Here is a 57,671-nt window from a genome sequence, read left to right as displayed (position 1 = left end):
AATTGGTCAACGAAGTGCTGAGCGTGGTGCGCCAACTGGCGAAGGACGGCATGACGCTGATCATGGTGACCCACGAAATGCGTTTCGCCCGGGAAGTGGGCGACAAACTGGTGTTCATGCACCAGGGCAAAGTGCATGAAGTGGGCGATCCGAAGATTTTGTTCGCTAACCCGAGAACGCCAGAACTGGCGAATTTTATCGGGTCGGTGGAGCAGGGTGCTTAAGACGACTGCACCACACAGTCTGTGTGGGAGCGAATTTATTCGCGAAGAAGACGGTTGGGCAGGCGATAGATATGTATTGGATGTATGGGCCTCTTCGCGAATGAATTCGCTCCCACAGAGACCGCGCTTCCCCTTAGGACCGGCTAAAGCCAGTCCTAAGGGGCGATTGCTTAAAGACGCAACAACGTCTTCCACGCACGGCTCTGGAACACGACGATGGTCTGCTGCACACGAGCATCCAGCACTTCATCGCTGATCGGCTGTTCAGCGAGGTGCACCAGCTTGTTCAGCTCACCATACAGACGATCCAGCTCCGGCAGATCCAGTGCGCCACGGGCGTGGTGCAGCCAGGCCTGAATGCGTTCGATACGCGGCAGTTGTTCGGCCAGATCTTCCGGTTGCTGCTGATAGCGACCCAACTGCAATGCCGTGGCTTCATCGGCCAGAAAACGCGGCAACCAACTGTCCAGTTGTGCAGCGCCCTGGCGATTGCCACGGTTATTGCGTTCAACCGTCCAGCTACGTGCCAGCAACCAACGCGACGTGGTCAGCGAGAACAGGCCCCAGCGCGGGTCTTGCAGCTCTTCAAGGAACTGCTCGTGGGCCGCGCCACGTACATCCTCATCTTCCTGGCCTGCTTGAACCAGCGGACGCCAGTCTTCCAGCAAGGCATCCAGCGAGGAACGCAGTTCGCTGCTGGTGCTGCGCGGTGCTGCCTGACCGAGGCTGCCCGTCAGCGCGCGCAACTCCGTGAGCAAGGCAACCCAGTCCTGAAGCAAGCGCCAGTGGCCGTTGAAACGGTATTGTTCGGCCAGACGCTGGCTGCTGCCCAACAGGTGCAAGGCCAGTGCGGCGTAAGCGTCATCCAGCGGCATTTCAGCGTGGAACTGCGGAGCAGGCAGCGTCAGCGAGTAGCTGTTGGCGTCCAGCAGACGATAGCCGCGCTCGGCTTTGCTGATGTCGCACGGCATCAGTGGCAGGGTCACGGCCAGCTCAGCGGCAAGCTCCAGCAGTGCAGACGGATCGCCTTCGCGCAATTCCAGCTCCAGCTCGCAGATTTCTTCCTTCTGCTTGCCTGCCACTACGTGACCAAGATCGAGTGCTGCTTCGATCACCACCTTGGTTTTACCGCGGCCCCAGGCGATTTCTGCACGCTCACGGACGAAATCGGTAGTGAATAGCGGCTTGATGGTTTTCTTGTCCAGATCGGCCAACTGCTCAGGCCAGCATTCACCGTCGAGCTTTTTCAGATCCAGCTTGGCCTTGGGCAGGTCCCAGTTGAATTCGTTACGCTCGGAAAAACCGGCAACGCTTTGGCCGCGAGTCTTCATGGTCTGAATGATCTGATCGCCATCACGACGTACACGCAGCGCAACCTTGGCGTTGGCCAGGTCGCGCTCTGGTGTATCGAAATACTGATTGGACAGCTCCACGCTCTCCCAGCCGCTCTTGTTACGCTTCTTCAGCAACGGGTGATCGCGCAGTGCAGCGAGGGTTTCGCGGCTGACGCGGAGTTTGATTTCTGTTTCTTTCTGCATGGCCGGGAATCCAGACGCTTGTACTGATAAACGGGGTGCAGCCGGTTGTTGCGTGGCTACTTAGGGTGAGCAGTGTACAGGACATGGCCTTTAAGCTGCCCGCTAAGCTCTCTTGTCGCGTCCATATTGCTTCGGCGGGCGCATTTAAGTAGAGTTGGGTCTTCGAAGCGACTGACCGGATGAGATTGAGCGCTTCCCAGCGGCGAAAGCCGTACTCGCGCAAGGCGGGTCGAGAGTGGTGTCCGGATCTGCTTTACCGCATACGAAAAAGGCGCCCTTAACTGGCGCCTTTTTTCGTTTTACCGCCGTGTTGAAGTCGGCTGGTGCAGATATGTCTTGCCGCACAGCAGGACAAAGGCGATTGGCCCTTTTAGCTTTGGTCCCTCGTTTCGCTTATCACCGTGGTAAGCGCTTTCTACTATCAGGTTCAAATCCTGCCACTGACGTCGTTCACGTCTAGCTCGGCGGATTTCAAAAAATACGTAGTAAGGGCCGGATGGGGAGTCGACCGTAATCGAATAGCACCAATTGCGCTCTGCTGCAGTTTCCCAAACCTTGGCTTTTGGATGCCCAAGACTTTCAATCAATGGACGTAAATGGCGGGATAATTCGTATCTGATGGGGCAAAAGGATCTCGGTCGCTGTGTCTGCGAATCGATGATGGGTTCACCGTTGGCGTGCAACGCGGGATCATAAGCCTTGCTGAAGCAGTGAGTAGAAAACGTTACGTGAACCCGCAGGTCGCGCTTCGCCAGTTTGCTATCGACCACAAAAGTAAAGGGCTCAAGGTGCGAGAGTTCGTAGCGTTCAGCGCCTGTCGGCGTAGATGAAAAATAAGACATTACGCTCGCCAACCTTCAGAGCGCAGATTTTATCCCATGGGGGTGAAACGGCTCTGAGTGAAAACGCGACGTGTCGTTGTTGAATTGCCCTTCATCATTGTGAGGATTCGTCTTTTACCCCTTTCAAACCGCCCTTAACGGTTTATTCCCACCGCCCGATAGCCCTATGATGGTCGGCACGCTCTCCCGTTAAAGGAATCGCACATGCCCTTGCCGTCCATGAAAGATCAATTCGCCGCGTTGATTGCCGCACCTTCGGTGAGCTGCACCCAGCCGTCACTGGATCAGTCCAACCGTGCGGTGATTGATTTGCTGGCCGGCTGGCTGGGCGATCTGGGTTTTGCGTGCGACATCCAGCAGGTTTCGCCGGGCAAGTTCAACTTGCTGGCCAGTTTTGGCAGTGGTCCTGGCGGGCTGGTGTTGGCCGGGCACAGCGATACGGTGCCATTCGATGAGGCCCTGTGGAAAACTGATCCGCTGAAGCTGACCGAAGTTGATAATCGCTGGGTTGGGCTGGGCAGTTGTGACATGAAGGGCTTCTTCGCGCTGATCATCGAAGCCGTGCAGCCATTGCTGGATAAACCGTTCAAGCAGCCGCTGTTGATCCTCGCTACCTGTGATGAAGAAAGCTCCATGGCAGGCGCTCGTGCGTTGGCTGAAGCGGGGCGGCCGCTGGGTCGTGCGGCCGTGATCGGCGAGCCAACGGGCCTCAAGCCGATCCGTCTGCATAAAGGCGTGATGATGGAGCGCATTGATATTCTCGGGCGCAGTGGCCATTCTTCTGACCCAAGCCTGGGGCACAGCGCGCTGGAAGCAATGCATGATGCGATCAGCGAGCTCAAAGGTCTGCGCAAGCAATGGCAGCTTGAGTATCGCAATCCGCAGTTCAGCGTGCCGACGCCCACCCTGAATTTCGGCTGCATCCACGGCGGGGACAACCCGAACCGGATTTGCGGTCAGTGTTCACTGGAGTTCGACCTGCGCCCGCTGCCAGGCATGGACCCCAGCGTGCTGCGCGCCGCGATCCGCCAGAAGCTGGAGCCACTGGCCGAATTGCATCAGGTCAAAATCGACTACGCGCCTTTGTTTCCCGAGGCACCGCCATTCGAGCAGGCCGCCGATACAGAACTGGTGCGGGTTGCCGAACGTCTCACCGGGCATCGCGCCGAAGCAGTAGCATTCGGTACCGAAGCTGCTTATTTTCAGCGTTTGGGATGCGAAACGCTGGTGTTGGGCCCTGGGGATATTGCCTGTGCGCATCAACCGGGCGAGTATCTTGAAATGTCACGTTTGCAGCCTACAGTGCATCTGTTAAGCCAGTTGATTGAACATTATTGCCTGAACCCGCAATGAGTCGGGTCATGCCAGAGCGAGAATTAAGGAGAGTGCGCGTGCAGCCATGCTTGTTCCGACGATAACCACCACACGGTTGTGAGTGTTTCTGTCTTTCGTCCTTTTATCAGCAGGCTCTTCAGGTTATGCACGAATACGTCAATTGGCTTCGCCACGCTTCTCCTTATATCAATGCCCACCGTGAACGCACCTTCGTCGTGATGTTGCCCGGTGACGGCGTTGAACACCCCAACTTCGGCAACATCGTCCACGACCTGGTGCTGCTGCACAGTCTCGGCGTGCGTCTGGTGCTGGTTCACGGCTCACGTCCGCAAATCGAAAGCCGCCTGGCCGCTCGCGGTCTGACGCCGCAATATCATCGCAACCTGCGCGTGACGGATGCCGCAACTCTGGACTGTGTCATCGATGCGGTTGGCCACTTGCGCCTCGACATCGAAGCGCGTCTGTCCATGGACATGGCCGCCTCGCCGATGCAGGGCTCGCGCTTGCGCGTGACCAGCGGCAATCTGGTCACCGCACGGCCCATTGGCGTCTGGGAAGGCGTGGATTACCAGCACACCGGCGAAGTGCGTCGGATCGACCGCAAAGGTATCAACCGCCTGCTGGACGAGCGCCATATCGTGCTGCTGTCGCCAATCGGTTATTCGCCAACCGGCGAGATTTTTAACATCGCCTGCGAAGACGTTGCTACCCGCGCCGCTATCGATCTGGGCGCCGACAAGTTGTTGCTGTTCGGTGAAGAGCGCGGCTTGATGGACGAGCAGGGTCGGCTGGTACGTGAGCTGCGTCCGCAGCAAGTACCGGCGCATATCCTGCGTCTTGGCAGCAACTATAACTATCAGGCTGAATTGCTGGATGCTGCTGCCGAAGCCTGTCGCGGTGGCGTAGGTCGTAGCCATATCGTCAGCTATGTCGAGGATGGAGCGCTGCTCACCGAGCTGTTCACCCGCGACGGTGGCGGTACGTTGGTTGCGCAGGAGCAATTCGAACTGGTCCGCGAAGCGGCGATTGAAGACGTCGGCGGTTTGATGGATCTGATTACGCCCCTGGAAGAGCAGGGCATTCTGGTGCGTCGTTCCCGTGAAGTGCTGGAGCGCGAGATTGAGCAGTTCAGCGTGGTCGAGCGCGAAGGCTTGATCATCGCCTGTGCGGCGTTGTATCCGATTGCTGACTCCCAAGCAGGTGAGCTGGCCTGCTTGGCGGTTAACCCTGAATACCGCCATGGCGGCCGCGGTGATGAGTTGCTGGAGCGCATCGAAACCCGAGCTCGTGAACAGGGCTTGAAGACACTGTTCGTACTCACCACGCGCACGGCGCACTGGTTCCGCGAGCGCGGTTTCGAGCCAAGCAGCGTAGATCGCCTGCCTGCTGCCCGTGCGTCACTCTATAACTTCCAGCGTAATTCGAAGATTTTCGAGAAGGCGTTGTAAGTCTAATTGAGTGCAGATCAACCCTGTGGGAGCGAATTCATTCGCGAAGGGGTCAGTAAGGCGGGTACAAATCTCTCGCCTGAAAGACCGCCTTCGCGGATGAATCCGCTCCCACCGGGATTGGATTTCAACTCACATCAATCAGTTACTAATCCGCAAAATACTCGCCTGATAAGCGCCGACGAAGGTGTCGAAATCTACCGGCTCTTTGGTTTGCTCCAGCTCTGCCTGTTCGGCAATCGAGGTGCTGGCGAGCGCTTCGAAGTGCGCCTGCTCTTCAGCGCTCAGCGGCTTGCTGCGGAAGTATTCAGCGTGCGCACGGCTCTGACGCAGCGAGAACGCCGTAAAGCCTTCATTGTGCTGCTTCATGCTCGCCAGCACTTTCGCCGATGGGGTCAGTGACGCGTCATCTACCTTGGCTTGTTGCGCCGCGATGGATTTGACGTGCTCGTCAGTGCCTTGGGCCTGATCCAGCAATTGCGCGATGGGCGTGATCTTCTCCAATAGCTCGGAAGCCCACGCCTTCAGGTCGATGGTGCCGTCGTTGCGATTGAGTTCCAGACCTGGGCGGCGTCCTTCCTTGACCACGGTCAGGAAATTCGATGCCGCGTTACGGCATTCGTTATTGGCCAGTTGCGGGCTTTCCTGCAGGGCGCAGTACAGCACGAAGGCGTCGACGAAACGGGCTTGCTGCAGATCAATGCCGGTTGGCAGGAACGGGTTGATGTCCAGGCAGCGAACTTCCACATATTGCACGCCGCGAGCCACCAGCGCCTGAATCGGGCGCTCACCCGAATAAGTCACGCGTTTAGGCCGAATGTTGGAGTAGTACTCGTTTTCGATCTGCAACACGTTGGTATTGAGCTGGACCCATTCGCCTTCAGCGTTATGCGTGCCCACTTCGACATAAGGTGCGTAAGGCGTAGCGACCGCTTTACGCAGGCTGTCGGTGTAGCTGATCAGGTCGTTGTAGCAAGGCGTCAGGTCGGCCTGAGCGTTGCTTTGATAGCCAAGGTCGCTCATGCGCAGGCTGGTCGCGTAAGGCAGATACAGCGTGTCGGCGTCGAACTGTTCAAGCTTGTGGGCGCGGCCACGCAGAAAACCTGCATCCAGCGCCGGAGAGGCCCCAAACAGGTACATCAGCAGCCAGCTGTAGCGACGGAAGTTACGGATCAGGCCGATGTAAGCATGGGATTGATAGTCGCGGGCATCGCCCTCGAAATCCTCGGTTTGCTTGAGCAGAGGCCAGACGCTTTCCGGCAGCGAGAAGTTGTAGTGGATGCCGGCAATGCATTGCATGGTCTTGCCGTAACGCAGCGCCAGGCCTTTGCGATAGACGTACTTGAGCTTGCCGATATTCGAGGTGCCGTAATAGGCAATCGGAATGTCTTTTTCATCCGGCAGCGGACACGGCATCGACGGGCTCCAGAGGAGCTCGTTACCCAGCTTGTTGTAAGCAAAGCGGTGGATCTGATCCAGGCTGGCCAGGGTTTCAACCGGGTTGGCCAGTGCCGGAGTAATGAACTCCAACAGCGATTCGGAATAGTCCGTGGTGATCTGACCGTGAGTCAGCGCTGCGCCAAGGGCTTGCGGGTGCGGTGTCTGCGCCAGCTGTGCATCGCCGGTTACGCGCAGGCATTCGCGCTCAATACCGTGCAGGCACTGCTCCAGCAGGGAGAGGTTAGTGCGCTCGCTAAGCAAAGCCAGGCGGCGGTTGAGAAGTTCGCTCAAGTTGGATTCCTTCACGCGTCAGTCGCCCCAATATGGGGGTGGATGTGACGGTGTACAAGGGTGAGGATTAACTGGCGATGTCGCCTGGTTTGGTTCTGCGACGCCATTACCGATAGCTCATTCTGGCCACAGCGCGCATGGAAAATTCCGACACTTATTCAATAGCGCCGAAATTACCTTAATTTGGCCTGTCTGTACTAGACGACAGCGAACGTGCCTTGTGCTTTGGCGACAAGTTTCTCGCCTTGCAGCACTTCAGCTTCAACCACCAGCGTGCGACGGCCCGCGTGCAGCACCTTGGCGATGCACAGCACTTCGCCCTCCGATACCCCACGCATATAGTTGATTTTGCATTCGATGGTCACGCTGCGCTGATCGAACCCGTGGGAGCTGGAACAGGCCAGCCCCATGGCGATGTCGACGAGGCTGAAAATCGCCCCGCCGTGCATCACATTGCCTCGATTACGCAGATGATCGTCCAGCGGCAAGGCCACTTCGGCGACGCCCACGTCCAGGTGGCGCAGCTGACAGCCTATCGCCCGGAAGTAAGGGCTTTCGGTGTAGCCCGCCGGAATGTCCATCAGCGCTTCTTCAGCTGTTTGGCGTTGGCGAACAAAGAAGCCATGGCGTTGTTGGCCGGTGCCGCTGTCGCAGTTTCCTTGCGCGGTGCGCTGCTTTGCTGCTGGCGCGGGGCCGAGCCAGGGCGCGAACCACGAGCACCGTCGACTTTCTCTCCAGGTGTGTCGCTCATGCGCATCGACAGGCCCACGCGTTTGCGCGGGATGTCGACTTCCATGACCTTGACCTTGACGACATCGCCGGCCTTGACCGCTTCACGCGGGTCTTTGATGAATTTCTCGGACAGCGCCGAGATATGCACCAGACCGTCCTGATGCACGCCGATGTCGACGAAAGCACCGAAGTTGGTGACGTTGGTCACAACACCTTCGAGGATCATGCCTGGCTGCAGGTCTTTCAGATCCTCCACGCCGTCCTGGAATTCGGCGGTCTTGAACTCGGGACGCGGGTCGCGGCCAGGCTTCTCAAGCTCTTGCAGAATGTCGGTGACAGTTGGCAAACCGAAGGTTTCGTCGGTGTACTTTTTCGGGTCCAGACGCTTGAGGAAGCTGGCGTCGCCGATCAGCGAACGGATGTCCCGGTCTGTTTCGGACGCGATGCGCTTCACCAGCGGATAGGCTTCCGGGTGAACGGCCGATGAGTCCAGCGGGTTATCGCCATTCATGACGCGAAGGAAGCCAGCAGCCTGTTCGAAGGTTTTCTCGCCCAGACGCGGGACTTTTTTCAGCGCCGCGCGGGATTTGAATGCGCCGTTTTCATCGCGGTGCGCCACGATGTTCTGCGCCAGTGTCGTGTTGAGGCCGGAAATCCGTGCCAACAGGGCTACCGAAGCGGTGTTCACGTCCACGCCGACGGCGTTTACGCAGTCCTCGACGACAGCGTCCAGGCCACGCGCGAGCTTGAGCTGTGACACGTCGTGCTGGTACTGACCGACACCGATGGATTTCGGATCAATTTTCACCAGTTCGGCCAGCGGATCTTGCAGGCGGCGGGCGATAGACACCGCGCCACGGATCGATACGTCCAGATCCGGGAACTCCTTCGCAGCCAGCTCGGACGCGGAATAAACCGATGCGCCTGCTTCGGAGACCATGACCTTGGTCATTTTCAGGCCTGGATACTTTTTGATCAGTTCGGCGGCCAGCTTGTCGGTTTCGCGGCTGGCGGTGCCGTTGCCGATGGCGATCAGGTCTACCGCGTGCTTGGCGCAGAGTGCAGCCAGCACAGCAATGGTCTGATCCCACTGGTTTTTCGGAACGTGCGGGTAAACCGTGGCGTGATCCAGCAGCTTGCCGGTGGAGTCGACCACTGCGACCTTGCAACCGGTGCGCAGGCCCGGGTCCAGCCCCAGTGTGGCGCGTGGGCCTGCTGGTGCGGCGAGCAGCAGGTCGTGCAGGTTATGGGCGAAAACATTGATCGCTTCGGTTTCCGCGCCATCGCGCAGCTCACCCAGCAAGTCGGTTTCCAGATGACTGTAGAGCTTGACCTTCCAGGTCCAGCGCACCACTTCGGCCAACCACTTGTCAGCCGGACGGTTCTGGTTTTGCAGGCCAAAACGCTCGCCGATCATCAGCTCGCACGGGTGCATGGTGCCGGGCAGTTCTTCGCCCACTTTCAGGGCTGAACTGAGGAAGCCTTCGTTGCGGCCACGGAAAATAGCCAGTGCGCGGTGCGACGGCATGCTTTTCAGCGGTTCGTCGTGTTCGAAGTAATCGCGGAACTTGGCGCCTTCTTCTTCCTTGCCGGGCACTACACGAGCACTGATCACGGCTTCCTGCTTGAGGAAGCTGCGCAGTTTGTCCAGCAGGCTGGCGTCTTCGGCGAAGCGCTCCATGAGGATGTACTTTGCGCCTTCCAGCGCGGCTTTCACGTCGGCAACGCCTTTTTCTGCGTCCACAAAGCGTGCGGCTTCGGCTTCCGGGCTCAACGTCGGGTCGTTGAACAGGCCGTCGGCCAATTCGCCAAGGCCTGCTTCCAGTGCGATCTGGCCTTTGGTGCGGCGCTTTTGCTTATAAGGCAGATACAAGTCTTCGAGGCGGGTCTTGGTATCGGCAAGTTTGATATCGCGGGCCAGCTCCGGGGTCAGCTTGCCTTGCTCTTCGATGCTGGCAAGGATGCTGATGCGGCGCTCGTCGAGTTCGCGCAGGTAGCGCAGGCGCTCTTCAAGATGACGCAGTTGCGTGTCATCGAGGCTGCCGGTCACTTCTTTGCGGTAACGGGAAATGAAAGGCACGGTAGAGCCTTCATCCAGTAGGGCGACGGCCGCTGCGACCTGTTGTGGGCGTACGCCAAGTTCTTCGGCGATGCGGCTGTTGATGCTGTCCATGAGACCACCTGGAGTTGTGAGCAAAATACCTGATTACAAAGTGGCCGCGAGCTGCGCTGGCCGACTTTCGCAAGAATACTGTCGAGCTGCCATGTTCAGGCGCTGCCTGACTTTGAGGGCGGCGCATTATACCCAGCGGAGTCCGTTTAGGGGATGAGCCGACAAAAGCACTGTTTTTGTTCGGGGGAAGCAAGGCGTGAGTGGCAGCCCCGGTAAAATCTGCTAACAATGCACACGGTGCGTATCACAGCAGCTACGCCATAATGCGGGCCGAGATCAAAGGAGCATCTGAATGAGCAGCACTGCACAAACTGCCGAAGGCGAAAAAATCCTTATTGTTGATGACGATCCGGGTTTGAGCAGCCTGTTAGAGCGTTTTTTCACCAGCAAGGGTTATCGTGCCCGTGCTGTGGCCAACGTTGAGCAAATGGATCGCTTGCTGGCCCGCGAAGTTTTCAATCTTGTCGTGCTTGACCTGATGCTGCCGGGCGAAGACGGGCTGTCAGCCTGCCGTCGTCTGCGAGCCGCAAACAATCAGGTGCCGATCATTATGCTAACCGCCAAGGGCGATGAGCTGAGCCGCATCAAAGGCCTCGAACTGGGCGCTGACGATTACCTGGCCAAGCCCTTCAACCCTGACGAACTGATGGCGCGTGTCAAAGCTGTATTGCGTCGTCAGGCTGCCCCTGTACCGGGCGCACCGGGCAGCGAAGACGAGTCTGTCACCTTTGGTGATTACGAGTTGTCCCTGGCGACTCGCGAACTCAAGCGTGGCGATGAGGTACACATGCTCACCACTGGCGAGTTTGCGGTGCTCAAGGCGCTGGTGATGCATGCTCGCGAACCGCTTACCCGCGACAAGCTGATGAATCTGGCCCGTGGCCGTGAATGGGATGCGCTGGAGCGCTCGATCGACGTACAGATTTCCCGTCTGCGTCGTCTGATCGAGCCAGATCCTTCCAAACCGCGCTACATTCAAACGGTCTGGGGTGTTGGTTATGTATTCGTTCCGGACGGTGCGGGTACACGATAATCGAGCGCTTTTAGGAGCACAGCCCGCTGTGGTGATTGCCAGTCACGTCGATAGCCCCGAACAGGGCTATCGACGTTTTGGTTTTCGTTGATCCGGCGTCGGGTTGTCGTTCGCGTTTCGCAAACCTGCGAGCCTGGCTCGCTCCTGCAAAGTGTATAGCTGCAACTATGAAAACCCCGCTCTGGTTCCCGCAAAGCTTCTTCTCCCGCACCCTTTGGCTGGTGCTCATCGTCGTGCTGTTTTCAAAGGCGCTGACCCTGGTTTATCTGTTGATGAACGAGGACGTGCTGGTCGACCGGCAATACAGCCACGGTGTCGCGCTGACCCTGCGTGCCTATTGGGCGGCCAATGAGAATGACCGGGAAGCGATTGCCGATGCGGCAGGCCTGATCCGCGTAGTGGGCGGCGGCGTGCCGGAAGGTGAGCAGCATTGGCCTTACAGCGAAATCTATCAGCGGCAGATGCAAGCAGAGCTGGGCGCCGACACCGAAGTGCGTCTGCGTGTGCATGCGCCGCCTGCGTTGTGGGTCCGGGCACCAAGCCTGGGCGATGGCTGGTTGAAAGTACCGCTGTATCCGCACCCATTGCGTGGCCAGAAAATCTGGAGTGTGCTGGGTTGGTTCCTTGCGATTGGTTTGTTATCCACAGCCTCGGCGTGGATCTTCGTCCGGCAACTCAACCAGCCTCTTAAACGCTTGGTGTTTGCCGCGAGGCAGTTAGGGCAGGGGCGCAGCGTGCGGCTGCCGGTCAGCGACACGCCTAGTGAAATGACCGAGGTTTACCGCGCCTTCAACCAGATGGCCGAGGACGTCGAACAGGCCGGGCAGGAGCGGGAACTGATGCTGGCGGGCGTGTCCCATGACCTACGAACACCGTTGACCCGCTTGCGTCTGTCGCTGGAGTTGATGAAGGACGAAAACGAACTGACTGAAGGCATGGTCCGCGACATTGAGGATATGGATGCCATCCTTGATCAGTTCATGGCGTTCATTCGCGACGGGCGTGATGAAGAGATTGAAGAGGTCGACCTCAGCGAGCTGGTGCGTGACGTCGTGGCGCCCTTCAACAATCCCGAGAACCCTGAAGAGCAGATTCGTCTGTGCCTTGAGCCGATTCCGCCGTTCCCATTGCGACGCGTTTCAATGAAGCGATTGCTCACCAACCTGATTGGTAATGCCATGCACCACGCAGGCAATGGCATTGAGGTTGCGGCTTATGTGTCCGGCGACACCAGTGCGCCTTATGTGGTGCTGAGCGTTCTGGACCGTGGGACCGGGATTGACCCGTCGGAGCTTGAGGTGATTTTCAACCCGTTCATTCGCGGTGATCGTGCCCGAAGTGGCAAGGGGACCGGATTGGGATTAGCCATCGTCAAACGCATCGCGGCAATGCACGGCGGCAACGTCGAATTGCGCAATCGTTCGGGCGGTGGGCTGGAAGCGCGAGTGCGCTTGCCGTTGGGGCTGATGTTGCCGAGAGGGGCGGTTTAAGCGCAGCTTCAAGCTTCAAGCTGTAAGTTAAAAGCCTAAAGCTGCAGCAGGCCTGCGAGGCTTGCTTGCAGCTTGCAGCTTGCAGCTTGCAGCTTGCCGCTTGCCGCTGCAGTCAACCCTTCCCTTTGGTCCGCGTCATATGCGGGCCGCTGTTCTTCTCCAGATACTCGATGATCATCCCGGCCACGTCCTTGCTAGTGGTCACTTCAATACCCTCCAGCCCCGGCGAAGAATTGACCTCCATCACCAGCGGCCCATGATTGGAGCGCAGGATGTCGACACCGGCAACGCTCAAACCCATTACTTTGGCGGCGCGGATGGCGGTCATGCGTTCTTCTGGTGTGATCTTGATCAGGCTGGCGCTGCCACCACGGTGCAGGTTGGAGCGGAATTCGCCGGGTTTGGCCTGGCGCTTCATCGAAGCAATGACCTTGTCACCGACCACGAAGCAGCGGATATCCGCGCCACCCGCCTCCTTGATGTACTCCTGAACCATGATGTCTTGCTTGAGACCCATGAACGCCTCAATTACCGACTCGGCGGCCGTTGCCGTTTCGCACAGCACCACGCCAATACCCTGGGTGCCTTCCAGCACCTTGATAACCAGCGGGGCGCCGTTGACCATCTGGATCAGGTCAGGAATATCGTCCGGAGAGTGAGCAAAGCCTGTCACCGGCAAACCGATCCCGCGACGCGAGAGCAGTTGCAGAGAACGCAGTTTGTCCCGCGAACGGGCGATGGCTACCGATTCGTTGAGCGGGAAAACGCCCATCATTTCAAACTGACGCAACACAGCGCAGCCATAAAAAGTCACTGAAGCACCGATCCGCGGGATCACCGCATCGAAGCCTTCCAGCGGTTTGCCGCGATAGTGAATCTGCGGCTTGTGGCTGGCGATATTCATGTAGGCACGCAGGGTGTCGATCACCACCATCTCATGGCCACGTTCAATACCAGCTTCGACCAGACGACGGGTTGAATACAGACGCGGGTTACGCGAAAGCACAGCGATCTTCATGCAGCACCTGTGGCAGAGGTAGTCGAGACCGGAAAAACCGGTTTGTCCTGAACGTAAGTAATGCCTGGATTGACGACCAGTTGGCCATCGATCAAGGCGTTGGAGCCGAGTAGCAAGCGATAGCGCATTGCTTTGCGGCAGGCCAGCGTGAATTCCACAGGCCAGACGCGATCACCCAACGCCAGGGTGGTGCGAATGACATAGCGGACTTGTGCATGACCGTTGGAGCTTTTTATGGTTTTCATGGCGACCAGCAGCGCTTCGCAACGGCGATGCCGCAACTGGACCACCGTGCCCAGATGGGCGTTGAAGCGAACCCACTTCTGGCCGTCGCGTTCAAAAGGCTCGATCTCGGTGGCGTGCAGGCTTGACGTACTCGCCCCGGTATCGATTTTCGCCCGCAGGCCTGCCACCCCAAGATCGGGCAGCGCCACCCACTCGCGCAGGCCGATGACTGTCAGATGATCAAATGTTTTCAATGAATTTCCGTACTTCTTATGCTTTCTGCCAGACCCCTGAATCGATCTGGGCCAATGCTTTGAACGCAGGTCTGGCGAACCAGTAACCTTGCATCAGGTAAATCCCGCAGTCTGCGAGAAAATCCCGCTCTTCGGCACATTCGATGCCTTCGGCAATGACTGTAACCCCTAACTCCGCACACATTGTGACAACCCCGCGAACGATAGCCTGACGCGCGCGGTCGCGGTGAATATCTCTGATTAATTGCATGTCGAGTTTTATCAAGTCCGGCTGAAAGTCGGCGAGCAGGGTCAGCCCCGAGTATCCGGCGCCGAAATCGTCGATGGCCGTCATGAAACCGAACTGGCGGTATTCACGCAGAATGTTGGTCAAATGGCGATTGTTATCGACGTGCTCACTTTCGATCGTCTCGAAGATCAGCCGATCCAGTGGGAAATTGTGCTGGCGTGCTGCTTCAAGCGTGCTGCGGATACACAACTCGGGTCGATAAACCGCATTGGGCAGGAAGTTGATCGAAAGCCGTTCTTCCATTCCCAACGCTGCTGCGCCTGCAATGGCGTGGGTGCGGCACAGCTGATCAAAGCGATAGCGGTTTTTGTCCGTAACCTGACTCAATATCGAAAATGCGCCTTCGCCGTTGATGCCTCTCACGAGTGCTTCGTGAGCAAAGACTGACTGGCTGCGCAAATCCACAATCGGCTGGTAGGCGAATGCAAATGAAAAATCCAGATCGGGGCTGTTCCGGCAGCCGTCGCATCCGACAGGGCTTGAAGTCAATGACGTTGGAAATTCAGTCATATCGCATTCCATTGATAAAAGTTGCTGGGGGACGACAAGGCAGGTTAATCGTCGCAATCGCTCCCTGCACAGTGCTCCTGACGTAGTAAAGTCAGACTACTACCTGATTGAGGAATTCATATGGCTCAAAAGTCAGACGAAGAAGATAACGTCCGTCTGGACAAGTGGCTCTGGGCTGCGCGCTTTTACAAAACGCGTGCTTTGGCAAAGGCGGCAATTGAAAGCGGTAAGGTGCACTGCAGGGGCGAGCGTTGCAAGCCCGGCAAGGAACCGCATATCGGTGATCAGTTTCAGATCCGTACTGGTTTTGATGAGCGCACGGTAGTGGTTGAGGCGTTGTCCGTCGTGCGCCGCGGTGCCCCCGAGGCGCAAACCCTGTACAGCGAAACGCCAGACAGTATCACCAAGCGCGAAAATCAAGCCGCGCTACGCAAAGCCGGCAATCTTGGAGTTACCACAGACGGCAAACCGACCAAGAAGCAGCGTCGACAGTTGTTCGATTTTCGTGGAGCGGTGCGCGATTGAGGTGAAGCCAGGCCAAACCCTGTGGGAGCGAATTCATTCGCGAAGGGGCCAACATATGCTGCGCCTGACATGCCGCCTTCCCGAATAAATTCAGTCCCACTGGATCAGGTGTTGTTTCAATACCCGCGCACCACACTCATACGGCTCACCACCGGCAACTTCTCAAACAGCGTGAAAATCGGCGCTGTGACCTTCAGCCAGAGATTGCTCATCACCGCCGCAAACGGCGTGTAATAACCCCAGCCCAACGCGAGCAGAGCGATCAGTACACCGCCAATATAGTCGTCCTGTCCCCAGTGAGCCCCGGCCACCAGGCGAGGCATCATGAACAGCAGCGCCAGCGCCCAGATCACAACACGCTGAACCAGTGTGCGGCTGAACACCGTCATGAACATCGCCCAGATCAACAGCACCGATGCATGATCGCCCGGGAAGCTTTGGCTGGAACGGTCTTTGAGTTCCCAGGCCTTCTCCAGATGAGGGTACATTTCGCTCAAGCGAATGGCGCCCTCCAGCACCATTGAAGGGCTGTCGTGTTGCAGGCTCGAATGATCCAGCCATTTGGAAAAGAGTGTGCGAATGACCAACAGCAAGAGCAGGATCGAAACGAATCCAAACAGCGCTGCACGCACCTGAACGGTTTTGAAGACCCAGTCACCTTTGATCAGCAGGCACAGCAGGATCAAGCCGACCACGGCATCGAAAGGACGCATACTGGCAACTGTCCATATGGACCGCCACACTACGTTCTGCTCAAGAGGCTGATTGAGTAAGTGAAACAGCCCTTCATCAAACTGGTTGAACAGGGCATGGCCGGTTGGCCATATCCAGATCCCCAGTAGCCCTAGGGCGATCAAATTGCACAGCACGAATCGGCTGATGTTCCACTTCGCTTGGAAGAGTGTGGGATAGCCCATAAAATGGCCCTTATTCTCATGGCAAGGCGCGTTACAGACGCACGAAACGGCGCTTTATAGACGCTTGTCATCAATTTGTCATCAATTCAGATACCTTCCCCCATGACTGATATCGAGTACTCCCAGCGCTTCATTTTTGACGAAAGCGATGTTCGCGGTGAACTGGTCGCGCTTGAGCGCAGCTATGCCGAGGTCCTGGCCAAACATCCCTATCCGGAGCCCGTCGCGCAACTGCTTGGCGAGCTTCTGGCCGCTGCGGCGTTGTTGGTGGGCACCTTGAAATTCGAAGGTTTGCTGATTCTTCAGGCACGCTCCAGCGGTGCGGTTCCCCTGCTGATGGTTGAGTGCTCCAGCGAGCGCGAGCTGCGCGGCATTGCTCGGTATGACGAGGCACTGGTGACACCCGGCGCCGGTCTGCAGGACCTGATGCCGGACGGCTCTCTGGCCATGACCATTGACCCGAAAAAGGGCAAGCGCTACCAGGGCATCGTCGCTCTGGATGGCGTTGACCTTTCTGAGAGTCTGTCGAGCTACTTCGTGATGTCCGAGCAACTGGGCACGCGTTTCTGGCTCAAGGCTGACGGGCACCGCGCACGAGGCTTGCTGCTGCAACAATTGCCAGTGGCGCATCAGACCGATCCGGAAGAGCGCGACGCCACCTGGGAGCATGTCACCACGCTCGCCAGCACCCTGACAGCCGAGGAATTACTGAGCCTGGACAATGAAACGGTACTGCACAGGCTGTTCCACCAGGATCCGGTAAGGATGTTTGAAGTGCAGCCGCTCTGCTTCCGTTGCAGTTGCTCCCGGGAACGTTCGGCCAATGCGCTGGTCAGTCTTGGACTGGAAGATGCGCAGCAACTGGTTATCGAGCATGGTGGCAGTGTCGAAATCGACTGCCAGTTCTGCAATCAGCGCTATCTTTTCGATGCCACTGATATCGCTCAGCTCTTCGCTGGGGGTGGGGTCGACTCGCCATCTGATACGCGCCACTAATCAAGCACGGATTACGCCTTACTACATGCTGTGGGCAGCGGTGAGGCGGTTCTGACGGGAGGCCTACCATTCTTGGGCTTTTCTGGCATAATCCGGCCCACTTTTCCGCTGTAGTAGTGGTTGTTTTTTTACTACAAAACCGTTTGGAGCACTCGGCCACTGGCCGACGGGGACCCTCATGACTCAAACCAACAACGCTGTGTACACCGATCTGAGCATCGACGACCTGGTCAAGCAAGCGCTTGCCCGCGGCGAAGGCGAACTTTCCGACACTGGCGCTCTGGTTGTGAGAACAGGCCATCGCACTGGCCGTTCGCCGGTCGATCGTTTCATCGTTGAAGAGCCAAGCACTCAGGATGCAATCGCCTGGGGCCCGATCAACCGCAAGTTCCCGGCTGACAAATTCGACGCTTTGTGGGAGCGCGTTCAAGCGTTCAACAATGCACAAGAGCATTTCGTTTCTCACGTGCATGTAGGCGCTGCTGAAGACCACTACCTTGCTGTGAAAATGACCACTCAGACTGCCTGGCAGAACATGTTCGGTCGCTGCCTCTTCATCAACCCGGCTCAGTACAACCCGGCGGGTCGTCAAGAGTGGCAAGTTCTGAACGTTGCCAACTTCGAATGTGTTCCAGAGCGTGACGGCACCAACTCAGACGGTTGCGTTATCATCAACTTCGCGCAGAAGAAAGTATTGATCGCTGGCATGCGTTACGCCGGTGAGATGAAAAAAGCCATGTTCTCGGTGCAGAACTTCCTGCTGCCGGCCTCTGACGTGCTGCCAATGCACTGCGCGGCCAACATCGGCGAAGAGGGTGACGTCACGCTGTTCTTCGGCCTGTCCGGTACCGGCAAAACCACACTGTCTGCTGACGAAAGCCGCTACCTTATCGGTGACGACGAGCACGGCTGGGGTGAAGGCGTGGTGTTCAATATCGAAGGCGGTTGCTATGCCAAGTGCATCGACCTCTCCGAGAAGAACGAGCCTGTTATCTGGAAAGCCATCAAGCACGGCGCAGTGCTGGAAAACGTTGTACTGGACGATACCAAGAAGGCTGATTACGCCGACGGTAGCCTGACCCAGAACAGCCGCGCGGCTTACCCGCTTGAGCACGTTGAAAAGCGTTCCGAGAAAAACCTCGGTGGCGAGCCAAACGCTGTGATCTTCCTGACCTGCGACCTGACCGGTGTACTGCCGCCAGTGTCGATCCTCAGCGAAGAACAAGCGGCTTACCACTTCCTGTCGGGTTACACCGCACTGGTGGGTTCTACTGAGATGGGTTCGGGCAGCGGCATCAAGTCGACGTTCTCCACCTGCTTCGGCGCTCCGTTCTTCCCGCGTCCGGCTGGCGAATACGCAGAGCTGCTGATCAAGCGTATCCGCGGTTTCGGTTCCAAGGTCTACCTGGTTAACACCGGCTGGACTGGCGGTGGCTACGGCGTTGGCAAGCGCTTCAACATTCCGACCACCCGTGGCGTGATTGCAGCGATCCAGAGCGGCGCGTTGATCGGTGCTGCCACCGAGCACCTCGACACCATCAACCTCGACGTGCCACTGGCCGTACCGGGCGTTGAAACCGGCCTGCTCAACCCACGTAATACCTGGGCTGACAAAGCTGCCTACGACGAAGCCGCCAAAGCCTTGGCTGGCCTGTTCGTTGAGAACTTCAAGAAGTTCGAAGTGAGCGACGCGATCAAGGCAGCGGGTCCACAGTTGTAATACGGACTGGCTGAACAAGAACCGCCCTTCGGGGCGGTTTTTTTGTGGGTTTGAAAGTGGGCAAGTTCACTTTCATTAACCTGCTCAATGGCGTGGACTGAAACGGGACCTCCCGGTAGGAGCGAATTCATTCGCGAAGGGGGTTAGTCCTGAAAAATACTTGTGTCTGACACACCGCTTTCGCGAATGAATTCGCTCCCACGGGGATTCTGTTTTGTTGGCGACATGGTGGCGTCTGAAATGCCGTTGGATCTTTGCTTTAGGCGGTCGGACACAAAAAATGTGACGATTGCGAAGGATCGCTCTCTATCTCTTGAGTGAAGTTTCCGAGAGAATCCAACCCGCTTGCGCCTGCCAAATCATGGGTCTAGCCTGCCTCCCGTCGCTGCAAAATCAGCGGTCGGGTGTGGAAACCCGCATTGACCAGGCACAAGTATCATCAAGTAACTCGACAAACGAAGAGTGCTCTATGGTAGCTGTGTGCGGGCAGACTTCGGTCTGACCCGGGTGTGCTTGGTGACCGGTTTTCCACCCCGTACATAGCTGCCACCTCTTGCCGTGTGGAAATGGCGAGTGATGGCTCCAGTTGCTCAGATTTGGACCTTCACCATGCTTAAAAACACTTCTGATTTATCCATCAACCTCGAAGAAAACCTTTCACGTGCCAGCGACCTTCTGCGTTGCGCAGCCGCCACGGCTTATGAATCCAGCGATCAACTTTCCGGGCGAAAACGTGATCTGGCATTCTCGGTCATGCATCTGGTCGAGATGGCTCAGGCGTTAGTGGAGCGCTCTTTGGAAGGGGTAGAGGCGAGGTAGAGGCTGGATGAACCAAGCGGTCAAAGCCCTGCGGGTTTGAAGCGGAGCGGGTTTGCTTTGATCAGCCAACTCACAATGGTCCGGACTGCAACGGGATATCCCGGTAGGAGCGAATTCATTCGCGAAGGGGGTTAGGCCTGAAAAATACTTGTGTCTGACACACCGCTTTCGCGAATGAATTCGCTCCCACGGGGATCTGGTGTTGTCTGCTCAAGTGTGGGTTCATGGACGCAGTCGTAACTGCTGCCTGGAGTAAGCGTTTACTTGAATGTCGAGGCTCACTGACAGTACTAATAAACGGTAAGGTGAGTTCAAAAAAACCGCCCCGAAGGGCGGTTTCAAAATCAAGCCAGCTAACTAAGCTTATTAGTGAATATCTTTATAAGCCTCATTGCCTTTAACCAGCGATGCTGCCAAGCCCGGTTGTGGCGTGAATGCTGTGCCCGTTAATGACGAAAAGTGTGCGCCCTTATCGCCATGGCTGACACTACGTTCATCTTTGGTTTGCTCGGTCAGACCGGTGTAGGTGAACTTGCGCATCGCGATAAATGTCGCTTCGTGCATGACAATACTTTGATGCAGAGCACTGACCTTTGCAGGCGACAGTCCCAGTTTTTTGTTCAGCGGAGCACCCCAGCGTGTCAGGCAGACCTCTGCGAAATGCCTGACCAGCTGGCCCGCTTCTGTTAGCGAACCGGGACCATCGGAGCCTTTGAGGGATGCATTACCCACCAGCGTCGCGTGACGCCCAGCCATGGGGAAAATGCTTACCTTGGTCGAGGGGTCGGTCTTGGGAATAACGCACGAGAAGCCTTTGGATCGTTCGTCTCGAGCGAAAAAGCCAACGTACTCTTTAACGTTTTTCCCGAGAGCAACTTTCTCAAGCTGGAAGTTCAAAGGGCCCGGAACCGGGTCAACCGCGAAAATATTGACCGGGATATGACGTAGAGCCGGATCACCCGCCATTGCATTCGCCAGCATATGGCAGCTGACACCGCCACGGCTCCAGCCGACCAGGTTGACTTGAGTCGGTATCAGCCCGCCTTTGCGAAAGATCTTGATGATCTTTTCCTGCAGATCTTGCGGTGTAACCTTGCGGTCGCCGTATTCATAGTGACGCCACAGCCAGGACGTTGGCTCTTGCCAATCCTGGATCGGCAGCCCGGCGGCTTTCAGCCGGTTGTATTCGACCTCGGTCAGTTTGGTCCGCTTCCAGTCGGCCTTACCTTTGATGAGGTTGATCGCATGCTGCACGTTTTCGTACCAACCCTTACCAAATGCAGTGCCGGTCCAGCCGTAACCTTTGGATTCAGTAAACAATTCGTCTGCTTGTAGATTGCCACTGCCTGGCCCATCAATCACGACCCAGTCGGCGAACTCTCTATTGTTCATATTACTGGCCAACGTTGCGATTAACTCACCATTCCAGTAGTTGTTGTTCAACGTGTCATATTTGGTAGAACCTGTGCCGCAAAAGAAAATCGTAAATACACTCATGAGAAACCTCCGTGTTTTGATGAGTAAGGAGGAGACTAGATGAGTATTTTAATTCGAGCCGAGGGTGTTGTTACTCGATGTTGTTGGCTGCCCGGTTTAACTGAATAACGGTTGATAACACGGAGGGTCTAATCAAAAAGTTTTATTTGAAATGGTATTTTTTAGCAGATCACCTTGTGCCCCGACACCGCTATCGCAGCCTTCGGCAGCTCCTACAGGGATCGCTTTCCAGTTTCGCTCTACCCCGCCTCAAACGTCCTGTTGGCTTCGCAATAGCGTTCCTGAGTCTGCTTGCTTTGTTCATCCCGGTCTCTGGCAGCGCGTTTGGTCCACTCCAGGCAGGACTCCTTGAAGAACACCACAGCGGCGCGGCGGCACTCGCGATTTTCGACGCTGCCTTTGCTGAAGTTCATGCACACACTGCTGTTTTCAATGTGGTTGTTGAACACTCGAAAATCGGCGTGATAGCGGCTGCGACTGTCCACAGCCCTGAAGCTGACGCTGGCAACGCTGAAGGGTTTGGTCGGACGTTCGGTGTTGGAGCGGGCGATGTCGGATTTGTAGTCCGCCAGGTACCTTGATGACACCATGCCTTTGGCCGGTTCTCGCTCAGCCGCCTTTGGAACCTGGCCAAAACGGCAGTTGAGGACCGTTTCGTCGATCACGTTGCCGTTCTTCATGCACTCGTCCAGAGGCTGGACGCCTGGCGCTGGCAATTCCCGTCGGACCACATTGGGTCCGATGTAAGGTTCCGGAGCCTGGGCTGCAACAGGCTGTGGCGCAGACGGTATCAAGGCCTGCGGCGGTTGTTCTGCGGTGGGTAGAGGTTTTTCAATCAAAGGCTGAGCTTGAGGTTTCGTACGGGGGAACAGCAGGTATCCGGCAAACACCGCAAGCGCCAGGACTATCAGCCATTTTGAATAGCCGGTGCCTTTGGGCCGACGCTCATGCCTGCGTTTGCGCGGATGAGCGCCCAATACAACGTCAACCTTGCCAGGTGTCAGGCGCTGGATGTGTGTAGATCCATCGTCGTTTGGCTGTTTGCTGGATTCCATTCCCTGTTTCCTTCGCCTTTGGCAAAGCTGCGTGTGATGGCGAAGGTTAAACCTTGTAAATAGCCTTTTGCTAGTAGTGCTTGTCTGTATCCTTATTCATTTTTGTAATGCTTTGGTTGTTTTCTGACCAGGCTGACCGCGCTAAGGTCTCGCACCTTGGTCGAGGTCAATGGAGTGGCAGCTTATGTACAAGCGTCTTGAACAGGTTTTCGGGTATTCAGAGTTTCGTCCGGGGCAGGAAGCCGCTATCAGTGCCGTGTTAGCGGGGCGCTCTGCGGCGGCTATTTTCCCGACAGGGTCGGGCAAGTCGTTGTGTTATCAACTGCCTGCGCTGATGCTTCCGCATCTGACACTGGTGGTTTCGCCGTTGCTGGCGCTGATACAGGATCAATTGGCATTTCTGCAGCGCCACGGTATTTCGGCAGCCAGCATTGATTCAGCACAGAGTCGTGATGACGTTTCACAGGTCATGGCCCGGGCGCGCTCAGGTGAGCTGAAGATCCTGATGATTTCCGTTGAGCGATTGAAGAATGAGCGCTTTCGCCACTTTATCTCGCAGGTGCCGATCTCGTTATTAGTGGTCGACGAGGCTCACTGTATCTCTGAATGGGGCCATAACTTTCGGCCCGACTATCTCAAGCTGCCGGACTACCAGCGCGAATTCAATATCCCTCAGGCGCTGCTCCTCACTGCTACCGCCACGCCGCAGGTCATTGACGACATGCAGGCCAAGTTCGCCATCGAGCCGCAGGATGTGGTCACCACAGGGTTCTATCGCTCCAACCTGAATCTGTGGGTCGAACCCGTGACCGGGTGGGACAAACGGCGCCGACTGGTGGAGTGGCTGGGCGCCAAGCCCGATCAGCCGACTATCGTCTACGTCACGCTGCAGAAAACCGCCGAGTACACCGCTGCGCACCTGGCGCAGAACGGCATTGCGGCCAGTGCTTATCACGCAGGGTTGCCCCACGATCAGCGCGAGTCTATCCAGCGGCAGTTCATGGAAGGCCAGCTCAATTGCATTGTGGCAACCATTGCGTTCGGCATGGGCATCGACAAGAGCGATATCCGCAACGTGGTGCATTTCGATCTGCCCAAATCCATTGAGAACTACAGCCAGGAAATCGGCCGCGCCGGGCGTGACGGCGCCCCGTCTGATTGCCTTGTGTTAGCCAATCGCGACAGCCTCAATGTGCTGGAAAACTTCGTTTACGGCGATACGCCGGAGTTGTTCGGCATTCGTTATGTCCTTGAAGATTTACTGGATGCCGGTCCGCAAGGGCAGTGGGAATTTCTGCTTGGACCATTGGCGGAGCAGGCCAATATTCGCCAACTGCCGCTGAAAACTTTGTTGGTGCAACTGGAGTTGCGCGGCATTATCGCGCCGCGCTATGCCTATTTCGCGGAATACCGCTTCAAGTTCCTGATCGAGCCGGGGGCGCTGGTGCAGCGTTTCGAAGGGGAGCGTCGGCAGTTTGTCGAGGCTTTGGTTGCGACGTCCACACGGGCGCGAACCTGGGCGACGGTGGATTTCGATGCGATGTATCAGCAGTATCAGGCCGAGCGTGGACGGGTGGTAACAGCGCTGGACTATTTTCAGGAGAAAGGCTGGATCGAGCTGGAAAGCAAGCAGATGACTGAGGTCTACAGCCTGCTGGTTACCGATTTTGATGCTGAGGCGCTTAGTGTCGAGCTGCATGAGTACTTCAGCGAGCATGAGACCTCGGAAGTCAAGCGGATCCACGCGATGCTTGAACTGTTCGCCAGTGAGCAATGCTTAAGCAGTCGGCTGGCGGATTACTTCGGTGATCACAAGGCGCCACGCCGCTGCGGGCACTGCTCAGTCTGTACCGGGCATGTCGCGCGGTTGCCGGAGCCTCCTGCGTTGGCACCGCTGGAAGCGCAGAGCTTCGAACAGCTGTGCGGTGCGTTCATCCTCAAGCATCAGGAGTACAGAGACCATGTTCCGAGTGCTGATTGCGTGACTCGATTCCTGTGTGGCATCAGCGTGCCGTTGTTCACCAAACTCAAAGCGCGAGGGATACCGGGCTTTGGTCAGTTGGAGGATTACCCTTATGCGGCGGTGAGGGATTGGGTGCGGGTTAATCTTAAAGAGCGCACGACTGATTGAATTGGAATGCAATTCCTTTGTGGGAGCGAGGCTTGCCCGCGATAAGGTCAACCTAATTTAGAGACATGGACCGAGGTATCGTTTATCGCGGGCAAGCCTCGCTCCCACAAAAAACTCGACCCTTTCGGAAAATGCCTATGACCAACACAACCCCGCAACGCGCCGACTACCGTCACTTCCAGCCCATCACCACGCGTTGGCACGACAACGATATCTACGGCCATGTGAACAACGTGACCTACTACAGCTTTTTCGACAGTGCTGTGAACACCTACCTGATAGAGCGCGGTGGGCTGGATATTCATGACGGTTCGGTGGTGGGCTTTGTGGTGAGTTCGTCGTGCGATTACTTTGCGTCGATTGCCTATCCCCAGCTGATCGAGGTCGGCTTGCGGGTTGCGAAGCTGGGCAACAGCTCCGTGCAGTACGAGTTGGCGGTGTTCAAGGCTGGGGAAGATGAGGCTTGTGCGGCGGGGCGCTTTGTTCACGTGTTTGTAGATCGGGGGTCCAATCTGCCGGTATCCATACCTGAGACGCTGCGCGAGGCGTTGCAGGCTTTAGTGGTCTGAAAACAACACTGGCCGCTTCATGGGCGGCCAGTGTGTTTGTCAGGTCAAACACGTCACTTAACGATGACGGTAGTGGTGTTTGTTTTTACGGTGGCCATGAGCGTGTCCACGTGGACCACGGTCACCACGATAGCGACGGTTATCACGATCATCGGCGCGGCTTTCGTTGCCCATGTAGTTACCCAGTGCGCCACCAGCACCGCCACCTGCGGCTGCGCCGACCAGGCTGCCAGTGCTGCCGCCCACGCTACGACCGATCACGTTACCGCCCGCAGCGCCCAGACCGCCGCCAATGGCTGCTTCTGTACGGCTGCGACGGTCGGCACCCACGGCCGCGCCACCTGCGCCACCCAGGCCTGCGCCAATCGCTGCACCTGTGTTGCCGCCCAGTTGTTGGCCGACAACGGAACCGAGTACCCCACCCAATGCACCGCCCACACCCGACTCAACCGTACCGCCTGCTGAGGCGAGACCACTGGCCAGAGTGAGTGACAACAACAGAATCGAGGAATACTTCATGCAATGAACCTCAAAGGGATGACGGCGCCGATGCTGAGGTTCTGCCGAGATTGTGGCAACGCAAATCCGACGAGTAACACGACTGCCACACAAATACCTAAGTTACTGTTTTTGCTCAGGAACTTAAGTGGTTTTTGACAGTCTGAGCTTACTTGATCAAGGCCCGTTTCTCGCGAAACGGGCCTTTTTTTGTGACTGCGAAATAACTTCTGCAGGACCGGCTTTAGCCGGGAGAGCAATAGTTTTGACGAAGAATATGTGGCGAATGTCCCGACGTCCTCCCGGCTAAAGCCGTTCCTACGGGGTACATCGGCCCTGTGGGAGCGAATTCATTCGCGAAAGCGGCTTTCAGAGCGACACAGGTGTATCGCCTGTGCCGGCCTCTTCGCGGATAAATCCGCTCCCACAGGGTTATGTATTTCCCCAATGGGATCAGTCTAAACCCTGATCAAACAATCCGTGCCGACTCAGCCGAACGCTCCAGCTTGATCGCCACGAACTTCGAGGTTGGCGTGCTGCTGCCATCCCCAACGCTTTCCAGTGGTACCAACGGGTTGACCTCTGGGTAGTACGCGGCAGCTTGACCTGCGGGAATGTCGAAAGCCAGCAAGGTGAAGTTCTTCACACGGCGCTCGCGACCATCACCCCAGATCGAAATCAGATCAACCTTCTGCCCTGGCTGGTAGCCAAGGCGAATGATGTCGGCTTCGTTGACGAACACAACATCACGCTGACCCTTCACGCCGCGATAACGGTCGTCCAGGCCATAAATAGTGGTGTTGTACTGATCGTGGGAGCGCATGGACTGCATGATCAGGTCAGGCTCCTGACCTGTGGAGCGCACGCTTGCGTGTACCAGATCAAGCGGAAGCATGTTGGGCTTGAAGTTGGCGCGCTCGGTTGCGGTGTTCCAGCGACGAGCACCTGCGGCGTTGCCCAGGTAGAAGCCACCTGGATGCTCCAGGCGCTGATTGAAGTCTTTGAAGCCTGGAATGGTGTCGGCAATCAGCTCGCGGATGCGGTTGTAATCTTCCACCAGCCACAGCCAGTCCACCGGCTGCTTGCCCAGTGTCGCGTTGGCAATGCCCGCAAGGATTGCAGGTTCCGAACGCATTTGACGGGACGACGGTTGCAGCTGGCCGTTGGAGGCGTGAACCATGCTGAACGAGTCTTCAACGGTAACGGCTTGCGGACCGTTGGCCTGTATGTCGATGTCGGTACGGCCAAAGCACGGCAGGATCAACGCTTCTTTACCGTGGCTCAAGTGGCTGCGGTTGAGTTTGGTACTGATCTGTACGGTCAGGTCGCAGTTGCTGAGAGCAGCAACGGTGCGGGCGCTGTCCGGCGTCGCCTGGGCGAAGTTGCCGCCCAGTGCGATGAAGACTTTGGCGCGGCCTTCGGCCATGGCGTGGATCGCTTCAACCACGTTGTGGCCGTTTTCACGCGGGACTTTGAACTGGAAACGACGTTCCAGCGCATCAAGGAAAAACGCCGGTGGACGCTCGTTGATGCCCATGGTGCGGTCGCCCTGCACGTTACTGTGGCCACGCACCGGGCACAGGCCAGCGCCTGGGCGGCCAATGTTGCCGCGCAGCAGCATAAGGTTGGCGATTTCCTGAATGGTCGCCACCGAGTGGCGGTGCTGGGTGATGCCCATCGCCCAGCACATGATGACGTTCTTGCCCTTGAGGTACATTCGCGCGGACTTTTCGATATCCGCCAGCGTCAGGCCAGACTGCTCGACGATCTTGTCCCATGGGGTGTCGTCGATAGTCGCCAGGTAGTCGAGCACACCATGGGTGTGTTCGTTAAGGAAGGCGTGGTCGAACACTGACGGCTCATTGGCCGCCTGCGCATCGCGTTCCCATTGAAGCAGGAACTTGGCCATGCCGCGCAACAGCGCCATGTCACCACCCAGTGCGGGACGGAAATAGGCGGTGTTGGTTGGACGATCACCGTTGGTGAGCATTTCGATCGGGTGTTGCGGATGCTGGAAGCGCTCCAGGCCACGCTCTTTGAGCGGGTTGACGCACACCACCTGAGCACCGCGTTGAACGGCTTCACGCAGAGGTTCAAGCATGCGTGGGTGGTTGGTGCCAGGGTTCTGGCCCCAGACGAAAATCGCATCGGCATGTTCAAAGTCGTCGAAGGTCACCGTGCCTTTGCCGACGCCAACGCTTTGCGACAATGCAACGCCGCTGGCTTCGTGGCACATGTTCGAGCAGTCAGGGAAGTTGTTGGTGCCGTAGGCACGAACGAACAGCTGATACAGGTAAGCGGCTTCGTTGCTGGCCCGGCCCGAGGTGTAGAACTCGGCCATGTTTGGGTTCGGCAAGGCTTTGAGGTGCTTGGCGATCAGGGCAAAAGAGTCGTCCCAGCTGATCGGCTTGTAGCGATCGGTTTCGGCGTCATAAACCATAGGCTCGGTCAGGCGGCCCTGATATTCGAGCCAGTAGTCGCTTTGCTCGCGCAAGGCGCTGACGCTGTAGCGGGCAAAGAAGGACGGGTCGACACGACGTTTGGTCGCTTCCCAGTTCACTGCTTTGGCGCCGTTTTCGCAGAACTTCACCATGCCGCTTTCTGGCGAATCACCCCACGCGCAACCTGGGCAGTCAAAGCCGCCGTTCTGGTTGGTCTTGAGCATCATGCGCAGGTTTTTCAGTGCGTTGTCGCTGGTCAGCCATGCATGAGTCACACTGATCAGTGCGCCCCAGCCACCGGCGGCACCTTTGTAGGGCTTGTAGCGCGGGACTGGTTTTTGGTCGGCTTCTTTATGCAGGCTCATGCTTGATTCTCCATCACGGGACTATAAACCCGCGGCGCACTGTGTTGCGGCAGGTGAATTAGGTTCAGGTTATGACGACGTGCCCACTGCAAGGCCAGGCCGGTAGGCGAGGACAAGCTGACCAACGTCTGGATACCGGCGCGCAGCACTTTCTGGATCAACTCCAGGCTGCAACGGCTGGTGACGATGGCGAGGCCGCCGATTATTGGAATTTGCTGGCGCACCAAAGCGCCAATCAACTTATCGAGGGCGTTGTGTCGACCGATATCTTCCCGGCCCAGCAGCAATTGCCCTTGGTTATTCATGAAAACGGCGGCGTGTACCGCACCGCAATGGCGACCCAGCGGCTGGAACTCACCAATACGCTGACGCAAGCCCTCAAGCCATTCGATAGGCGGTAGAGGTGCACCCGGCAGCACATTCAGTTCCGGCAGCGCCTGTTCAACAGCTTCCACTCCGCACAGGCCACAGCCGCTGGTCCCCGCCATTTGCCGACGCTGCTGTTTGAGGTCCCAAAAGGCACGGCTGGCGATTTCTACTTCGGCCTGCTGCGCAGAACCGCAGCCGCTGAGCTTGATATCGTAGATTTCATCGGGCGAAGCGATGATGCCGCTGCCCAGGCTGAAGCCCACCACAAAGTCTTCAAGGTCGGTCGGGGTGACCAGCATGACTGCCTGGCTGATGCCGTTAAAGGCGATGGCGAGTGCTACTTCTTCAGCGAGATCGGCAGGCGCCGACACATCGCGGTCGAGGTTCGAGTAGCTGTATGACTGGCTTGCGGCGGGCGCGGGCGATAGTTCTGCGGGCGCCGTACTGACCGTTCGCTTGGCGTGCATGGGAACGTACCGGCAGAGTGATATCGCACAAGACTAGGCGTCTTGTCGGATATCGTCTAATCGCTAGTTCCAATGCACTGATAGATGACGTCGATCAATGTTTTTCCATGAGTTTCTGGTAGAGCGCAAAACACGCTTCAGCCAGTACCGAGCGAGGTGCGCTGCGCCGCATGATCATGCCCAGACGGGCCATGGTGCGGGCGTCATCGATGGGTTGCAGACGCAGATCCTCAGTCAGGTTCACCAGCTCGCCTTCCAGCGGCATGATCGCGCAGCAGAAACCGCCATGGACGGCCTGAAGCAACTGATGAACGGCATCAGTCTGCAGCATCGGAATGAACTGCAGGCCGCGACTGTGAAAGTTGTGATCGATGGATTGGCGGAAGTGCATGCCGCTGGTCAACAAGCCCAGTGGCAGCTCAATCAGATCCGCCCAGGTCAACGGCTGCTCGCCAAAACTGAAGTGGCGATGATCGTAAAGCAGGCCCATGCGGGTTTCGGCCAGGGTCAGGGAGTCGAAACGTTCGCCGTCCAGGTGTTCCATGTAGGAAACGCCCAGATCAATGCGATTGCTCGCTAATTGTTCCAGGATCTGTTCGGAGCTGAGTGCTGACAGTTCGAAGCGCAGATTGGGATGGCTTTCATGCAACAACCGTAATAACGGCAGGGGGTCGAAGCTCGACAATGGCACCACGCCCATCCGCAGCGTGCCGACCAGGTGGCCGCGACACGCAGCCGCCTCGGCCTGCAAGCCGTCATAAGCCGCCAATACTGTACGTGCCCACGCCAGCACGCGTTCGCCCGGGGCGGTAAAGCCTTCGAAGCGCTGTCCGCGAACCACCAGTGGCAGCTCAAGCTCTTCTTCCAGGTTCCGCAGGCGCATCGACAGGGTCGGCTGGGTAATATTGCAACGTGCGGCAGCCTGGCCAAAGTGCCTCGTCTCATCGAGGGCGATCAGGAATTTGAGTTGTTTGATGTCCATATTCGCTCCATTGGTACTGCAAGCGAATGATTCTAGCCTGTTGATGTGTCGGATGGGCGGTCGGCTGCCGGTCGGACGGCCGTTCCTGAGTATCTGTTACGACTAACCTTGTCTGTTGGGCACGACAATAACAATCAAGGAGAACGGCACATGAGCTTGTTCAGTTTTCTAAAAGAGGCCGGGGAAAAGATCCTCGACGCAATTACGCCTGGTGATGCGAATGCCTCGGGTGAGGCGCTGAAGAAACACATTTCAGCAGTCGGGTTAGGCAACCCTAATGTCCAGGCCACCGTGGATGGCGGCAAGGTGACGGTCACCGGTGAGGTTGCCAGTCAGGAAGAGAAGGAAAAAATCCTGCTGACGCTGGGCAATATCGAAGGTGTGGAAACGGTAGACGACCAGATGACTATTGCAGCCGGTGCGGCGCTTGTGACTGCCGCGAAGTTCGTGACTGTGGAGAAGGGCGATACATTAAGTGCCATTTCCCTGCGGGTTTACAAAGACCCGAACAAATACCAGAAAATCTTCGAGGCCAACAAACCGATGCTCAAGGACGTGGATAAAATCTATCCGGGGCAGGTGCTGCGGATTCCTGAATAGTTGAGGTTGTGTATTTCATCTCCTTCGCGGGCAAGCCTCGCTCCAACGGGATTTACCGATTCTGTTGGAGCGAGGCTTGCCCGCGAACAGTGACTAAAGCCCCTCAATCAACTCCCGATAATCCTTCACCGCCGCAAACTCTTCGGTGTCTTTCGGCCCTTTCTGGCTGTTAGGTTCGCTGACCGCCAAAAGATGGCCGATACCGAAATCACGGGCGCTACGCAGGATCGGCAGGGTGTCGTCGATAAACAGGCTGCGCGCCGGATCGAAGGCAATGTCAGCTTGAAGCGCGTCCCAGAAGTGCGGACTTTCCTTGGGGAAACCGTAGTCGTGGGAACTGATCAGGCGTTCAAAGTACGGTGCCAGCTCAATCCGCTCCATTTTCAAGGACAACGAATCCCGGTGCGCATTGGTGATCATGATCACGCGCTTGCCTGCCTGCTTGATCGCAGCGAGGAATGTTTCGGCATCTGGGCGCAAGGCAATCAGGTCGGCGGTTTCCACCTTAAGGTCGCGTACTGACAACTTTAGCTCGGCGCTCCAGTAGTCCAGGCAATACCAGTTGAGCGTGCCCGCATTCTTTTCGAACAGCGGCTTCATCTCCAGCAACGCCATCGCCAGACTGACTCCGTGCAGTTCGGCATAGCGCTGCGGCAAATGTTGCAACCAGAAGTGCTCGTCGTAATAAAGATCGAGCAGGGTGCCGTCCATATCGAGCAGAACGGTATCGATGTCGCGCCAGGGCATTAAAGGCATTCGGGTCTCGCAAGGTATTGATGGGTGAAGTCAGCATATCCGAGACAGACAATCGGAAAAGCCACGGTATAGTAACCCGTCCACGCAAAGGAGCCCGACATGCGCCAGAAACCCACCGTACTTGCCCGCGAAATCGTCGCCAGTAGCCGTTTGTTCCGTGTTGAGGAGCTGCAATTGCGCTTCGCCAACGGCGTTGAGCGCACCTATGAGCGATTGGTCGGGCGCGGTAATGGTTACGGCGCAGTGATGATTGTGGCAATGCTGGATGCTGATCATGTGGTTTTGATCGAAGAATATTGCGGTGGCACCGATGAATACGAGCTGTCCTTGCCCAAGGGGCTTATCGAGCCAGGCGAAGACGTGCTGGCTGCAGCCAACCGTGAACTCAAAGAAGAAGCAGGCTACGGCGCGCGTCAACTGGAGCACCTGACCGAGCTTTCCCTGTCCCCCGGCTACATGAGCCAGAAAATCCAGGTGGTGCTGGCTTCCGATCTCTATGAGGAGCGTCTGGAAGGTGATGAGCCTGAGCCGATGCGTGTGGATAAAGTGAATTTGCGCGAGCTGTCGAGTTTGATAGAAAACCCACAGTTCAGCGAAGGCCGGGCGCTCGCTGCGCTCTATCTGGCGCGTGACCTGTTAACTCAGCGTGGATTGTTTTTGCCATGACCGATGTTTTCAACGGCCTGCCGCACCCGCTTCTGGAACCGGTTATCAAGCTTGTCCGCCTTGCTGGCGAGGTAATCCTGCCGCACTGGCGCGCCAATGTGACCGTGACCTCCAAGGCCGATGACTCACCTGTCACTGCGGCCGATATCGCTGCCCATCAGCTACTCGCTGAAGGCTTGCTGGCGCTGGCGCCGGATATTCATGTGCTGTCCGAAGAAGATGCCGATATCCCGCTGAGCGAACGCGCGAAGTGGGAGCGTTGGTGGCTGGTCGATCCGCTGGACGGCACCAAGGAGTTTATCTCCGGCAGTGAAGAGTTCACCGTAAACGTCGCCCTCATAGAGAATGGTCGTGTCGTGTTTGGTGTGGTTTCGATGCCAACCAATAACCGCTGCTACTTTGGAGGGGCCGGATTAGGCGCGTGGCGCAGCGATGACGATGACCACGTGACGCCGATCACTGTTCGTCAGGAACCGGGCGCCGGACATGACTTCACCGTAGTTGCCAGTCGCCGTCATACCAGCCCTGAGCAAGAGCGTCTGCTGGCCGGTTTGTCTGCCGCGGTCGGACATCTGCATTTGACCAACATCGGCAGCTCGTTGAAGTTCTGCCTGTTGGCTGAAGGCGCTGCCGATTGCTATCCACGGCTGGCACCGACGTCGCAGTGGGACACCGCTGCCGCGCAAGGTGTGCTGGAAGGTGCTGGCGGGGAAGTGCTTGAACTGTCCGGCGAGCCTTTCAGCTATCCACCGCGTGAATCGTTGCTCAACCCATTCTTTTTGGCGTTGCCTGCGGGAGCCGCCTGGCGTTCCGACTTGTTAGCGCTTGCTACTTCGTAAGAGGTGGGTTGCAGCCGTTACGCACGGTTTCTTCGTATCCGACATCTTGCCTGCCAGGCTCAATGTTCCATTCAGTTTTGGTATTGAGTATGTCCAGGTGACATATCAACTGGTGCCGCATCCCGTGAGTGTTTCCCCAGTTGGGGCTACCGGAGTAGTCCCGAATGACGGCGTCCACGATCAAGCCGGTTGAGGTTTCGCGACCTTTCAGGTCTCTCGTGCATTGCTCGGGTATGAGGCTGAGTGAATAGCGCTGAATATTGATATCGAAGCGCCAGATGCCTCTCTGGAAATAACTGGTACAGGCAGGGACGGTGATAGGCGCTTTGACTTCTGATTCAGCAGTTTCGACAGCCCGGACCTGACCGGCAGACGCCAGGTACAGAGCGGCCACGCATCCTGATAAAAATCGTCTGACGCCCATTTCCGTGTCCCTTCGATTGAATCCCTGTCTACCGAAGATTAGTTACGAAGTCGCAGAGCCCTAGACGGGTTAGCGATTGCTGTAAGCGTGAAATGTTGTAAGGCATATGCCTTAAGTGTGCACCACGTATTGTCCTGTAAACGATACTGCCTGTTCTTCACTGTTCTGATTACAGACTCTTGTCTTGAGGGTGAGCCTCGCTCGATTACGGCGTTGGTAGGTAGTCAGAAAACGCTCCCAATCCCGTTCCGAAGGCGCATCGCAAATGGCTACCGCATCACCACGAACCGGCAAGGGATAGCTGATCTGGCCGTCCTGGATCACGATGTGTCCGCCGTCGATACCAGCCTCTTTAAGGCGCAGGTGCAACCAGCCCCAACCGGCCAGCACGGCGCCGCAGTACAGGCTTCCGCCGAATAAAGTGCTTTTGTGATTGATGTTGGGGGCGAGCGGTAAATGCAGCCGCAGTTGGTGATCCTGCCAACTCAAGACTTTTACGCCCATCGCAAGGGTGAGCGGGATGTCGTGATGCAACACCTGCTCCAGTGCAGCGGCCTCTTGTGACATCTCGTTACCCTCGGGCTTCATTCCTGCTCATCCGCGCCGCCGCCGAAGCTCAGTCCGTGTTTGCGCAGTTTGTCGTGCAGGGTTTTACGCGGTAGCCCCAGCGCCTCCGCGAGGCTGCGCACGGAGCTGTGCGGCCGGGTCAACTCTGCTGCGATCAAGGCACGTTCGAAGCTTTCGACCTGCTCGCTGAGGCCCCCCGTGATCGTCGGCACCACCGGCACTTCGTTACCTTCCAGAGCAAGCTCCAGGCCCAGAGCAAAACGCTCGGCGGCGTTTTGCAACTCACGAACGTTGCCCGGCCAAGTGTGGCGCAGCAACAGGGCGCGTTGCGCGGGCTGCAGTTCATGTTTGGGCAGTCCGTGGCGCATGCTCGCCGCATCTGCATAGTGCTGGAATAGCATCAGCGCATCTTCGCCGCGCTCACGTAACGGCGGTATGCGCAGCGGTGCAACATTGAGTCGGTAATACAAGTCGGCGCGGAAGCGACCTTGATCCGCCGCCTGACGCAAATCCTCTTTGGTGGCCGCTATTACCCGAATATCCAGCGGGATTTGCTGATTGCCACCCAGTCGCTCGACCATTCGCTCTTGCAACAGGCGCAGCAGTTTGACCTGCACGTCCATGCTCATGCTTTCGATTTCATCCAGGAACAGCGTGCCGCCATTGGCGAATTCGAACTTGCCGATGCGGCGTTTCTGCGCGCCAGTAAATGCACCAGGCTCGTGCCCGAACAGCTCGCTTTCGACCACCGACTCTGCAAGCGCCCCCGCATTGATCGCAACAAATGGCCCGGTGCGGCGATTGGACAGATCATGCAGCGCCCGCGCCACGACCTCCTTGCCCGCGCCGGTTTCCCCAAGAATCAGCACGTCGGCTTTGGTTGCGGCCAGCGCACCGATCTGCTGACGCAGGCGCAGCATGGGTGCCGACTGACCGACCAGCCGTGCGCTTAATTGCTGCCGGTCGCTCAACGCCAGGCGCAGGCTTCGGTTATCCAGCACCAGACGTCGCAGTGCCAATGCCCGGCGCACGCTGTCGAGCAGCGCATCGCTGGCAAACGGTTTTTCCAGAAAATCGTAAGCACCGGCGCGCATCGCTTGCACGGCCAGTGGTACATCGCCGTGGCCGGTAATCAGCAGAACCGGTAATTCTGGGTCTCTGCCATGCAGGTCGCTCAACAGCTCAAGGCCATCCATGCCCGGCATGCGAATGTCGCTGACCACTACGCCCGGCCAGTCACGTTCGATGCGTGCCGCCAGGCCATTGGCCTCCGGCAGCGTCAGGACTTTCAGTCCGGCGAGATCCAGCGTCTGGCTCAAGGCCTGACGCAAGTGCGGGTCGTCGTCGATCAGCACTACCTGAATCTTGCTGTCGATGGCGGTCATGCAGATAAATCCTCTGGCGGTTGAAGGTTGACTCCGGATGCGCCGTCTCTCAGACGCAGCGTCAGCAGTGCGCCTCCGGTCGGGTGATTATCGAACAGCAGTTCACCGCCCAGCGCGCGCATCAGGGTATCGCAGATCGCCAAGCCAAGCCCAAGCCCCTGAGTCCGGGTCTTGGTGGTAAAGAATGGCTCTCGGGCACGAGCAAGTGCTTCCTGGGTAAAACCGGGGCCGTTGTCCCGAATGAACAGATTGACGCCATCCGGCGTCTGTTCGGCACTGATCCATATTTTGCGCGGCGGCCCTTTTTCAGTCAGCGCGTCCAACGCATTGGCCAGCAGGTTGCCGAGTACCTGACGCAGCCTCGTTTCGCCGGCCTGCACCCACAGCGTGGCGTCGGGCAGGTCGCGAATCAGTTCGACTTCCATGGCGCGCCGCCGCTTAGCCAGCAGCGATAGCGTATCGTCCAGCGCGGGTTGCAAGGCGACGCTTTCCGGCGCGTGGCGGTCGCGACGGGCGAAGGCGCGCAAGTGCGCGATGATCGACGCCATGCGGCCCGTCAGTTCACCGATCTGCTTGAGATTGCCTCGCGCGTCATCAGTACGTGAATGATCCAGCAGAACCTCTGCGTTCTCCGCGTAACTGCGGATCGCTGCCAAAGGCTGGTTGAGTTCGTGGCTGATGCTGGCGGACATGGTGCCCAATGCAGACAGTTTCCCGGCCTGTACTAATTCATCCTGGGCGCGGACCAGCTCCTGTTGGGCCTGCTCGCGCTCAAGAACTTCCTGTCTGAGACGGCTGTTCAGGCCTTCCAGGTCGCTGGTGCGCTCTACCACCCGGACTTCCAGCTCGCGCCGGGCCTTGGCTTCGAAAGCAATACGATCCAGATAATGCCGACGCCGCTGGATCAGGATGCCAAGCAGCAGCATGACCACCAACAACGCTGCGCCGCCGACGGCAACGACGGTGCGTACCGGGCGATCGATCAACGCACGAGGGGCCAAAATATTTACGTTCCAGCCGGTCTCTTCGATCTCCTGGCTTTGAGTCAGCCAGGCGTTGTCATCGAGCAGCAGCGGACGTGGATCGCGGGTCGGGTAGGGCTGGATCGCCACGATGGCTTGTTTTTCTTCTTCGCTCAGAGCACGGGTCGAGCGGAAGCGCCATTCAGGCCTTGAGGTCAGAACGACGACCCCATTGTGGTCGGTGAGCAGCAGTTGCTCAGGGGTTTTACCCCACAGGTTTTCGGTATGGTCCAGATCAATCTTGACCACCAGTACACCGATCACTTTGCCGCTTTCACGCACCGCAGAGGCGAAGAAGTAGCCACGTTTTGCCGAGGTGGTGCCCAGACCGAAGAAGCGCCCCAGGTTACCTGCCATTGCCTCGCTGAAATACGGGCGGAACGCGAAGTTGCGGCCGACAAAGCTGTCGCGCTTGTCCCAGTTGGACGCGGCAATTGTCGTACCGTCTGCGTTCATCAGGTACATGACTTCAGCGCCAGTCTGGCGCACGATGGTTTGCAGCAAATGGTTGGCAGCCTCCTGCGGGGCGCTACCTTGCGGAGCTTTCAGTGCGGCGGGCAGGTCCGGCAACTGACTGAGAATCTGCGGCAGGGTTTCGTAACGGTGCAGCGTACCCAGCAGGTTGGCGACGTAGAGGTCCAGCGTCTGCCGATTCTGGCTGACCAGTTCGTTACGGTAATAACGCTCGGCCAGATGCTCCAGCGGCCATAGCAGTGGCGCCAGACACAGGGCCAGCAGCGCAAGGCTTCGCCAGCGCGGGCGGGGCGGGAGTGTGGAGTTTTTGGTCATTGTTGGACTGCGCTAAGGGTCGGCTTTTGGGGACACCTTAGTGACGCTATCGCGAGCAAGCTCACTCCTACAGGTACGGTGTTCCCTCTGTAGGAGTGAGCTTGCTCGCGATGGGGCCGGTCCCGGCAATGCAAATACTAACCCTGCTCAGCCAGGCACTCCAGTAACGCGCTGTGCCAGTCTGGTTGTTTCACGCCCCATTCGCGTTGGAGGAGGCCGCAGTCGAGCCGCGAGTTGAGCGGGCGAGCGGCGGGTGTTGGATAGGCGCTGGACGGAATCGCTTCCAGTGTTGCGCACTTTTTACCTTGCACGCTTAGCTGCTCGGCAATGGCCTGAGTAAAACCAAACCATGAAGTTTCGCCGCTCGCGGTCAGGTGATAAGTGCCCCAGGCGCCCGGTTCTCCATCGCGCCAATGTTCGATCAGCTGGCGCGTACTCTGCGCAATGGTTCCGGCCCACGTGGGCGCACCTACTTGATCGGCCACGACGTTGAGCGAATCGCGCTCCTGTAGCAGGCGTTGCATCGTCAGCAGGAAATTACGCCCCGTGTTGGAGTAAACCCAACTGGTGCGCAGTATCAAATACTGCCCGCCGACGTATTCGATAGCTTGTTCACCTGCCCACTTGCTGGCGCCATAAACGCCTAAAGGTGCGGGCTTATCCTGCTCGGTCCAGGGCGTGGCTTTGCTGCCGTCGAACACGTAGTCCGTTGAGTAGTGAATCAGCGGGATGCCCAGTTCTTTCGCCTGATCGGCAAGCATGCCGGCTGCGATCGCATTAACTGCAAGCGCTGTTTTCTGGTCTGTTTCGGCCTGATCCACTGCGGTATAGGCTGCAGCGTTGATGATCATGTCTGGCTTTAAATCCTGGATCTGATCGAAGTCAGCCATCTGATCGCTCAGGTCCAGTTTGTCGCGGCTGAGGACGATCAGTTCACCCAGGCCCGCCAAGGTCTTCTGCAACGCTTGGGACACCTGGCCGTTCTGGCCGATAATGACGATTCTCAGTGGCTTGCTCATGGAAACAGGTCAGCCTCTTTTAATGCTCTGCCGTTTTGATCTTTGGCCGACAGTTGCGGCGTACCGTCCAGCTGCCAGTCGATAGCCAGATCCGGGTCATCCCAGCGGATGCAGCGCTCTGCGGCCGGTGTGTAGTAGTCAGTCGTTTTGTAGAGAAATTCGGCGTAGTCGCTGAGCACTACAAAACCATGTGCAAAGCCCGCCGGGATCCAGAGTTGCCGGGCGTTTTCGGCAGACAGTCTGACGCCGACCCAGCGACCGAATGTAGGTGAGCTTTTGCGAATGTCTACCGCAATGTCCAGGACTTCACCCACCGTCACGCGTACCAGTTTGCCCTGGGCATTTTCGATCTGGTAATGCAGGCCGCGCAGTACGCCTTTGGCCGAGCGGGAGTGATTGTCCTGCACGAAGCTCAGGTCACGCAGCCCAGTGGCGTCAGCGAATGCTTTGGCATTGAAGCTTTCGTAGAAGAAGCCTCGTTCGTCACCAAATACGCGTGGCTCAAGAATGAGTACTTCGGGGATCTCACTGGCAATTACATTCAACGGCTTTCCCCCGCCAGTTTGAACAGGTACTGGCCGTACCCGGTTTTACCAAAGTATTGAGCGCGCTCCAGTAACTGCTCGCGATCAATCCATTCGTTCTGATAGGCGATTTCTTCAAGGCAAGCGACTTTCAGGCCTTGGCGATGCTCGATGGTTTGAACGTACTGCGACGCGTCCAGCAAGCTGTCATGTGTACCGGTATCCAGCCATGCGAAGCCGCGGCCGAAACGCTCTACACGCAGATCTCCGCGCTGTAGGTAAGCGTTGTTGACGTCAGTGATTTCCAGCTCACCACGGGGTGAAGGTTTGACGTCTTTGGCAATACGGATGACCTCGTTGTCGTAAAAATACAAACCTGTCACCGCATAGCTGGACTTGGGCACTTTGGGTTTCTCTTCAATGGACAGCGCACGACCGCTCTCATCGAAATCAATGACCCCAAAACGCTCTGGATCCTTGACCCAATAGCCGAATACAGTCGCGCCGGATGTCTTGGAAGTGGCCGCTTTCAATTGGTCGCTGAAGTGCTGACCATGGAAAATGTTATCGCCTAGAATCAGGCAGACTGAATCATCGGCAATAAACTCCTCCCCAATAATAAACGCCTGCGCCAGCCCATCAGGCTTGGGTTGCTCGGCATATTGGAAGCGCACACCGAACTGGCTGCCGTCGCCCAGCAGGCCGCGGTATTGAGGTAAGTCCTGAGGCGTTGAGATGATCAGGATTTCCTGAATGCCCGCCAGCATCAACACTGAGATCGGGTAGTAAATCATCGGTTTGTCGTAGATAGGCAGCAGTTGCTTGGAAACCCCCAGAGTGATGGGGTGCAAGCGTGTGCCGGAGCCACCGGCCAGTACGATTCCTTTGGTCATGCGATGAGATCCTTGGGGGCGGTGAAGCCCAGTCGTTGGCCTTGATAGCTGCCGTCCTGTACCCGGCGGCACCACTCCAGATTGTTCAGGTACCACTGCACGGTTTTGCGCAAGCCTGATTCGAACGTTTCTTCAGGAACCCAGCCCAGGTCGCGTTCGATCTTGCTGGCATCAATGGCATAGCGCTGGTCGTGACCCGGACGATCAGCCACGTAGGTGATCAGGTCCGCGTAGTGGGCGATGCCCGCAGGGCGTGAAGGTGCCAGCTCTTCCAGCAGCGCGCAGATGCCTTTGACCACGTCGATATTCTTCTGCTCGTTATGGCCACCGATGTTGTAGGTCTCGCCCACAGCACCTTCGGTGACTACTTTGTACAAAGCGCGGGCGTGGTCTTCGACAAACAGCCAGTCGCGAACCTGCAGACCGTTGCCATAGACCGGCAATGGCTTACCCGCCAGGGCGTTGAGAATAACCAGCGGGATCAGTTTCTCCGGGAAGTGAAACGGTCCGTAATTGTTGGAGCAGTTGGTCACGACCACCGGCAGTCCGTAGGTCCGCTGCCAGGCCCGAACCAGATGATCGGATGCAGCTTTGCTGGCTGAGTAGGGGGAGCTGGGTGCGTACGGCGTGGTTTCAGTGAACAGATCATCGACACCATGAAGGTCGCCATACACCTCATCGGTGGAAATGTGGTGAAAACGGAATGCTCCACGCTCGGCTTCAGGCAACTTCAGCCAGTAACCGCGCACGGCTTCGAGCAGGCTGTAAGTGCCGACGATGTTGGTCTGGATAAATTCAGACGGGCCATCGATGGAGCGGTCCACGTGGGACTCCGCTGCCAGGTGCATGACCGCATGTGGCTCGAAACGAGCCAGTACCTCGCTGACTTTGGCCTGATCGCAGATGTCCGCCTGGACAAACTCATAGCGGGTGTCGGTGGAGATGCTGGTCAGCGATTCCAGATTGCCCGCGTAAGTCAGCTTGTCAAAATTCAGCACTTCGTGAGTGGTGTTCTGTATGAGATGGCGGATGAGCGCCGAGCCGATAAAGCCTGCGCCGCCAGTAACGAGTATTCGCATAAATTCGCCTTGTGCCTTCCAGGTCTTGACGCTGCTGATGGAGCATAGCTTGTTGTTGTAACTCGAGACGTGCAAGCAGGATTAACCAGGAACATGTACTTCGGTCATGAAAAGAATTGATCATGTTTGTGAAGCGCGCCGGTAAACCGCCACTTACAGTCGCCGAGCAGCCATGATTTGCTGGTCAGACTCCGGCACACCTATAGTTGAAGTTGTGAAATTCATTCGCTGTGTATAACAAGACCGAGGTTCCTGAATGCCGCTCGCCACGTTGATTCGTCGTTCCAGTCTGCCTTGCCCGGACGTCGGCCCCGAGCAGGCATTGCTGTTGCTGGAGCACCATTACGGACTAAGCGGCACGCTGAAAGAACTGGGCAGCCAACAGGATCGTAACTTTCTGCTCGATACCGGTGAGCGGTGGTTTGTGCTGAAGATATGTCATGGGGATTATTCTGCGCAGGAGCTGGACGCACAACACGCAGCGTTGTGGCACCTGGCTGATAACGTTCATGTCAGGGTTCCTGGAGTGAGACTGACTGATTCGGGTCAACAACTGTTGTCTTTGGAGATTGGCGGCCAGGCTGTTCACCTCCGCCTGCTGGAATTCATCGACGGCCAGGCTTTAAGTCATCTCAAGCATCTTCCGCTTGATGTTGTGACGGGCCTTGGCGAGCTGTGCGCACACGTTGATCGTTCCCTTGCCAGCCTCGAACATCCTGGGCTGGAGCGTGTGCTGCAGTGGGATCCGCGCTACGCTCAGGCCGTGATCAGGCATCTGCTGCCAGTCATTGGTAACGAAGAAGAACGTACTTGTCTTGAGCAAGCAACCGAACAAGCGCAGCGACGGCTTATCCCGCTTATCTCAAAACTGCCAGTGCAACCGGTGCACCTGGATATCACCGAATACAACGTGGTCTGGACGCGAAATGCTCACGTGCATTGGCAATTGCAGGGCCTGATCGATTTCGGCGATCTGGTCAGTACCTGGCGGGTGGCAGATTTATCCGTAACGTGTGCTGCGTTGCTGCATCACTCCAACGGCGATCCGCTGTACATACTGCCGGCCATTCGCGCCTATCACGCGATCAATCCGCTGCAACATGAAGAGCTTCAGGCGTTATGGCCGTTGATTGTCGCCCGCTCTGCAGTGTTGGTGCTCAGCAGCGCGCAGCAGGCCGAAGTCGAGCCGGATAATGCCTACATCCAGGCGAACATCGACAGCGAATGGGCAATTTTTGATGTGGCGACGTCAGTGCCGCTGGCCTTGATGGAGGCGGCGATTCTTGCGGCCGTGAATGTTCGCGATCCATTGATTCCTATTGTGGATTATCGGCCACTGTTGCCGAGCCTGAGCGGGCGAGAGTTTCGGTTGGTGGATCTGGGTGTGCTCAGCGAACACTTTGCCGCAGGTAACTGGACGCATAACGGCATCGACGAACTGTTACTCAAACAAGCGGCGCAGGCCACAGGGCAGTCGGCAAGCCTGTTTGGAGAGTATCGGTTGTCGCGCACGGTGATCGACAGCGCCAAAGAGCCAGAAACGTTCGCCTTGCATGTCGAGCTGCACCTGACGACAGCCGCGGCGCTTCATGCGCCGTTCGACGGTACGCTCAGGCTGACCGCCGACGCGGCTTTGTTGTTGGTGGGCGATCAAATAAGTCTGAAAATCTGGGGTGCAGCGCTGGAATTGACGCCGGGGGCCAGCGTTCTAGCCGGTGAGGTGATCGGCCACGGTAGCGGCTCACTGTTGCTGCAGCTGTGTTCCGCTCCAGACCTGAGTCCGCCATTGTTCTCCACGCCTTCCTGGGCAGATGCATGGCAGGTGTTGTGTCCTTCACCCGCTGCGCTGTTGGGGTTTGGTTGTGACGCACCCTCACTGCCGGATTCTGCTGAACTGCTGGCGCGTCGCGATGCCAGTTTCGCTCGCTCGCAAAAGCATTATTACCAGGCTCCGCCGCAGATCGAGCGGGGCTGGCGCAACCACCTGATCGACATGCAGGGTCGCTCTTATCTTGACATGCTCAACAACGTTGCCGTGCTGGGGCACGGTCATCCGCGCATGACCATTGAGGCAGGGCGGCAGTGGTCGCTGCTCAACACCAACTCGCGGTTTCATTACGCGGCGGTTGCCGAGTTCTCCGAACGTCTGCTCAAGCTGGCGCCGGAAGGCATGAATCGTGTGTTTCTGGTCAACAGCGGCACCGAGGCCAACGATCTGGCAATACGTCTTGCCTGGGCTTATAGCGGCGGGCGCGACATGCTCAGCGTGCTGGAGGCTTATCACGGCTGGTCGGTAGCAACCGATGCAATCTCGACGTCGATTGCCGACAACCCTCAGGCCCTCAGCACCCGTCCGGACTGGGTACATCCCGTGACGGCGCCGAACACTTATCGGGGCGAGTTTCGGGGTACAGACAGCGCGCCGCAGTATGTGCGCAGTGTCGAGCATGTCCTGCAGCAACTGGCGGCCCAACAACGCCAGGTCGCGGGCTTTATCTGTGAGCCTGTATACGGCAATGCGGGCGGGATTTCTCTACCGCAGGGTTACTTGCAGCAGGTTTACCAGAAGGTCAGGGAGCAGGGCGGTGTGTGCATCGCTGACGAAGTGCAAGTTGGCTATGGCCGCCTGGGTCATTATTTCTGGGGCTTCGAAGAGCAGGGCGTGGTGCCGGACATCATTACCATGGCCAAAGGCATGGGTAACGGTCATCCCCTGGGGGCCGTGATTACCCGTCGCGAAATTGCCGAAGCGTTGGAGGCTGAGGGGTATTTCTTCTCCTCGGCGGGCGGTAGTCCTGTCAGTTGCCGGATCGGCATGGCGGTGCTGGACGTCATGGAGGAAGAAAAACTCTGGGATAACGCTGAGACAGTGGGCGGGCATTTCAAGGCCCGGCTGCAAGCCTTGATCGACATTCATCTGCTAGTCGGTGCCGTTCATGGCATGGGCTTTTATCTGGGCGTTGAATTGGTGCGTGATCGCCAGAGCCTGGAGCCCGCGACCGAAGAAACAACTTACCTGTGCGACCGGCTGCGGGATCTGGGCATTTTCATGCAGCCAACCGGCGACTATTTGAACATCCTGAAAATCAAACCACCGATGTGCACAACCCGGCAGAGCGTGGATTTTTTTGTGGATAGTGTGTCGAAGGTGTTGTACGAACTGCAGCACGTCTAAACCTGTGTGCGAATTCATTCGCGAAAGCGGTGTGTCAGACTCGGATATTTTTCAGGGCCGCCGCCCTCGCGAATGAATTCGCTCCCACCGTAATCTCATTTCAATTCAGCAATTGCGATAGGCTGTAATCAGATTTTTATCGACTAAATTTGTCATTGTTACTCTTTGGTATTATTTATTTGCTACCTGTACCGATTTTTATCGTCTATAAAGTCGCGCAAACATCGAATGCTCGATTCAATCTTTCGACGCCTCACTGGAGTCCTGATCACCCATGACCACTCTCAACAGCACGCCACGCGCCGACGGTTTCCATATGCCCGCTGAATGGGCTCCTCAGACCCAGACCTGGATGGTCTGGCCTGAGCGTCCGGATAACTGGCGTCTGGGTGGCAAGCCGGTTCAGACTGCTCACGTTGCTGTTGCCAAGGCCATCGCGCGCTTCGAGCCAGTGACCGTTGCGGTTTCGGCTGCTCAGTACGACAACGCGCGTGCACGCCTGGATGTGCCGAATATCCGTGTCGTGGAAATCAGTAACGATGACGCCTGGGTACGTGATACCGGCCCGACCTTCGTGATCAACAATCAGGGCGAAGTACGTGGCGTGGACTGGGACTTCAATGCCTGGGGCGGTTTCGACGGTGGTCTGTACGCTCCGTGGAATCTCGACTCGCAGCTGGCGAGCAAGGTGCTGGAAATCGAGCGATGCCCACGCTATGTGACCCCAGGTTTCGTTCTGGAGGGCGGTTCGATTCATGTCGATGGCGAAGGCACGCTGATCACCACCGAGGAATGCCTGCTCAACCGCAATCGTAACCCGCATCTCTCTCGCGAAGAGATCGAAGCGATCCTCAGCGCCAACCTGGCTGTGGATAAAGTGATCTGGCTTCCTGATGGGCTGTTCAACGACGAAACCGACGGGCATGTCGATAACTTCTGCTGCTACGTACGACCGGGCGAAGTGTTGCTGGCCTGGACCGATGATCCCAAAGACCCCAACTACTCACGTTGTCACGCGGCGTTGGGTATTTTGGAAAACACCCGGGATGCCAAGGGCAGGGCATTCGTCGTTCACAAGATGCCAATCCCGGGTCCTTTGTTCGCCACCGAAGAAGAATGCGCGGGTGTCGATCAGGTGCATGGCAGCCAGGAACGCAACCCATCGGTGCGCCTGGCGGGTTCTTATGTGAACTTCTTGATTGTGAATGGCGGGATTATCGCCCCCAGCTTTGACGATCCGATGGACGGAAAAGCCCTGGAAATACTGCAACAGCTGTTTCCGGAGCACGAAGTGGTCATGGTTCCGGGGCGTGAATTACTGTTGGGTGGCGGCAATATCCACTGCCTGACCCAGCAACAGCCAGCGCCTCAGCGGGCCTGAATTATGAAGCGCGGTTACATTCGCGTTACATAGTTGGCTTCGTTCTTGCTGTGATCAAGCCCATCCAGGTGATGGGCTTTTTTGTGGGGTTACGTTTCTGACGTCTTGCCTTCTGGATGGGGCGACGGCCGGTTTTGAAACGTTCTCCACTTAGCCTTTCTGTCACAAAGGGTCAGTACATTGAGCCCCTCACGACTTAAGAGGTTGTCCTATGAACGCAGGTCTAGAGCATCGCGCTCGTAATTTGTCTGCTAGTAGCGAAGCGCGCCAGATGATGGCTGACTGGTTAAGGACGACCAGTATGCGCAAACCTCAACGCCCAGATGTGAGGCAGATGCTTCTGCAGCGTTACCCCGCGGGGCTCTTCAATGAAGCCGAGCTTGAAGCGCTTTTGAGCGTACTCAAGGATGAAAGCCCCTCCAAAAGCGATCCTGCGGGACAGTTATAAGCATAGAAAGTTTCGCAAATTGACAGTTTTATGACCGGCGGATACGATTTGCGTCCTCCGCCTGTGGCCATTGCGCCATGTACGTGCATCAGTAGTCCACTGCGATGATTTCGTGCGGGCTTCACGAATATGACATTCGGAAGCCGCAGACACCCCTTGGGTTGTCGCCACAGTGCGCGATCAAATCAGCAGAAAAAAGGACAACTGGAAATGCTTAACAAACGGATTAGTTTGGTTGCACTGGGTCTGATCAGTGCTGGCCAGGTCATGGCTGACAGCCAGGCAGACTCCAAAGGCTTCGTTGAAGACAGCCACCTGAATCTTGCACTGCGCAACGCTTACATCAATCGCGATTACAAAAAGCGTGAGCCAAACTCTGATCGTGCAGAGTGGGGCCAGGCTTTCACCGGCGCATTCGCCTCCGGTTTCACCCAAGGCACCGTTGGCGTGGGCGTTGATGCATTCGCGCTCTACGGCATTCGTCTGGACGGCGGCAAAGGCCGCAGTGGCGCTCCCGGTATCGACTTCTTCAAGCAAGGCGACAGCGGCGCAGCTGCTGATGACCTCGCTCGTGCGGGTGCCGCAGTCAAGGCGCGTATCTCTAATACCGTTATCAAGTACGGCGATCAAATGCCAGCGCTCCCAGTGCTGAGCTATGACAACGGTCGTCTGTTGCCAGAAAGCTTCACGGGTACATTGATCACTTCCAAAGAGATCGAGGGTCTGGAAGTCAACGTGGGTCGCTTCACTCAGGAAGCCCGCAAGTCTGCCGAAGGGCGTGACAGTGGTGGCCTGAAAAGCATCAACGTTTACGGCGCCAGCTACAAGTTCACCGATGAGTTCACTGCCGCGTTCTACGCCTCCGACAACGAGGACGTATTCAAGAAGCAGTACGTGAACCTGAACTACGTGTTTGCGTTGGCACCTGACCAGTCGTTGACGTTCGACTTCAACGGCTACAAAACCAAGATGGACAAGGATTTCTCGGCGTCCACTCTGGCGGGCGACCGTGACAACAAGATCTGGAGCCTCGCGGCGACCTGGGCTGTGGGCATTCACTCTTTCACCCTGGCTCACCAGCGCAGCACCGGCGAGACCGGCTACAACTACAGCGGCTACCAAAATGACGAAGGCTACGGTGATGGCGGTAACACCATCTATCTGGCCAACTCGTACTGGTCTGACTTCAACGGTAAAGACGAGCGCTCGTGGCAAGCAGCCTACGGCATTGACCTGTCCGGTCTGGTTGCTCCAGGTCTGAGCTACAAAGCGGCCTATGTGCGCGGTACCAACATTGACGACGGCAGCGGCCGTGGCAATGGCACAGAACGCGAAATCTTCAGCCAGTTGACCTACGTGGTACAGAGCGGCCCGGCTAAAGACTTGTCCCTGCGTCTGCGCAACTCGTTCCTGCGTGTTTCGGACAACGCCAGCCAATACAACTTCAACGGCAACGAAACCCGTATCTTCGTTGACTACCCGATCAACGTTTTCTGATACCGCGCAATCTGGTTGTAAACGCATGACCGGTGGGAGCGAATTCATTCGCGAAGAAGCCAGTACATTCAGCGCAAATTGCGTCTGCAGTGATACAGCTTTTGCGAATGAATTCGCTCCCACAAGTTATTGGGCTTCAGGTCCGGCTACTATGTGTTTCACCTCAGCCTGACTCGGTCACTCCCATGGCCCTCGCCGCACCTCCCGACCTTTCTGATACCGCCGTGCCTGTGCAACCTCTGGCGCGTACCTATCCGCGTGGGCGTTTTATCGAGCCTCATGAGCATGTATGGGGTCAGGTGCTGTACGCCATCTCCGGGGTGATGTGGGTGGAAACGCCGCTGGAAGCGTTGGTCGTACCGCCACAACGTGCAGTGTGGCTACCGCCGGGCGTGATACATGGCATTCGCGTCGTTACCGATCTGGAGATGCGCAACATCTACCTGCGCCCGGCCATCGCCGATACGCTGGAAAAAACCGTGCAGGTCTTTGAAGTTGGCCGTCTGTTACGCGAGCTGATTCTGGGGTTGGTCGCGCAGGCCGATGATCAAGAGTCGGACTATTACGACGCGCTGGTAAGCCTGGCGCTTCTGGAGTTGCAACGCGCAAAACGTTCGATTCTGAAAATCCCCATGCCGGACGACTCGGACCGGCGCTTGCTGAGTCTCTGTCAGGCTGTGATGAGTGAGCCGTCACTGGACATACCGTTCGAGCAACATGCTGAAAATGCCGGAGCCAGTGTAAGAACCCTGGCGCGCCTGTTTCAGGGCTCATTAGGGATGGGCTTCGCTGAGTGGCGTCGTCAGGTGCAACTGGCGACCTCGGTGGCTGAGATCATTCAGGGCGTACCGGTCAGCACCATCGCGCGATCCTTGGGCTATTCGCCCAGCAGTTTCAGCGACATGTTCAAGCGCGAGTTGGGTGTGGCGCCTTCGCAGTATTCCGCATAGCGTTCCTGGCAAGGGAATATTCGTAGGACCGGCTTTAGCCGGGAGGGCATTATTTCCATAGATGAATACACAGTGGATGTACTGGCCCCCTCCCGGCTAAAGCCGGTCCTACGGATCTACGTTTGTAGGGAAGGCGTTGTGCCAACGACACCAAGTCACCCTGACCGATATTCAGAAGTCCTTGGCCGATAGCTTTTTTCGCCCATCCCTAAACTGCGTGCATGAGCAATTTATGCACGGGGTTCACCATGAGCTACCTCATCTCCATCGTCATTGGAATCGCCGTAGGCCTGCTTTACGGCGCCCTTGATTTCCGCTCGCCCGCACCGCCCGCTGTCGCACTCGTTGGCCTGACCGGCATGTTGCTGGGCGAAAAGCTGTGGCCGATGGGCAGGCAACTGGTTGCCACCTGGCTTTCCTGATCATTCATTTCCTACTCAATGGAGGCTTCCATGAAAGCCCTGCAGTTCTCCCGAACCGGCGACCTCGCCGCTCTGCAATATGTCGACCTGCCCACACCTGTGCCCGCACAGAATGAAGTGCTGATTGAGATCAAAGCCGCAGGCCTGAACCCCAGTGATGTGAAGAACGTCCTTGGGCGTTTTCCCTACACCACCTTGCCGCGGGTACCTGGCCGGGACTTTTCGGGCGTGGTCATTGAAGGCCCTGACGACCTGTTGGGACGGGAAGTGTGGGGCACCGGTAAAGAACCAGGCTTCTTCCGCGACGGCTCTCACGCTCAGTTTTTGACCTTGCCCGCCAAGGGCGTTGCGCTCAAACCAAAGGCGCTGAACTTCAGTCAGGCCGCCAGCCTGGGCGTGCCTTACACCACTGCGTGGGATGCTTTGCAACGCAGCCTTGTCAATGCCGACACACGCTTGCTGGTCATCGGGGCCAATGGTGCAGTGGGCAGTGCGGCTTTGGCTCTGGGCAGGATTCTCGGCGCTCGTGTACTCGGGGCAGTTCGTCGTCCGGAACACATTGCCACGCTGCAAGAGCAAGGCTTCGACGGCATTGTGCTAGGCAAGCCTGAAGAGCTGGCGGCGCAGGTCAACGGGGTTTTCCAGAGCGGTGCCGATGTGATTTTCGACACCACGGGCTTCTGGCTTCCAGCTGCGGTGCCTGCTCTGGCAACCTTCGGCCGTATCGCAATCATCGCGGCACCTGTGGACGGCCATGTACAGCTGCCTTCATTGGCGCTGTACCGTAAAGGCGGCTCGGTGGTGGGGATCAACTCGCTGCTTTACGACTGCCAGGCCTGCGCGAAGATGCTCGACCAGTTCGGTCGATTCTTCGACGAAGGCAGCTTGCCGCTGCCGACAGGTTTGGTCGAGTCGCCATTGGGCGAAGCGCCGGCGCGGTACGAAGAGGTTAATGAGGGCGCGGGGGAGAAGGTGATTTTATTGCCTTAATTACAGATGCCGAGCGGATGTCCATAGCACCACTCGGTCACACAGTAAAAGCAGAACCCGTAGGACTGGCTTTAGCCGGGAGGGCATTATTTCTGATGAACGACATTCAGAAAGTGTACTTGTCCCCTCCCGGCTAAAGCCGGTCCTACGGATTGTTGTTTGCCGCGCTGCCTGCTGCCAACCTCTCAAACTAACGGTTAAACCGCTCAACGAGCGCACGTAACCCGCGAGAAGTATTTTCCAGTTCAGTTCCCCTAGCCACGGCCGCATTGGCGTTGCTAGCGGAAGTTTCGAACGTTGCTGCGACGTTATTGATCTGTCGGGAAATATCCTCTGCCACATGGGCCTGCTCTTCAGAAGCAGTCGCCATTTGATGGCCCATGCTGCTGATGCGCGCGATGGCCTCGCGAATGCCCTGCAAGGCATCTTGGGCTTCGATGACCTGAGAAACTCCATTATCGGCTTCGCTGATACCCACCTGAGCGATGCTTACCGCTTCATCTGCGCCTTTCTTCAACGACTCGATGACTGCCTGAATCTGTTGAGTCGACTCCCGCGTTTTGCCCGCCAGTGCGCGCACCTCATCCGCCACCACGGCAAAGCCGCGTCCTTGCTCCCCGGCTCTTGCTGCTTCGATCGCTGCGTTGAGTGCGAGGAGGTTGGTCTGATCGGCGATGGCCTGAATCACACTGGCGGCCGACATGATCTGCTGGGTTTCATTGGCCAGATTGTCCACGGCGTTGCTGATACTGGTGACCGTACCGGCCAGGCGCTGGATGGCTTCGCGGGAGCTACCGGCCACTTTGTTGCCCTGTTCGGCCAGTTCGTTGGCGGTGGTCGCTTCGGTCGCGGTTTGCTGTACATGTTTAGCGACTTCATTGATGGACGCCGCCATCTGCGTCATGGCCGCGGCGGTCAAGTCAGTTTCCGCGCGTTGCTCCAGCAAGGCATGCTCACTCTGCGTGGACAATTGTGATGAGTGCCCGGCGGCTTCCGAGACCTGGGCCGCCAGGTCGCTCAAGCGGGTCAGCGCAGTGCGCAGTCGAGCGTCCTCGCTGATCAGGATCATCTCGACTTGCGCGCTCTTGCCGTATGCGTCGCTATAGGCGAGCGCGCTTACCGGATCAGTGAAAGCACCCGGCGCGCTACGGATAATGCGCGCCAGCTGCCGCTCGAAGCGGAAGTACGCCCAGCCGCCAAGTGCCAGAAACAGCAACGCGTTGGCAACATGAGCCAGGGTATCTGGGAGCAACATGTTGACCGCCACACCCAGAGCGGCAGCAATGGCTGGCACAGCCGTAACGCTTAGAAATGCCATTACATGGCGAGAACCTGCGACGGCTTTTTTGCCGCCGCGTAACCGGGCGTAAAGTGTTTCGGCGCGGATGACCTGTTCTCGCGTGGGCTTGACACGTACTGACTCGTACCCGATCAAACGGCCGTCTTCGAGGATCGGCGTGACGTAGGCACTGACCCAGTAATAGTCGCCGTTTTTGCAACGGTTCTTGACGATGCCCATCCAGCTTTTACCTGCCTTCAGATAACTCCACATCAGTCCGAAGACCGCCGCAGGCATGTCCGGATGGCGCACCAGATTGTGCGGACTACCGATCAGTTCGGCTTGCGAATAGCCCGCGATATCCGCGAACTCTTCGTTGCAGTAGGTGATTTTACCTTTGGTATCGGTCGCTGAAATCAAGCGTTGTTCGGCTGGGAAAGTCTGTTCAGTCTGAGTGATATGTCTGGCCATCTTCAGCATCCATATGAAGTTACTTCGGGCACGGGTGAAATCCATTTTCAACGAATGGGTCTAGACCTGTCGGGAGTTATGTCTTCGAGGTTAAAGCTTTTAAACATAGCGGGTTACGGATTGCATTGGCGACGGCCTAAGTCTGGCTCCGAAAATCACCAAATACTTGAGGCCTTGCGCGGTGGCTGCGTGCTACCCCCCCAACGATGCAGGGAGTATAGATAGCGTCTCTCGCTTATCAAATGTCCTGCCGATGGCTCCTGGGCGCTGTTGATATAAACCTCCATAGTGCTTTCGGGTGTCAATCATCCTCATTGCGCGACGTACGGGCTTAGTGAGTTCTGACGCGCGCTCTTCTGCATTTTTAGTGATCCCCATCACAAAATTTTCCTCTCGGAGGAACTTTCTTCGAATGAGGGGTCTGTTTCAGCATTGATACATCTTGTTAAATTTGCCAGCATTTGATGGCACTTTGCTGCTAATTGCTGGCATCTGGCCGGTATCCAGGCTTCCACCTCGCGGTTGCTGTTTCTTCTTCCTGCTCAGGCACTTCAAACGCCCGAGACATATCGATGGAATGTTTATGTTTGCCTTCCCACGGACGTGGCTGCATTCGTGCGCCTTATTGTTTGCTATCGGTTCGCCTGTTTATGGCGCGACTGTGCCGACCCCGGGTGATCAGGACCTGATTCGTGATCGACAGAATCGGCTGATTGAAGAGCAGCAACGCCGACTCAAGGAACTCAAGGAACTGCCAGGCTCCAGCGCTGAGCAGCCTAAACCGGCCTCGCCCGAGGATGCGCGTTGCTTCCCGATCAAAACCATTGAGCTTCAGGGGGCCGAGCGCCTGAGTGGAGTGGATCGGGAACGGCTGCTCAAGCCGTACATGGATCGTTGCCTGGCCGTTGCTGATTTGAATGAGCTGCTCAAGGCAATTACCAACTACTACCTCGATCAAGGGCTAGTCACCAGTCGCGCTTATCTTCCACAGCAGGATCTGTCCAAAGGGCACCTGACTGTATTGGTCGTGGAAGGCAAACTTGAAAGCCTGAAAGGCGCTCCAGGCAGCACGGTATCCGAGCGCGAACTGGCGATGGCATTTCCGGGGGCCACCGGCGAGGTCCTGAGCCTGCGTGAAATCGAGCAGTTGGTGGACCAGCTCAATCGATTGCCGTCCAAACAGGCCCAGATGGAATTGGCGCCAGGGAACGAGGTGGGTGGCAGTGAGGTGCTGGTGCGCAACGTGCCACAGAAGCCTTGGCGCGCAAGCCTGTCGCGCAATAACGATGGGCAGAAAAGCACCGGCGAACAGCAGGTCAATGCCGGGCTTGAGTGGGACAGCCCGCTGGGCATCGCCGACCAGTTGATTCTGCGTGGCGGACACGATGTGGTCAGTGATCACAAGTCCACCTCCAAAAGCGCCATGCTCTATTACAACGTTCCGTATGGCTGGTGGAACTTCAGTTACAGCTATAGCCAGAGCGAATATCGCTCGCAGGGACAAGGTGTTGGTTTCAGCTTCAAGCAGAACGGTGACAGCCAGAACCATCAATTTCTCGCCGAGCGTCTGATCCATCGCGACGCCGTCAGCAAAACTTCGGTCAGTGCCGGGCTGGCGCACGTGCGCACCAACAACTACATCGAGGACAGCCGCCTCGAGGGCAGCAGCAACCGGATTACTGAAGCGCAGTTCGGTATCAACCATGGTCGGCGCATCGGTAACTCCTTCGTCAACCTTGATCTGGGCATGCAGCAAGGCATCGGCGCACTGGATGCGCAAAAGGATGCTCAGCGGCGCGACGAATTCGGCAATCTCACCGCCACCCCGCGCTATCGCAAATACACCGCCACCGCGAGTTATCTGCTGCCTTTCAACTGGCTGGGCGAGTCCTTCAGTTTCAGCAGCCTTGCCACGGGTCAGCGTAGCGAAGATGTGTTGTTCAGCTCACAACGCATCAGCGTCGGTGGCAGCTCTTCCGTGCGCGGCTACAAGGATCAATTCCTGTCCGGCTCCAGTGGCGGCTACTGGCGTAACGAGCTGCGCTGGACGCGGCCGGTGACGCTGGACTGGCTGCGTCCCGCTTTTAGTCAGTACGGCACCAGCGTCGGTTATGACCAGGGCGTGATCAGTAATGACCGATACAGCAGTGGTTTCAACGGACGCGTATCGAGTAATTCCCTGCAGCTGTTCGCCAGAGGCGAGCACGTCAACGCCAGCGTGACGTTTGCCCATTCGCTGGAGCGCCCGAGTGTGCTCACCGAGCGTGAAGCACCGATCTATTTCCAGGTCGACCTGTTTCTCTAATTAATCAAATTTGTTGCCGCGAGACTTCGAAAATGGACGTTCATCAATTTGCATTTCTGGCCCGCCAACCTTCCGCTGAGTTGAAGACGCGCAAGCGCTTCCTCGGCGTGTCCAAACGTGCGTTGGCGGTGCTGATGATCAACGTCGTGTTCTGGCAGCCGATCTGGGCGCAGGCTGGCGGCATCGTGGTGAGCGGCGGCACTAAGACCACCGTGGGGCAGGCGGGTAACGGCGTTACCGTGATCAACATCGCCAAGCCAAACGGCTCGGGGCTGTCTCACAACCAGTTCACCGACTACAACGTCGGCAAGAACGGCGTGATCCTCAATAACTCCACTAATAGCGTGGAGAAGACCCAATTGGGTGGCTATATCAATGGCAACGGCCAGTTGGGCGGTAAAGCAGCCGGGACCATTCTCAACGAAGTCAACGGCGGCAGCGCCAGTCAACTCAACGGATACACCGAGGTAGCGGGCAAGTCGGCGCGGGTCATCGTTGCCAACCCTTACGGCGTGACCTGTAACGGCTGTGGCTTCATCAACACGCCTCGCGTGACGCTGAGCACTGGTAAGCCGGTGATTGACGGCAGTGGCAAGCTCGATCATTTCGAAGTCGACGGCGGCAGTATCAATATCGAGGGCGACGGGCTCAACGCCAGTAATGTCGATCAGTTCGACATCATCACCCGTTCGGCAAAGGTCAACGCCAACATCTACGCCAAGCGCCTGAATATTGTAACCGGTGCCAACGACGTCAACGCTGACACGCTGGAGGCCAAGGCCCGCGCAGCCAATCCTGCAGACAAGCCAGAACTGGCCATCGACTCCTCGGCGTTGGGTGGCATGTACGCCAACACCATCAAGCTGGTTGGTACCGAACAGGGCGTGGGTGTGAAACTCGCTGGCGATATGGCGGCCAGCGGCGGGGATATGCAGATCGATGCCAACGGGCATCTGACCATGGCCAAAGTCGCAACCAGCGGCGCCGTCAAGATCAATGCTGAGAGCCTTGATGCACAGGAATCGGTTTACGCCGGAACATCGGTTGACGTCAAAACCCGCGGCGCCCTCAAAAACCAGAAAGTGCTCGCCGCACGGGACAGAGTCACCCTGAGCAGCGATGGGCAGTTGAACAACAGCGGCACGATTCAGGCCGGTATCAACGCCGACAACTCCCGCAACGCCAATGGGGATGTCAGCCTGAACGGCAATACGATCAACAACACCGGCAATGTCATCGCCAGCCGTAACCTGACAGCCACTGCCGCGCAATCCCTGGACAACAGTGGTGCGATTCAGGCGGTTGCTGCTGCCAGCGCGCCAGCCGATAGCGGCAACGTCACCCTTAAAGGTAAAACTTTCAACAACACCGGTAACGTGGTTGCCAGCAAAAAGCTCTCGACCACTGCTACCGAAAGCCTGACCAACGACGGCGGTACGATGGCCGCCGGTAAGGCGTTGACCGCGACGGCTGCGACGTTGAGCAACCAGAACAAAGGCCAGATACTCAGCGACGGCAGCATTGAGCTGACGGCGGATAGTCTGGTCAACACTCAAGGCGGATACATCAGCAGCTCGGGCGCACTGACCGCAAGTGCTGGCGCTATCAGCAACCGCCTTGGCGTCATCGAAAGTGGCACTACCCTGGATCTCAGCGCCAGCAGCCTGGACAACACCCAGGGCGAGATCCGTTCTCTGGGCCGTGGTGGCAAAACCCGCTTCGCCATTGGCGGAATGCTGGATAACAGCAACGGTAAGCTGGAAACGGCCAACTCTGACCTGAGCCTTGCCGCTAGTACGTTCCAGAACCTGGGCGGCAGCGTTTTGCACGTTGGCAGCGGCGCGCTTGATCTCGATGGTTTGAACCTTGATAACGCAGGCGGCAGCATCGTCACCCAAGGTGATCTCACCTTCAAAAAGGCCGCCTGGACCAACAGCAGCGTGATTCAGGCCAATCGGCTGAATCTCGACGTCGACAACTTTGAGCAGACCGCTACGGGTCAGCTTCTGGGCACCAACAGCTTCGTCGGCAAAGGCCTCAGCTGGAACACCAACGGCGTCATCGCCAGTGACGGCGATGTTGATCTGACTCTCAGTGATCAGTTGACCAACCGCGGTCGCATCACCTCGGCAACCGGCGTGGGCGTGAATGCACCGCGCGTCAGCAACCTCGGCACACTGGCAGCCGGTCAGGTGCTGGCGGTCAGCACTGGCAGCTTGCTCAACGACCATGCGCTGATTTTCAGTGGTGGCAATATCAGCCTGCAGGTTGATGCGCTGAACAACGTTGCATCAGACATCTACGCCATGGGCAACCTGAGCGTTGATCGTGACGGTCTGGGCGGATTGGCCAGCCTGATCAGCAACAGCTCCTCGAACATGCAGGCTGACGGCACGCTGAGTCTGGCGGCCAGCACCATCGAAAATATCCGGACCATTCTGACGGTAGAGTCCGGGATATACAGCGCTTCCATCACGCCAACGGCATGCATCGAGGGTGTAAACGCTGGTGACTGTGACGGCGGCAAGCAGCATCGCCCTTTCCTGATCAGCCAGCGTGATCATCTGGCCGTTACTGAGGCCAGCGCTGCGTCAAGCATCACCTCCGGCGGCAGCATGCTGCTCACTGGCGGCAGTTTGAATAACAGCAGCAGTAGCATTGCTGCTGGTGGTGACCTCACTGCCATTTTTGATCAGGTCACCAACACCGCGATCGAAACCCACGACACTCAGACCGACCGTGTTTTTGTAGAGGAGCGAACCCGTAGCCCTGGTTTCATGCGCCAACTGGCCAGTACGTTTACCCAGCAATACTCAATCGACAGCCCCGGCTACGACAAAAACGCCTTGGGCGGTCTTGAAGGTGCACTGGCCACCTTCATTGGTCGCACCGAAGGCGAAAAGGCCGAGCTGGCGAAGACTACACAACTGGCAGCACCTGACCAAAGCTACTCGGCCATCATTCAGGCGGGCGGCTCAGTCAACGTTCAGGCCAAAAACGGCATCGACAACTCCGTTGTACGCGGTGGCTACACCTACGTCGGCAGCGGTGCGAAAACGGATACCCGTGAGCCGGGTTACTCCACCGTGGTCGCGCTCAACCCGCAACTGCCGCCGGATCAAACACAACAACCGGTCAATCCGATAGACCTGCCCGGCTTCCAGCTACCCACCAGCCAATTCGCCGCCAACCCGCAAAAGTACCTGATCGAAAGCGACCCGGCGTTCACCAATCTGGGCCGCTTCATGAGCTCGGATTACATGCTCGACAAGCTGGGCTACAACCCGGACGAAGCCCAGAAACGTCTGGGTGATGGTTACTACGAGCAAAAGCTGATCCAGCAAGCCGTCATCGCCCGCACCGGCCAGCGTTTCATTGACGGCCAGACCAGCGATGCCGGCCTGTTCAAGTATTTGATGGATAACGCCATCGCCAGCAAGGACGCCCTCAACCTGTCGGTAGGCGTGAGCCTGACTGGCGAGCAAGTCGCAGCGCTGACCCACGACATCGTGTGGATGGAACAGCATGAAGTCGCGGGTCAAAAAGTACTGGTGCCTGTCCTGTACATGGCCCAGGCCAACAACCGTCTCGCTCCCAACGGTGCATTGATCACCGGCAACGACGTTTCCCTGATCAGCGGCCAGAACCTCAGCAACAGCGGCACCCTGCGCGCCACCAACAACCTCGGCGTCAGCGCTGGCGGCAACCTGACCAACTCAGGCCTGGCCGAAGCAGGCAACCTGCTGAAAATGCGCGCCAACAACAACCTGACCAACACCGCAGGCGGTGTGATCGCCGGACGCAACGTTGAACTCGTCGCCGTCAATGGCGACCTGCTCAACGAGCGCAGCGTTACCACTCACCAAAGCGACAGTGGCTACCGCTCCGAGCGCACTCAGTTCGTTAACAACGCCGCGCGCATCGAAGCTGCCGACACCCTCACGATGCAAGCCAAACGCGACGTCAACAACGTCGGCAGCGTGATCAAGAGTGGCGG

Annotated in this window: 47 protein-coding genes (2 of these 47 cut by a window edge); 22 read left to right on the top strand and 25 right to left on the bottom strand. The window is 57.4% G+C overall.

What is annotated here, in order from left to right:
• On the top strand, positions 1-224 hold the 3' portion of the coding sequence (locus KDX30_RS07235; protein ID WP_027902696.1) for an amino acid ABC transporter ATP-binding protein. It extends 514 nt beyond the left edge of the window; 224 of the gene's 738 nt are visible here — the last part of the coding sequence; the start codon falls outside the window, past its left edge; the stop codon is at positions 222-224.
• Positions 225-394: 170 nt separating this feature from the next.
• Here the strand turns inward: KDX30_RS07235 and KDX30_RS07230 are convergent, their stop codons facing one another.
• Together KDX30_RS07230 and KDX30_RS07225 are read right to left on the bottom strand one after the other, a co-directional pair.
• Complete coding sequence (locus KDX30_RS07230; protein ID WP_122706531.1) at positions 395-1,762, bottom strand: CYTH domain-containing protein; 1,368 nt, start codon at positions 1,760-1,762, stop codon at positions 395-397.
• A 299-nt stretch (positions 1,763-2,061) separates the two neighbouring features.
• A complete protein-coding gene (locus KDX30_RS07225) occupies positions 2,062-2,604 on the bottom strand; it encodes a hypothetical protein (RefSeq protein ID WP_231675383.1) in 543 nt (180 codons plus the stop codon).
• A gap of 204 nt (positions 2,605-2,808) precedes the next feature.
• Here KDX30_RS07225 and argE point away from each other — a divergent pair, with 204 nt between their 5' ends.
• Together argE and argA are read left to right on the top strand one after the other, a co-directional pair.
• Positions 2,809-3,957 (top strand): acetylornithine deacetylase, encoded by a 1,149-nt coding sequence (gene argE, locus KDX30_RS07220; protein ID WP_231675382.1) that lies wholly within the window; start codon positions 2,809-2,811, stop codon positions 3,955-3,957.
• 125 nt (positions 3,958-4,082) lie between these two features.
• A complete protein-coding gene (gene argA, locus KDX30_RS07215; RefSeq protein ID WP_231675381.1) occupies positions 4,083-5,387 on the top strand; it encodes an amino-acid N-acetyltransferase in 1,305 nt (434 codons plus the stop codon).
• 141 nt (positions 5,388-5,528) lie between these two features.
• Here argA and gshA read toward each other — a convergent pair whose 3' ends face one another.
• The 3 genes from gshA to KDX30_RS07200 form a co-directional block, all read right to left on the bottom strand.
• Positions 5,529-7,118: a glutamate--cysteine ligase gene (gshA, locus tag KDX30_RS07210; RefSeq protein ID WP_231675380.1), complete on the bottom strand. Its 1,590-nt coding sequence runs from the start codon at positions 7,116-7,118 to the stop codon at positions 5,529-5,531.
• Positions 7,119-7,315: 197 nt separating this feature from the next.
• Positions 7,316-7,699 carry a PaaI family thioesterase gene (locus KDX30_RS07205; RefSeq protein WP_231675379.1) on the bottom strand — a complete coding sequence of 128 codons (384 nt, stop codon included), beginning with the start codon at positions 7,697-7,699 and terminating at the stop codon, positions 7,316-7,318.
• On the bottom strand, positions 7,699-10,023 hold the full coding sequence (locus KDX30_RS07200; protein WP_231675378.1) for a Tex family protein: 2,325 nt from the start codon (positions 10,021-10,023) through the stop codon (positions 7,699-7,701). The genes KDX30_RS07205 and KDX30_RS07200 overlap by 1 nt, the downstream gene beginning before the upstream one ends.
• A gap of 292 nt (positions 10,024-10,315) precedes the next feature.
• Here KDX30_RS07200 and ompR point away from each other — a divergent pair, with 292 nt between their 5' ends.
• Positions 10,316-11,056: an osmolarity response regulator transcription factor OmpR gene (gene ompR, locus KDX30_RS07195; protein WP_027902703.1), complete on the top strand. Its 741-nt coding sequence runs from the start codon at positions 10,316-10,318 to the stop codon at positions 11,054-11,056.
• 167 nt (positions 11,057-11,223) lie between these two features.
• The gene (locus tag KDX30_RS07190) at positions 11,224-12,546 is read left to right on the top strand and encodes an ATP-binding protein (protein WP_099268386.1); all 1,323 of its coding nucleotides are present in this window, start codon (positions 11,224-11,226) and stop codon (positions 12,544-12,546) included.
• A gap of 112 nt (positions 12,547-12,658) precedes the next feature.
• Here KDX30_RS07190 and rimK read toward each other — a convergent pair whose 3' ends face one another.
• Genes rimK through rimA form a run of 3 tightly spaced genes read right to left on the bottom strand, consistent with a single transcriptional unit; the run spans position 12,659 to position 14,842 of the window.
• Positions 12,659-13,564 (bottom strand): 30S ribosomal protein S6--L-glutamate ligase, encoded by a 906-nt coding sequence (gene rimK, locus KDX30_RS07185; protein ID WP_020293260.1) that lies wholly within the window; start codon positions 13,562-13,564, stop codon positions 12,659-12,661.
• On the bottom strand, positions 13,561-14,043 hold the full coding sequence (gene rimB, locus KDX30_RS07180) for a retropepsin-like aspartic endopeptidase RimB (protein ID WP_027899917.1): 483 nt from the start codon (positions 14,041-14,043) through the stop codon (positions 13,561-13,563). The genes rimK and rimB overlap by 4 nt, the downstream gene beginning before the upstream one ends.
• Before the next feature lie 16 nt (positions 14,044-14,059).
• On the bottom strand, positions 14,060-14,842 hold the full coding sequence (rimA, locus tag KDX30_RS07175; RefSeq protein ID WP_231675377.1) for a S6 modification regulatory phosphodiesterase RimA: 783 nt from the start codon (positions 14,840-14,842) through the stop codon (positions 14,060-14,062).
• 120 nt (positions 14,843-14,962) lie between these two features.
• Between rimA and KDX30_RS07170 the strand changes: the two genes are divergently transcribed.
• Positions 14,963-15,367, top strand: a complete 405-nt coding sequence (locus tag KDX30_RS07170; protein ID WP_231675376.1) for an RNA-binding S4 domain-containing protein — start codon at positions 14,963-14,965, stop codon at positions 15,365-15,367.
• Positions 15,368-15,483: 116 nt separating this feature from the next.
• Here the strand turns inward: KDX30_RS07170 and KDX30_RS07165 are convergent, their stop codons facing one another.
• Positions 15,484-16,284, bottom strand: a complete 801-nt coding sequence (locus KDX30_RS07165; RefSeq protein ID WP_231675375.1) for a phosphatase PAP2 family protein — start codon at positions 16,282-16,284, stop codon at positions 15,484-15,486.
• A 102-nt stretch (positions 16,285-16,386) separates the two neighbouring features.
• On the opposite strand from KDX30_RS07165, the gene hslO reads away from it, so the two are divergent.
• The 3 genes from hslO (at position 16,387) to KDX30_RS07150 (ending at position 19,819) form a co-directional block, all read left to right on the top strand.
• On the top strand, positions 16,387-17,280 hold the full coding sequence (gene hslO / locus KDX30_RS07160) for an Hsp33 family molecular chaperone HslO (RefSeq protein ID WP_027899921.1): 894 nt from the start codon (positions 16,387-16,389) through the stop codon (positions 17,278-17,280).
• 178 nt (positions 17,281-17,458) lie between these two features.
• Positions 17,459-19,000 carry a phosphoenolpyruvate carboxykinase gene (locus KDX30_RS07155; protein ID WP_099268390.1) on the top strand — a complete coding sequence of 514 codons (1,542 nt, stop codon included), beginning with the start codon at positions 17,459-17,461 and terminating at the stop codon, positions 18,998-19,000.
• Between the two features lie 609 nt (positions 19,001-19,609).
• Positions 19,610-19,819 carry a DUF6124 family protein gene (locus KDX30_RS07150; RefSeq protein ID WP_099268441.1) on the top strand — a complete coding sequence of 70 codons (210 nt, stop codon included), beginning with the start codon at positions 19,610-19,612 and terminating at the stop codon, positions 19,817-19,819.
• A gap of 366 nt (positions 19,820-20,185) precedes the next feature.
• Here KDX30_RS07150 and KDX30_RS07145 read toward each other — a convergent pair whose 3' ends face one another.
• Positions 20,186-21,316, bottom strand: a complete 1,131-nt coding sequence (locus KDX30_RS07145) for a hypothetical protein (RefSeq protein ID WP_231675374.1) — start codon at positions 21,314-21,316, stop codon at positions 20,186-20,188.
• Between the two features lie 239 nt (positions 21,317-21,555).
• On the bottom strand, positions 21,556-22,371 hold the full coding sequence (locus tag KDX30_RS07140) for a hypothetical protein (protein ID WP_231675373.1): 816 nt from the start codon (positions 22,369-22,371) through the stop codon (positions 21,556-21,558).
• Positions 22,372-22,555: 184 nt separating this feature from the next.
• On the opposite strand from KDX30_RS07140, the gene KDX30_RS07135 reads away from it, so the two are divergent.
• Positions 22,556-24,502 carry a RecQ family ATP-dependent DNA helicase gene (locus tag KDX30_RS07135; RefSeq protein ID WP_231675372.1) on the top strand — a complete coding sequence of 649 codons (1,947 nt, stop codon included), beginning with the start codon at positions 22,556-22,558 and terminating at the stop codon, positions 24,500-24,502.
• 137 nt (positions 24,503-24,639) lie between these two features.
• Positions 24,640-25,071 (top strand): acyl-CoA thioesterase, encoded by a 432-nt coding sequence (locus KDX30_RS07130; RefSeq protein WP_027899926.1) that lies wholly within the window; start codon positions 24,640-24,642, stop codon positions 25,069-25,071.
• A 57-nt stretch (positions 25,072-25,128) separates the two neighbouring features.
• Here the strand turns inward: KDX30_RS07130 and KDX30_RS07125 are convergent, their stop codons facing one another.
• The 4 genes from KDX30_RS07125 to KDX30_RS07110 all read right to left on the bottom strand — a co-directional run bounded on the left by KDX30_RS07125 (position 25,129) and on the right by KDX30_RS07110 (position 30,193).
• Positions 25,129-25,590 carry a YMGG-like glycine zipper-containing protein gene (locus KDX30_RS07125; protein ID WP_027899927.1) on the bottom strand — a complete coding sequence of 154 codons (462 nt, stop codon included), beginning with the start codon at positions 25,588-25,590 and terminating at the stop codon, positions 25,129-25,131.
• 448 nt (positions 25,591-26,038) lie between these two features.
• Complete coding sequence (locus KDX30_RS07120; RefSeq protein ID WP_231675371.1) at positions 26,039-28,375, bottom strand: FdhF/YdeP family oxidoreductase; 2,337 nt, start codon at positions 28,373-28,375, stop codon at positions 26,039-26,041.
• The gene (gene fdhD, locus KDX30_RS07115) at positions 28,372-29,211 is read right to left on the bottom strand and encodes a formate dehydrogenase accessory sulfurtransferase FdhD (protein ID WP_231675370.1); all 840 of its coding nucleotides are present in this window, start codon (positions 29,209-29,211) and stop codon (positions 28,372-28,374) included. Before fdhD ends, KDX30_RS07120 begins: the two co-directional genes overlap by 4 nt.
• A gap of 94 nt (positions 29,212-29,305) precedes the next feature.
• Entirely contained in the window at positions 29,306-30,193 is an 888-nt protein-coding gene (locus KDX30_RS07110; protein ID WP_027899930.1) for a LysR family transcriptional regulator, read from the bottom strand.
• Between the two features lie 150 nt (positions 30,194-30,343).
• Between KDX30_RS07110 and lysM the strand changes: the two genes are divergently transcribed.
• Entirely contained in the window at positions 30,344-30,793 is a 450-nt protein-coding gene (lysM, locus tag KDX30_RS07105; RefSeq protein ID WP_231675369.1) for a peptidoglycan-binding protein LysM, read from the top strand.
• Positions 30,794-30,886: 93 nt separating this feature from the next.
• On the opposite strand, the gene yrfG is transcribed toward lysM, so the two are convergent.
• A complete protein-coding gene (gene yrfG / locus KDX30_RS07100; RefSeq protein ID WP_122706509.1) occupies positions 30,887-31,549 on the bottom strand; it encodes a GMP/IMP nucleotidase in 663 nt (220 codons plus the stop codon).
• Positions 31,550-31,648: 99 nt separating this feature from the next.
• Between yrfG and nudE the strand changes: the two genes are divergently transcribed.
• Together nudE and cysQ are read left to right on the top strand one after the other, a co-directional pair.
• Complete coding sequence (gene nudE, locus KDX30_RS07095) at positions 31,649-32,215, top strand: ADP compounds hydrolase NudE (protein WP_099268398.1); 567 nt, start codon at positions 31,649-31,651, stop codon at positions 32,213-32,215.
• Positions 32,212-33,054 carry a 3'(2'),5'-bisphosphate nucleotidase CysQ gene (gene cysQ, locus KDX30_RS07090; RefSeq protein WP_122706507.1) on the top strand — a complete coding sequence of 281 codons (843 nt, stop codon included), beginning with the start codon at positions 32,212-32,214 and terminating at the stop codon, positions 33,052-33,054. Before nudE ends, cysQ begins: the two co-directional genes overlap by 4 nt.
• Here cysQ and KDX30_RS29670 read toward each other — a convergent pair.
• From KDX30_RS29670 to rfbB, 8 genes are all read right to left on the bottom strand, one after another.
• Entirely contained in the window at positions 33,044-33,478 is a 435-nt protein-coding gene (locus KDX30_RS29670) for a DUF2599 domain-containing protein (protein WP_406643774.1), read from the bottom strand. The two genes, cysQ and KDX30_RS29670, sit on opposite strands and share 11 nt — an antisense overlap.
• 111 nt (positions 33,479-33,589) lie before the next feature.
• Positions 33,590-34,066: a thioesterase domain-containing protein gene (locus tag KDX30_RS07085; protein ID WP_406643773.1), complete on the bottom strand. Its 477-nt coding sequence runs from the start codon at positions 34,064-34,066 to the stop codon at positions 33,590-33,592.
• Positions 34,063-35,430: a sigma-54-dependent transcriptional regulator gene (locus KDX30_RS07080; protein WP_099268401.1), complete on the bottom strand. Its 1,368-nt coding sequence runs from the start codon at positions 35,428-35,430 to the stop codon at positions 34,063-34,065. Before KDX30_RS07080 ends, KDX30_RS07085 begins: the two co-directional genes overlap by 4 nt.
• Positions 35,427-37,241, bottom strand: coding sequence for a sensor histidine kinase (locus tag KDX30_RS07075; protein ID WP_231675368.1), 1,815 nt, complete (start codon positions 37,239-37,241; stop codon positions 35,427-35,429). The genes KDX30_RS07080 and KDX30_RS07075 overlap by 4 nt, the downstream gene beginning before the upstream one ends.
• A gap of 137 nt (positions 37,242-37,378) precedes the next feature.
• Positions 37,379-38,260, bottom strand: coding sequence for a dTDP-4-dehydrorhamnose reductase (gene rfbD / locus KDX30_RS07070; RefSeq protein WP_231675367.1), 882 nt, complete (start codon positions 38,258-38,260; stop codon positions 37,379-37,381).
• Complete coding sequence (gene rfbC, locus KDX30_RS07065) at positions 38,257-38,805, bottom strand: dTDP-4-dehydrorhamnose 3,5-epimerase (protein WP_231675366.1); 549 nt, start codon at positions 38,803-38,805, stop codon at positions 38,257-38,259. The genes rfbD and rfbC overlap by 4 nt, the downstream gene beginning before the upstream one ends.
• Complete coding sequence (gene rfbA, locus KDX30_RS07060) at positions 38,802-39,677, bottom strand: glucose-1-phosphate thymidylyltransferase RfbA (protein ID WP_122806919.1); 876 nt, start codon at positions 39,675-39,677, stop codon at positions 38,802-38,804. The genes rfbC and rfbA overlap by 4 nt, the downstream gene beginning before the upstream one ends.
• The gene (gene rfbB / locus KDX30_RS07055) at positions 39,674-40,756 is read right to left on the bottom strand and encodes a dTDP-glucose 4,6-dehydratase (protein ID WP_231675365.1); all 1,083 of its coding nucleotides are present in this window, start codon (positions 40,754-40,756) and stop codon (positions 39,674-39,676) included. The genes rfbA and rfbB overlap by 4 nt, the downstream gene beginning before the upstream one ends.
• A 256-nt stretch (positions 40,757-41,012) precedes the next feature.
• Here rfbB and KDX30_RS07050 point away from each other — a divergent pair, with 256 nt between their 5' ends.
• From KDX30_RS07050 to KDX30_RS07020, 6 genes are all read left to right on the top strand, one after another.
• Positions 41,013-43,931 (top strand): aminotransferase, encoded by a 2,919-nt coding sequence (locus KDX30_RS07050; RefSeq protein ID WP_231675364.1) that lies wholly within the window; start codon positions 41,013-41,015, stop codon positions 43,929-43,931.
• Positions 43,932-44,205: 274 nt separating this feature from the next.
• A complete protein-coding gene (aguA, locus tag KDX30_RS07045; protein WP_231675363.1) occupies positions 44,206-45,312 on the top strand; it encodes an agmatine deiminase in 1,107 nt (368 codons plus the stop codon).
• Between the two features lie 658 nt (positions 45,313-45,970).
• Positions 45,971-47,257 (top strand): OprD family porin, encoded by a 1,287-nt coding sequence (locus tag KDX30_RS07035; protein ID WP_231675362.1) that lies wholly within the window; start codon positions 45,971-45,973, stop codon positions 47,255-47,257.
• Between the two features lie 185 nt (positions 47,258-47,442).
• Complete coding sequence (locus KDX30_RS07030) at positions 47,443-48,207, top strand: AraC family transcriptional regulator (RefSeq protein ID WP_231675361.1); 765 nt, start codon at positions 47,443-47,445, stop codon at positions 48,205-48,207.
• A gap of 248 nt (positions 48,208-48,455) precedes the next feature.
• Complete coding sequence (locus KDX30_RS07025; protein WP_080238309.1) at positions 48,456-48,629, top strand: DUF1427 family protein; 174 nt, start codon at positions 48,456-48,458, stop codon at positions 48,627-48,629.
• Positions 48,630-48,659: 30 nt separating this feature from the next.
• Positions 48,660-49,619 (top strand): quinone oxidoreductase family protein, encoded by a 960-nt coding sequence (locus KDX30_RS07020; RefSeq protein ID WP_231675360.1) that lies wholly within the window; start codon positions 48,660-48,662, stop codon positions 49,617-49,619.
• 190 nt (positions 49,620-49,809) lie between these two features.
• Here the strand turns inward: KDX30_RS07020 and KDX30_RS07015 are convergent, their stop codons facing one another.
• Complete coding sequence (locus KDX30_RS07015; RefSeq protein ID WP_406643771.1) at positions 49,810-51,369, bottom strand: methyl-accepting chemotaxis protein; 1,560 nt, start codon at positions 51,367-51,369, stop codon at positions 49,810-49,812.
• A 583-nt stretch (positions 51,370-51,952) separates the two neighbouring features.
• Here KDX30_RS07015 and KDX30_RS07010 point away from each other — a divergent pair.
• Both KDX30_RS07010 and KDX30_RS07005 read left to right on the top strand, forming a co-directional pair.
• On the top strand, positions 51,953-53,674 hold the full coding sequence (locus KDX30_RS07010) for a ShlB/FhaC/HecB family hemolysin secretion/activation protein (protein WP_231675359.1): 1,722 nt from the start codon (positions 51,953-51,955) through the stop codon (positions 53,672-53,674).
• 32 nt (positions 53,675-53,706) lie between these two features.
• On the top strand, positions 53,707-57,671 hold the start of the coding sequence (locus KDX30_RS07005; RefSeq protein WP_231675358.1) for a hemagglutinin repeat-containing protein. The gene runs 4,240 nt beyond the window's last position; 3,965 of the gene's 8,205 nt are visible here — the first part of the coding sequence; the start codon lies at positions 53,707-53,709; its stop codon lies beyond the right edge, outside the window.

The sequence above is a fragment of the Pseudomonas quasicaspiana genome (genome assembly GCF_021147825.1).
Classification (GTDB): Bacteria; Pseudomonadota; Gammaproteobacteria; order Pseudomonadales; family Pseudomonadaceae; genus Aquipseudomonas; species Aquipseudomonas quasicaspiana.
The sequence above is the reverse complement of the archived record's forward strand: the minus strand, read 5'-3'. Positions and strand labels throughout refer to the sequence as shown.

Excerpts from the sequence above, each read along its gene's own strand:
- KDX30_RS07230 (WP_122706531.1), bottom strand. The coding sequence starts at position 1,762 with ATGCAGAAAGAAACAGAAATCAAACTCCGCGTCAGCCGCGAAACCCTC.
- KDX30_RS07225 (WP_231675383.1), bottom strand. The coding sequence starts at position 2,604 with ATGTCTTATTTTTCATCTACGCCGACAGGCGCTGAACGCTACGAACTC.
- argE (WP_231675382.1), top strand. The coding sequence starts at position 2,809 with ATGCCCTTGCCGTCCATGAAAGATCAATTCGCCGCGTTGATTGCCGCA.
- argA (WP_231675381.1), top strand. The coding sequence starts at position 4,083 with ATGCACGAATACGTCAATTGGCTTCGCCACGCTTCTCCTTATATCAAT.
- KDX30_RS07205 (WP_231675379.1), bottom strand. The coding sequence starts at position 7,699 with ATGGACATTCCGGCGGGCTACACCGAAAGCCCTTACTTCCGGGCGATA.
- KDX30_RS07200 (WP_231675378.1), bottom strand. The coding sequence starts at position 10,023 with ATGGACAGCATCAACAGCCGCATCGCCGAAGAACTTGGCGTACGCCCA.
- ompR (WP_027902703.1), top strand. The coding sequence starts at position 10,316 with ATGAGCAGCACTGCACAAACTGCCGAAGGCGAAAAAATCCTTATTGTT.
- KDX30_RS07190 (WP_099268386.1), top strand. The coding sequence starts at position 11,224 with ATGAAAACCCCGCTCTGGTTCCCGCAAAGCTTCTTCTCCCGCACCCTT.
- rimK (WP_020293260.1), bottom strand. The coding sequence starts at position 13,564 with ATGAAGATCGCTGTGCTTTCGCGTAACCCGCGTCTGTATTCAACCCGT.
- rimA (WP_231675377.1), bottom strand. The coding sequence starts at position 14,842 with ATGACTGAATTTCCAACGTCATTGACTTCAAGCCCTGTCGGATGCGAC.
- KDX30_RS07170 (WP_231675376.1), top strand. The coding sequence starts at position 14,963 with ATGGCTCAAAAGTCAGACGAAGAAGATAACGTCCGTCTGGACAAGTGG.
- KDX30_RS07165 (WP_231675375.1), bottom strand. The coding sequence starts at position 16,284 with ATGGGCTATCCCACACTCTTCCAAGCGAAGTGGAACATCAGCCGATTC.
- hslO (WP_027899921.1), top strand. The coding sequence starts at position 16,387 with ATGACTGATATCGAGTACTCCCAGCGCTTCATTTTTGACGAAAGCGAT.
- KDX30_RS07155 (WP_099268390.1), top strand. The coding sequence starts at position 17,459 with ATGACTCAAACCAACAACGCTGTGTACACCGATCTGAGCATCGACGAC.
- KDX30_RS07150 (WP_099268441.1), top strand. The coding sequence starts at position 19,610 with ATGCTTAAAAACACTTCTGATTTATCCATCAACCTCGAAGAAAACCTT.
- KDX30_RS07145 (WP_231675374.1), bottom strand. The coding sequence starts at position 21,316 with ATGAGTGTATTTACGATTTTCTTTTGCGGCACAGGTTCTACCAAATAT.
- KDX30_RS07140 (WP_231675373.1), bottom strand. The coding sequence starts at position 22,371 with ATGGAATCCAGCAAACAGCCAAACGACGATGGATCTACACACATCCAG.
- KDX30_RS07135 (WP_231675372.1), top strand. The coding sequence starts at position 22,556 with ATGTACAAGCGTCTTGAACAGGTTTTCGGGTATTCAGAGTTTCGTCCG.
- KDX30_RS07130 (WP_027899926.1), top strand. The coding sequence starts at position 24,640 with ATGACCAACACAACCCCGCAACGCGCCGACTACCGTCACTTCCAGCCC.
- KDX30_RS07125 (WP_027899927.1), bottom strand. The coding sequence starts at position 25,590 with ATGAAGTATTCCTCGATTCTGTTGTTGTCACTCACTCTGGCCAGTGGT.
- KDX30_RS07120 (WP_231675371.1), bottom strand. The coding sequence starts at position 28,375 with ATGAGCCTGCATAAAGAAGCCGACCAAAAACCAGTCCCGCGCTACAAG.
- fdhD (WP_231675370.1), bottom strand. The coding sequence starts at position 29,211 with ATGCACGCCAAGCGAACGGTCAGTACGGCGCCCGCAGAACTATCGCCC.
- KDX30_RS07110 (WP_027899930.1), bottom strand. The coding sequence starts at position 30,193 with ATGGACATCAAACAACTCAAATTCCTGATCGCCCTCGATGAGACGAGG.
- lysM (WP_231675369.1), top strand. The coding sequence starts at position 30,344 with ATGAGCTTGTTCAGTTTTCTAAAAGAGGCCGGGGAAAAGATCCTCGAC.
- yrfG (WP_122706509.1), bottom strand. The coding sequence starts at position 31,549 with ATGCCTTTAATGCCCTGGCGCGACATCGATACCGTTCTGCTCGATATG.
- nudE (WP_099268398.1), top strand. The coding sequence starts at position 31,649 with ATGCGCCAGAAACCCACCGTACTTGCCCGCGAAATCGTCGCCAGTAGC.
- cysQ (WP_122706507.1), top strand. The coding sequence starts at position 32,212 with ATGACCGATGTTTTCAACGGCCTGCCGCACCCGCTTCTGGAACCGGTT.
- KDX30_RS29670 (WP_406643774.1), bottom strand. The coding sequence starts at position 33,478 with ATGGGCGTCAGACGATTTTTATCAGGATGCGTGGCCGCTCTGTACCTG.
- KDX30_RS07085 (WP_406643773.1), bottom strand. The coding sequence starts at position 34,066 with ATGAAGCCCGAGGGTAACGAGATGTCACAAGAGGCCGCTGCACTGGAG.
- KDX30_RS07080 (WP_099268401.1), bottom strand. The coding sequence starts at position 35,430 with ATGACCGCCATCGACAGCAAGATTCAGGTAGTGCTGATCGACGACGAC.
- KDX30_RS07075 (WP_231675368.1), bottom strand. The coding sequence starts at position 37,241 with ATGACCAAAAACTCCACACTCCCGCCCCGCCCGCGCTGGCGAAGCCTT.
- rfbD (WP_231675367.1), bottom strand. The coding sequence starts at position 38,260 with ATGAGCAAGCCACTGAGAATCGTCATTATCGGCCAGAACGGCCAGGTG.
- rfbA (WP_122806919.1), bottom strand. The coding sequence starts at position 39,677 with ATGACCAAAGGAATCGTACTGGCCGGTGGCTCCGGCACACGCTTGCAC.
- rfbB (WP_231675365.1), bottom strand. The coding sequence starts at position 40,756 with ATGCGAATACTCGTTACTGGCGGCGCAGGCTTTATCGGCTCGGCGCTC.
- KDX30_RS07050 (WP_231675364.1), top strand. The coding sequence starts at position 41,013 with ATGCCGCTCGCCACGTTGATTCGTCGTTCCAGTCTGCCTTGCCCGGAC.
- aguA (WP_231675363.1), top strand. The coding sequence starts at position 44,206 with ATGACCACTCTCAACAGCACGCCACGCGCCGACGGTTTCCATATGCCC.
- KDX30_RS07035 (WP_231675362.1), top strand. The coding sequence starts at position 45,971 with ATGCTTAACAAACGGATTAGTTTGGTTGCACTGGGTCTGATCAGTGCT.
- KDX30_RS07030 (WP_231675361.1), top strand. The coding sequence starts at position 47,443 with ATGGCCCTCGCCGCACCTCCCGACCTTTCTGATACCGCCGTGCCTGTG.
- KDX30_RS07025 (WP_080238309.1), top strand. The coding sequence starts at position 48,456 with ATGAGCTACCTCATCTCCATCGTCATTGGAATCGCCGTAGGCCTGCTT.
- KDX30_RS07020 (WP_231675360.1), top strand. The coding sequence starts at position 48,660 with ATGAAAGCCCTGCAGTTCTCCCGAACCGGCGACCTCGCCGCTCTGCAA.
- KDX30_RS07015 (WP_406643771.1), bottom strand. The coding sequence starts at position 51,369 with ATGGCCAGACATATCACTCAGACTGAACAGACTTTCCCAGCCGAACAA.
- KDX30_RS07010 (WP_231675359.1), top strand. The coding sequence starts at position 51,953 with ATGTTTGCCTTCCCACGGACGTGGCTGCATTCGTGCGCCTTATTGTTT.